Genomic DNA, 57,671 nt, shown 5'->3' on the forward strand with positions numbered 1-57,671 from the left:
TTTGTTTCTGTGAAGTCACAGCGAAGGAAGTTCACGTTTACTTTTGTGAAGAAAAAAGCTATAATAATAACAGAATATGAAACAAGGTAGGTAAGAGAATGCTTAGAGCAACCTTTCAAAATATAGTGGAGAACAGAGATGTTAGAAAAAATCTGATTTTTTTAAAGGAGATGCTTCGTGAAGATATAAAAAAAGGAAGTCATAATAAAGAAGCTTTGCTTTATGTAATAGCTGGAAGATATGAGGTTTTCCGTAACTTGTTACAGGATGAGGATGCTAAAGTTAGAAAAAATGCAGCATTAATCATGGGGGAATTGGGAGTTTCAGAATTTGCTGAGATTCTTTTCGATGCATATGACGAAGAGACACAGCGTTTTGTGAAAAGCTCTTATTTATCTGCTTTAAAGAATATGAATTATAGCGAACTTCTTCCAAAGCTTCGGACAAGCTATGAGATTGTAAAAAGTACTCCTATCACGGATGAGAATAAAAAACATCTTGGAGAGGAACTTCGATTACTAGAAGAGCTCTTGATTCTTTCAGGCGGAGAGAAAAAACACACCTTTGTTGGTTATGAAATGGTAAATGAGATGGTTTTACTTTGCAACCGAAATCATATTCATGTGACTATGGAACAACTTGAAAAGATACCTAAGAAAGAATTTACCGCTGGAGTTATGGTAAAGACAAAAGAATTAAAAGAGGTGCTTAAAATCCGTACGTATCGGGAACTGCTATTTGCAGTCGATGGAGTAAGGACAGTACCAAATGATGTTACGAAAGCAGCGGAGTTATTAACCGATGGTAAATTATATCAATTTTTAAAAGAACGCCATAAAGGAGACGAGCCCTACTATTTTCGCCTTGAGATAAAAGGAAAGATGGATGACGAGAAGCGCATTGCATTTGTTAAAAAACTTAGTGTGGAAATAGAGCATCTAAGTGAGCGCAAGCTTCTTAATTCAGTAAATCATTATGAGGTAGAGATTCGTCTAATTGAGAATAAAGAAGGTAAATTTAACGTATTATTGCGTCTTTATACGTTGCCAGAGGAGCGCTTCCTATATCGAAAAGAAGTAATTGCCTCTAGTATTCATCCTGCGAATGCAGCATTAACAGCGCAACTTGTAAAGCCATTTCTAATAGAAGATGCCCAAGTACTTGACCCATTTTGCGGTGTTGGAACGATGCTAATTGAGCGGGATTTATGTGTACGGGCGAAAACGATGTATGGTCTTGATATCTATGGAGAGGCTATAGAAAAGGCACGCATTAATACGGAAGCAGTGAATCGATGTGGGCTTAAAAAGGAAGATGGGGGTCATCTTGTAATTAATTATATTAACCGTGATTTTTTTGATTTTAAGCATAATTATTTGTTTGATGAAATCATTACCAACATGCCAACCGTTTCGCGAAGCATGGATGAAGGAGAGCTATTTAGCCTTTATCAGAAGTTTTTTAAGAGAGCTTACGAACTATTAAAGGATCAGGGCATTATTGTGTTATACTCACATAATCGTGAGTATGTCAGAAAATTTGCAAATATGAAGCCTTATCACATAGAGAAAGAGTTTGAGATTTCTATGATGGAGAAAACTTATGTTTATGTAATACGTGTTATCAAATAGTGAAAAAAGAAAGTAGAGGTTTTTATGTTAAAGATAGGTTCCCACGTTGGAATGAGTGGAAAAGAGATGTTTTTGGGTTCAGCCAAAGAAGCCCATTCCTATGATGCGAATACATTTATGGTTTATACCGGAGCACCACAGAATACTAGAAGAAAAGAAATATCGGACCTTCGCTTAGAGGAAGGGTTCGAGTATATGAAGCAGCATGGAATATCTGATATTGTGATTCATGCACCATATATTATTAATCTGGGTAATTCAGTGAACTTAGATACTTATGGCTTAGCAGTCGAATTTCTAGCAAAAGAAATGGAGAGAACAAAAGCATTTCAGAGTAAGTATTTAGTACTTCACCCAGGAGCACATGTTGGGGCTGGTGTAGATGCAGGTATTAAGCAGATTATTAAAGGATTGAATGAAGTTTTAACGAGTGATACAGACATCTATATTGCTCTTGAGACTATGGCGGGAAAAGGCAGTGAAATAGGCAGAAGTTTTGAAGAATTAGCGAGGATATATGACGGTGTTAAGTATAATGATCGTCTACGTGTCTGTTTTGATACCTGTCACACCAATGATGCAGGATATGATGTTGTACATGATTTTGATGGAGTGATAGAACAATTTGATAAACTAATTGGAAAAGAGCAAATTGCAGTGTTCCATATTAATGATAGTAAAAATGATAGAGGTGCGTCAAAAGACCGTCATGAAAATATTGGATTTGGAACCCTAGGGTTTGATGCAATTCATTATATTGTGCATCATAAAGAGTTTGAACAAGTTCCAAAGATTCTTGAAAGTCCTTATGTTAGTATGCCAGATGAAAAGCAGAAATCCTTACCACCATACCGATATGAAATTGCAATGTTAAGAAATGGTATATTTGAGCCACAACTATTAGAAAAGATACAAAACGATCGATAGAAGTTGTGATCATTTCGTTTTGTGAGATTAAATAAGAAACTGTGTCTTATCAATAGAGCAGATCCTTGCTTTATCGAATACAGATACTGGAAGAAACAAAGGATTGTATGTAGAAACCGTAGTAGGGAAAGAAAACAGTATGATTTTTACTACGGTTTCATAAGAAGTATCTTGCAGAAAACTTTACTGTGCGAAGGGAGATAAGGTATGAGAAGCCAATTATTACAGCGGGGTAATTTATTGGATGAAAAGGGTTGCCTTACACAAGCGGGTTATGCGACATCGTTGGTGAAAGACTATCGACGAAAAGATATTAAAGCAAGTTCTATGAGAATCAAAGAGTGGGACTATTATTTGATTTATAATGAGGACTTTGGAATTGCACTAACGTTAGCGGATAATGGATATATGGGACTTGTTGGGGCATCATTTTTAGATTTTAAAAATACCACGGAAAGAACAACAAATCTTTTAATTCCATTTCCTATGGGACGCTTGAAGATGCCTGAAACCTCAGAGAGTGGAGATGTTAGTTACCGAAACAAACGAGTTGAGGTTTCTTTTAAAAATGATGGGAAAGAAAGACATCTTTATCTAAAAATGAAGCATTTTCATAAGGAGAAAGATTTTTTTGCGGATATCACTATGGTAGAAAAACCTGAGATGGATTCTATGGTAATCGCAACGCCGTTTCTTAAGAAGAAAAAAGCATTTTATTACAATCAAAAAATAATTGGTATGCAGGTGAGTGGATGTGTTATCATTGGGGAAAAAACATATTCCTTTGGAAAAAGCAGCCAAGGATTATTAGATTGGGGACGTGGAGTCTGGACATATGATAATGTATGGTATTGGGGTGCTGGTCAAGGACAGATTGATGGAAAATCATTCGGTTTTAATATAGGTTATGGTTTCGGTGATACCAAAAATGCCACTGAGAATATGATTTTCTATGAGGGCAAAGCACACAAATTTGACGATATTGAGTTTGTTATACCAAAGGATGAATTAGGGAAGGAAGAGTATCTTAAACCTTGGAAGTTCATATCGTCTGATCATAGATTTGACATGGATTTTACCCCAATCTTAGACCGAAAATCGCGTACCAGTTTTGCTGTATTATTAAGTGATCAGCATCAGGTGTTCGGTAAATTTAGTGGAAAAGCTATCTTAGAGGATGGAACAGAGATTATAGTTTCTGATTTTCTTGGATTTGCTGAAAAGGTACATAACAAGTGGTAAAGAATATGAATTGCAAAAGAAAGAAAATGAAAAATAAGAAAATGAAAAATAAGTAAATTAAAAAATAAGTAAAGTACAGAATAAGTAAAGTACAAAATAAATATTATTAAAGAATGAAAAGCACAAAGAATGTAAATTACAAAAATGTAAAACACGAATGTTATCATGATAAGAAAGAACGAATTGCTTTATAACTTGTTAATGATATAAGAAAGGAGAAAGGGAGCTTTAGATATTTTTATCTAAGTTGGCTCCTTTTTTATGAGATGCAACAGCTAGAACAACAAGAACTTAATTTAATTTCTCCATTTTATGAAAAGGCAACGGATTCCACAATCTTCGCCTGTTTAGACGGGTATATGGGAAAGGTCTTTGTGGATGATAAGAACCAGATAAGTCATACAGTTATTCTTCAGGGGGATTTTGCATTTCCTTCCAATTCGGGAGAATTTCAAGAAGCTACTGCGATAAGTATGCTAAATGATATCCTATCCTACAGGGATAATAATAACCTGTTAATTATTCCGCAAACCAAGGATTGGGAAACGTTCTTAAAAAAGAGCGAGGTGTTTTCCTCTTTTCAACGATACCGTTTAAAAAGTCCTTCTTTTGAAATGTTTGACCAGGTTAGATTAGAGGAGTATTGTAGCAAATTATCAAGAGAATATTCTTTTCACAGAATAGAGGAAACGTTATACGAGAAAGTTTTATCAGAAGACTGGTCAAGGGATTTTTGTAGTAATTTTGCATCTGTGGATGATTTTTTACAACATGGAATTGGTGTCCTTGTAATGAGAGGAGATGAAATTTGTTGTGGAGCATCCTCTTATACTGCATATCGTAAAGGAATTGAGATAGAAATCGTAACGAAAAAGGAGTATAGAAATCTTGGACTAGCAACCTCTTGCGCTGCTAAATTAATACTAACTTGCATAAAAGAAGGAAAGTTACCTCATTGGGATGCAGCAAATGAAACCTCAGTGCGACTTGCAATGCGATTAGGTTATGATTATATAGGGCCTTACGATACGTACTATTTTAAGTAGGAGGAAAGGCATATGGTAATTGCTATAAGTATCATCATTCTCCTTTTATTCATAGCAACCTATATCTTATCGAATGTGATATTAAAACCGAGGGTGAAAACTCCAGAAGACATCTTTAGGCGGGAAGTGGAGTTCGGTAGAATAGTGCCAGAAATTTATGAAAGTATGGAGAAAACCAAGATACAGATTCCAAGTCGTTATGGATACACTTTATCCGCTGTAATTTTGGAAAATGATATTACAAAAAGAGTGGAGAATAAGGGCAAGGTAGCAGTATTATGCCATGGCTATACTTATGGGAAATTAGGAGCTATCGTATATGCACAGATACTTATGGAGCTTGGGTTTACTTCAATAATTTATGATCATAGAAATCACGGGGAAAGTGGTAAAAAACACACAACCATGGGATACTATGAAAAATACGATTTAGAAACTGTGATTGATTGGTGTTATGTAAATTTCGGAAGAGACATTCGAATCGTATCTCATGGAGAGTCCATGGGAGCAGCCACGGTACTTGATTATCTGAATATTAAGGACAATGTTTCATTAATAATTGCAGATTGTGGATATTCGGATTTAAAAACTTTGATACGTCATCAGATGAAAACAGTATTTCATATTCCACCTATTATATTTATGCCACTCGCTAATTTTTGCTTGAAGCTTCGTGCTGGTTTTTATATGAAAGAAGTTTCACCAATGGAAGGCGTAAGAAAAAGCAAAACTCCAATATTGTTTATTCATGGAGATCATGATACTTACGTTCCTTATCAGATGTCAATCCAAATGTATGAGGAGTGTAAGGCACCAAAGAAGTTATATTTAGCGAAAGGTGCGATTCATGCAAACTCAGTGGTAGTAGACTATGAACATTACAAACGTGTTGTTAGAGGTTTTATAAAAAAGTATTACGATAACATTATAGAATGAGAATGTATGAAAGAATAAAGTATGCATGATAGAATAAAGTAAGTTTGTGTTTGCGCTGCTACCACAAACTTTAGAGATACAAAAGGCAGTGCAGAAATGAGGACTAATATGGAAAACCAATTTGAAAGAAGTGCATTTATCATAGGAGAAGACGGTGTGGAAAAGCTTCAACACTCTCATGTTGCTGTATTTGGTGTGGGAGGTGTTGGTGGATATGTGGTTGAGGCACTTGCTCGTAGTGGAATTGGAGAGATTACGATTGTAGATAATGATACAGTTAGCATATCCAATATTAATCGTCAGATAATAGCAACCCATGATACTGTGGGGTTATATAAAGTAGATGTAATGGAAAAGCGTATTAATTCCATAAATCCGAATGCAAAGGTACATTCCTATCGGTGCTTTTTTCTCCCTGAAACAGCAGATCAATTTGATTTTACCTCCTATGATTATGTTGTAGATGCAATTGATACTGTTGCTGGAAAGCTTTCTCTTGTAGAAAAAGCACAGGCAGTGGGAACACCGATCATGTGCAGTATGGGCGCGGGAAACAAGTTAGATCCAACGAAATTTGAGGTTGCGGATATCTATAAAACCTCTATCTGTCCTCTTGCCAAAGTGATGCGTTACGAATGTAAGAAGAGAGGAATTAAGAAATTAAAGGTGGTATATTCAAAAGAATTACCTATTACTCCGATAATGCAGCCTTCAGAACCAACACAAAGACGTTCGATTCCAGGAAGCATCGCATTTGTACCTTCAGCAGCAGGTTTAATCATTGCATCCACAGTTGTCAGAGATTTGTTAGGGAAGTAATTAAATAATTTTATGATAGGTTTCTTGAAAATGTTGTTATTTAAAGCATCACCAATGTTAGATTTAATATACTTAACATTGGTGATGCTTTTAAGTATTAATAAATTTAGCTATTTTAAATGTATAAGCTATTCTTTTATTATCTTAGTAGCGTTGATATGATGCGATGTAACCATCATTGAAATATTGTGAATTCATGCATTCAATGTGGAAACATTACAAATAAAATACGGTAATTCTAGTATATTTAGATAATAGTATGAAATAACTACTAGATTTCTCCTAAAACATATGTTATAATGTACAAATCAATGGTAATATATACTATATTATAGTGCATAATCACAAAGACAAAGACAAACCTATATACAGTTTAACGTTAAACTTATATTACTTACATAATAATTTATATTTCATAAAAAGTATGCTAAGTGAATTAATATATAGAGATATATACAGTTTAACGTTAAACTATATTTTGTAATCAAACTATAGAGATCGGCTAGTTTACTTTACTAAAAATATAGATTAAATAAGAAAGGAGAATGAGAGTAATAATAAGGTGTTGTATGCAAATTTACAAGTAGTCAGAATCAAGAGTTACAAAAGAGTATAAGAAATTAGAGTTACAAAAGAGTACGAGAACAAAAAAAGAAAGAGAAGTTACAAGAAGATGACATAAGAAAAGGAGGAGTGATCAAGAAAATACAAAGAATAGTATCTCAAAGTGAACATAAAAAAATAAGAAAAAATAAGAGAACATATGAATTATAACAAGAGAACATAGAAAAATAAATTAAGAACGTAAAACATTAGATTCTTACGCATGAAAGATCAAACGAAGATGATGAATTTTTAGTACTAAGATTAGGAGAGTTTTAGTTGAAAGAGTGATTGATCAACTAAGGATTTAAAAAGAAAGGGAGATAAACAATGAAGAAAAAAATAAGTAAAATTCTTGGATTGCTTCTTGCAATTATGTTAGTAGTTCAAACAGCTACTACCTTTGTATTGGCAAAAGAAATAACATCCAATGCGACAGTTTATATTAAAAATGCTTCCACTGGTTCTTATCTTTATGCTTCTGGTTCTAGTGTGAAAGCGGGTAGTTTTCAAGAGAAAAATCCATATTACATATGGAGTATCACGAAGAAGACAGATGGTTCATTTTGGATCCAGAATATGGGGACGAACTCTTATCTATGCTTAGAGCACGCAAGTGGAAAAGCACTTTTAGAGAGTACGATCTATGAAGTATGGATGAGTAGTAAATGGTACATCGAAGGTAATAATGATTCTTCCACGATAGATAATATGTGGAAGAGCACAAGAAATAGTGGAACAGGTGGATACCTTTATACCAATAGTGGTAGCGCTGATGTGTTCTACGGAACTACAGCGCAACGCTGGGTTTTTGAGGATTATAGCTCATCTGCACATATTCCAGAGGACGGTGTTTCAGGTAAATTAACGAATAAAGTTGCAGCTGATACAATCGTAGTCCCTGGAGCAAACAGTGATATTTCAAGCATTGGTGCTACAATGCCATACGTGCGTTATGATTCTGAGTATGCAGTATTAGGCGGTGGAGCTAGACTAGCAACTTCAACGGATTGGGCATTAACTAATGTTGCGAGCCAAGCATCGAATCAATCCTATGTTGTTCTTCCATCGGGTGGTTCTTATGCAGAATGGCGCCTAAACTCCTCTGGTAATGGTGTAGTTATGAGATTTACTCTACCAGATACCGCAGATGGTATGGGGCAAAGGGGATCGCTCGATGTATATGTGAATGGATCCAAAGTGAAAACAGTTGACTTAACCTCATATTTTATGTGGCAATATTTAAATGGTGGTGCTGGTGATACCCCAGGGAATGGAACAGCATGTTTTGCCTTTGATGAAGTACATTTTCGTTTAGATAGATCCTTAGTGCCAGGGGACACGATAAGGATTCAAAGTTCAGGTGCGAGTGGACTTACTTATGGAGTTGACTTCCTTGAAATAGAGGAAACAGGAGCTGCAATTCCTCAACCAGCTGGTTCTTATTCTGTAGCTGATTTTGGTGCTGTACCTGACGATGGTATTGATGATTATGCAGCAATTTCTGCTTGTGTTGCTGCAGCGGATTCCAAAGGAAAGGATGTATATTTTCCAGCAGGAACCTATCATATTAACCAAATCTGGCGTTTATCTGCAACTGACATGATGATTACTGGTGCTGGTATGTGGTATACCAATATACAATTTACAAATTCAGCACAGCAATCCGGTGGTATTTCTGGAAATGGTGATGGTAAAACAAAAAATATCGAATTTTGTAACATGTACATCAATTCCAATCTTCGTTCCCGTTATGGAGAAAATGCGATCTACAAGGGATTTATGGATGTATTTGATGGTAAATCTTTATTCCATGATGTTTGGGTAGAGCATTTTGAATGTGGATTCTGGATTGCAGATTATAATGGTTCCTTAGATTATTCAGATGGCCTTAAGATTGTAAATTGTCGTATTAGAAACAATCTTGCAGATGGTGTAAACTTCTGTCAGGGAACAAGTAATGCAACTGTGTATAATTGTTCACTGCGTAACAATGGAGATGATGGACTTGCAATGTGGAATAATAATTTCATGTCTGCAAAGGACTTAAGCAACAATGTATTCTGTTACAATACAATTGACTTAAACTGGCGTGCTGGTGGCATTGCAGTTTATGGTGGTAATAATCATAAGATTTATAACAATTACATAAGAGATTGCTTTATGGCATCTGGTATTCATTTAAATACTACTTTCCCAGGATATAAGTTTGATAATACACAAAGCATCCAGTTTGCTAACAATATGATCATCCGTAGCGGTTGTAGCTATGATACTTGGAGAAGTGAGTATGGCGCAGTTGATTTAACTGGTGCTGTGAAAAATGTAACGTTTGATAATACCTATATTTACGATGCGCAACATGACGGAGTACGTTTAGGAGATAGTGTTAACAATGTTATATTTAATAAACTATATATTTATGGTACTGGTGTGGACGGCAATACCCCTTCCTACTCCTCATTGCCACATTTAGGAGCAGCCATCATGTCCTTTGGTGGAAATCCTTCTGCTACTATGAATGGATTATATTTAAGAAATATTGCCTATAAAGATGTTTATTATCTCAATCAGGCAAACATCGTTCGTAACAATGTGACTAATGAAGGAAATGCAGCCTATACCATACCAGGATATCGTGAAGTAGGATCATTACAAACGGATCATGGTAACCATAGTCAGGTGCCAACCATTATACCGACTGCAACACCGATTCCTACAGCAACACCAGTTCCTACAGTAAGTCCAATCGTAACACCGACACCAACGGTAACACCAATTCCTACAGTAACACCAATTCCTACAGTAACACCAACTCCTTCTGTTCCATATGGTAATCCGGATATGATTGTAACCGATATTACTTGGTTACCAGCAAATCCAACCAATGGTAGTCAAGTGACCTTTAGTGCAGTTGTTAAGAATCAAGGAACTGGAGTTGCTCCTGCAGGATCAATTAATGGTGTCCAATTCCAAGTAAACGGTACTTGTGTATCCTGGTCGGATACTGATAAAACTCAGATTATGCCAGGGCAGTCTCAAACAATAACAGCAGTAAGTGGCCCTTCTGGAACACCAACCTGGACAGCAAATACCGGAACTTACACGATTACTGCTTGGGTTAATGATGTAAATCGTTATCCAGAGTCTAATACGAATAACAATATGTTTACAAAATCACTCACTGTGACACAAGGAACGGTACAACCTACTGCTACCCCAACGCCAACACAACCATATGGCAATCCGGATATGATTGTTACGGATATTACCTGGTCTCCAGCAAGTCCTGTAAGTGGAAATCGGATTACCTTTAGTGCTGTTGTTAAGAATCAAGGAACCGGTGTAGCTCAGGCAGGATTAATCAATGGAGTACAATTTCAAGTGAATGGTTCCAGTGTAGCATGGTCTGATAATAATACGACTCAAATTCAGCCAGGTCAGTCAGTAACCGTCACCGCAACTGGTGGTCCATCTGGTAGTGAAACTTATACTGCAACAGCTGGAACTTTTAGTATAACGGCTTGGGTTAATGATATAAATCGTTATCCAGAGTCTAACACAAGTAATAACACTTTTACGAAAACTATGACAGTGCGTTAGTTTATATGTAGTAATGTTGACTGCTGCAAACGGCATTTTTAGTAAATGTCCGTTTGCAGCATTTTATATATCTTCCTAATTAAATCAGAGTGAAATAATGATTGACATTAGCGTAAATTCATACTAACTTATCAATAATGACATATAAATAATTCATTTGAATAAATCATGATAGGAAAGGTTAGATTTAACCACTTGGTGGTAGTCTTTAGGAAAAGATAGATGAAGAAAGATAGAACATTGTTAAATCGAGAAGAGATTATACGGTATCTTGGCTACCAGAATCAAGAACCAGATGAGATCATGTTGGAAGAAATCAAGATTTGTGAAGATGAGTTTTATAAAGTTATGAAACCTAACTTTCATTATGAGGTATTTGATCTTAAAAGAGAAGGTGAGCGATTAATTCTTGCTGATGATAGTTTTGAATTTCTTGGCGAGGATATTAAGAAGCATCTGGAGGGGTGTGAGAAAGTGGCATTCAGCTGTGCAACCTTATCTCTGGGCGTTGATGAATTAATTGATCAAGCACAGAAAGAAGACATGTTAATGGCATTTATTTATGATGCGATTGCAAATGCGGTAATAGAAGAGGTTCGTGCGAATGCCGAGCGATCTATTGCTAATAGATTTCCAGACTATTTTTGTAATTGGCAATATGGAATTGGGTATGGAGATTTACCACTTTCATTGCAACCTTTGTTTTTAAAACGTATCGAAGCAGAAGAAAAGATAGGTTTAACTTGTAATGATCGCTGTTTGTTAGTACCATTAAAGTCAGTAACAGGATTCATTGGTTTATCTAAAAAAGAGCAAGAAAATAAAAGTTGTAACCAAAGAGGCTGTCAAACTTGTAATCATCGAGAAAATTGTATCTATCAGAAGAAGGTTGTGGGAGAATAGATAGAAAAGGCATGGAACATAAAAGTTCCATGCCTTTTAAAATGCATAGTGAGAAGAAAGATAAATAGTAAGTGCAAGAAGCAACTGACCAGAAAAATAATAGAGTAAAGCCACTGTATCAGAAAGGCTAGTTTCTTTATACAAAGTGTTTCTTGCAAGCAAGACGTCGCTAACGACAATTAGCACAGATGCTAAGGCAATAGGAAATCCCCATATGCCAATTGTGACTGGAAGCGTTAAACCTAGGGATAGAGTAGTAAAAATTGTGAGTCCGTAGAGAAAATAAAAGTACTTTTCTTTTCCGAGTCGTACACTAAAGCGATAGAAATAACAAAGAGCTATTCCGGTAAAAATCGAAATCATAGGAATGCAAATAATCGGAAAACCACCAAGCTCAATAAAATAGACAATATAGGCAATATGACCAAGGAAGAAGAGAATTCCTCCAATGTAAACCTGGATACCCAATAGTACATCAGCAAACAAGCATATAGTAAGCCCAATCAGTACAGAACGACTAAAAAAAGAAGAAGGTAGATGATAAGTAATTTGTGAAGTCATTGCTTTCCAATAGCCCCAATAAGATAGAATTACGGCAACAAAAGTAGTAGCTCCTTTGACGAACAAACTAAGCTTTTTATTTCTTCCTCTTCTTTTTAAGGATAGATAACAAGGCATGAGTATAAAAATCATGAGAAAGATACCAAACATTGCAATAATGAAAGCTTGCATCGGTAAAACACCCTTCAAACTCTTATTGTTATATGTATATTGGATATAACATGTCAGAATACGTATTTTCCTTAAATGGTTTTCTATCAATTGTGCTAATACTAATTAAGTGAATAAGGATAAGTAATATTCTTAAGAAAAATCGTAGTATTTCTCTACTACTTTTGAAGTTTTTTGATAAACTCAGATAGTTTTGATTCCCCTATCACAGTGATTCCGTGCTCTGCTAATAAGTTTGCGGTGATACCGTTTCCAGTTATTAACGAGCCAGTAAAGCTTCCATCGTATATTTGACCAAAACCGCAGGAAGGACTTCGTTCTTTTAGGATAGCATAGGAACAGTGATAAAGTTTTGCAAGTTTTAATGATTCTATAGCCCCTGCTTTAAATTGTGCTGTAACATCGATACCAGTTTTACTAAAAACAGTTTGATTTTGTATTTCAGAGGCTGGTCGTGGGGTGGGAAGTCCACCTAACTGTTCTGGACAAATTGGAATTAGATGATGATGCTCTTGTAACGTTAATAAATCTTCTTGTAATTTTCCTTCCCCATTGTACCTACAATTTACTCCGAGTAAGCAAGCACTCACTAATATATTCATATGAAAACTCCTTTCAACTAAAAAAAATGATGTCTCATTATTTTCAAAATCGCTTGCATAACAATTGCAAGTGGTGATATATTATAGGAACAAAAAAGCATGTTCCTATAATCGAATATATGGTGCGAATAGCGCACCTTTTATGAGAAATAGCTTCGCAATTTCTCATAAGCTATATAATTGAAACTAAAAGCGTGTTTCAATTATCGGATTGACGGTGCAAAAGTCGCACCTTTTATCAGAATCTGCTTCGCATCTTCTGATAAGCTATATTATGTAATCATTATAGCAGTTTTTTAGAGAGTAAGATACTTTCTTTTGCACTTGTAAAAAATATGTGTTACCATAAAGATTAAGAGATTAGTGTTCTATGATTCTGTTACATAGAGTAGAAAGGGTAGAAAGCATGTTATCGACCAATCTGCAATATCATATTGTGTATAGTAAGCGAAGAACCGTTGGGATTGAGATAAGTCCAGATGGAACGGTTACAGTTCGCGCGCCTTTACGGATGCCCGAAAAGGATATTGAACAGATTCTGATGTCAAAACTTGACTGGATAGAGCAAAAAAGAAGGATGTTCCAAAGAAAATCCGAGAAGGCAAATCGTGTTTTGAACACAGAATATGAAGAAGGAAGCCTTATGCCATTTCGTGGAGAACGATATCCAATCCATCGGTCATTTCATCAAGGCTTGAAAAAGCCTATTGTATCCTTTGATGGTAATAGTTTTACAGTCCGCATTGGAAAAGAAGATAAGGATAGTATAAGACAGGCTTTTCTTGTCTGGTATAAAAAGGCAGCTACCGAGGAGTTTCTTCAACGTGTCGACTTTTACAAGGCTCTCATGCAGGAAACGGTTGGTACTGTTCGAATCAAAGATCAAAAAAGTTGTTACGGTAGCTGTTCCTCGAAGCGTAATCTCAACTTTAATTGGAAATGTATCCTTGCACCTTCCGAAGTATTAGATTATATTGTTGTTCATGAACTGTGTCATCTACGCCATATGAATCACTCCAAAGAGTTTTGGGCTGAGGTGGAAGGCATATTTCCTAACTATGCTAAGGCGAAGCGCTGGTTAAAAGAAAATGGTATCTTATTGGAAATATAGTTGAACATAGTTAACTCAAGATGAAAAATGATGAAACTTTTTAGGGATGAAGGTAGATTTCATACGACAAGGTTTATTATTTTAAAGATAAAAAATAAAACGAAAGAATTTGATAATCCTTATATGAATTAAGATTTGAAAGTAATAAAGGAGTAACATCGATAATTTCCTATTTATATGTTATCTGTATCTATATTTAAAAATTTTATATGAAAATATAACAGCAAGAGTTACATCAAAAGCTGTCATTATAACTAAAACATACCAGTGTATTATAAAAATCACTGCATATACTAAGAGCGTAACAAACAACAACATTTTCTGACGAAAAAACAGCTTAGTAATACCGTTTGGTAGACAGCTTAGAGAGTCAGACCATGAAATGGAGGAGTTTATTATGAGTTCTAGCAGAAACCGTGTAGAAGTTCCTGAGGCAAAGGAAGCATTAAATCGTTTTAAGATGGAATGTGCATCTGAACTTGGTGTACCTTTAACTAATGGATATAACGGTAACTTAACATCTTACCAAAATGGTAGCGTAGGTGGACAGATGGTTCGTAAGATGATTAAGGCACAGGAAGAACAGATGGCAGGCAAATAGCCTAAGTAGAGTACAGAAGTAATCTATGGATAAATATTGAGTCATTCTGCTAACCGCAGTAATCTCATAATAAACAGCAACCGGCAGATGTCGGTTGCTGTTTCCGTTGATCTTCCTTAATCGTTCTAATTTTATGAAATAATGGCTAAATACATGGTATGTTTGCACTAAACGTTGAAAAATTGATTGACATTTAGCAAGAATATACTACAATATGATTATATGCAAAATAAAGTAAGTGAATTAAGTTTTTCGATGTTGCATCGATGAAAATTCACTGATTTCTGTATAGGAATCATCGTACATTGAGTAGAATGCCAAACGAATTGTTTAGAATTAAATTCTATCATTGAAAAGGTTACACACTGAATGTAAAAAAAAGTAATTGCAAGAAACCGAAATTGGAGTATAATATATGAGAGTTATCGCTGGAAAAGCTAGGAGAACATTGTTAATAGCCCCTAAGGGATTAGATACTAGACCAACTACAGATCGCACAAAGGAAACATTATTTAATATTCTTCAAGGTGATTTGGCAGACAGTTCTTTTTTAGATTTGTTTAGCGGCAGTGGTGCTATCGGAATAGAAGCTCTTAGTAGAGGCGCAGATTTTGCAGTATTTTCTGATACAAGTAAAGAAGCTGTTGATTGCATTCGGGCAAATATCAAAGCAACCCACATGGAGGGACAGGCTTTGGTATTGCAAAAAGATGCAATTGCAACTATTAAGGAAATGGAAACAGCTGGCAAGGTATTTCAGATTATCTTTATGGATCCACCTTATGATTGTGGTCATGAAAAAATAATTTTACAAATGTTAGAGAAATCTAGCATTATTGATGAGGATACGATAATAGTGGTAGAGGCCTCTTTGGCAACGAAATTTGATTACTTAAAGACAAGTAGGTTTCGCGTATACAGAGAAAAAGAATATAAAACAAATAAACATGTTTTTATAGAAGTGATAGGCTAAGGAACCGTCGATCCCATAGTTTGGAGGAATTTGATGAAAATAGGGATATATCCGGGCAGCTTTGACCCAGTTACATTAGGACATCTGGATGTAATAAAAAGGTCTGCGAAAATTATGGATGAATTAGTGATTGGAGTATTAGCGAATAGTTCCAAAACACCGTTATTTACAGTGGAAGATAGAGTAAAGTTAATTGAATGTGTGGTAAAAGACATACCGAATGTAAAGGTAATGGCCTTTGATGGTTTAACGGTAGATTTTGCGAAAAAGTTAGGTGCTAAATTTTTAATTCGTGGCTTGCGTGCTATTACTGATTTTGAATACGAATTACAAATTGCTCAAACAAATCACAAATTAGATGAGGAAATTGATACGGTATTCTTTACAACGAGTGTAGAATATTCTTATTTAAGCTCCAGTATTGTAAAGGAGATAGCTAGTTATGGCGGTGACATATCGAAATTTGTCCCAAAAAGTATTATTCAAGTGATTTATGACAAATACAATAGAAAGAGGAGTGAATAAGATGGGTATCAGCAGAATCGAACAATTGATTGAGGATATATATGAGTTTGTAGAGAGTTGCAAGATGCAACCACTTTCACAGACGAAGGTAATCGTACCGAAAGATCAGTTATATGATTTGCTAGATGAGCTGAGACTTCGCACGCCGGATGAAATCAAGCGCTATCAAAAGATTATTGCAAACCGTGATGCTATCATAGCGGATGCAGAGCAAAAGGCACTATCGATTCAAGCTGAAGCGAAGGAAAAGGCGAAAAATCTAATTAATGAGAATGAGATTATGCAGCAAGCTTATTATCAGGCAAATGAGATGGTAAGTAATGCAAGTGCTCAAGCAGAAGCTGTCTTAAAAAGTGCAAATGATGATGCAGAGCAAATTCGTGAAGGAGCACTCGCATATACGAATGAGATTCTTTCAGACGTTGAGAAAATATTATCGAATGCGTATGAAAGCACTCGACAAAAATCTGAGACCTTAGTAAGCTCGTTAAAGACAAGTCTTGATATCGTTATTAATAACAAGCGTGAAATTGTTGAATCACTCACTCCACAGCAGGATTTCGCAGCTCCAACGCAAGAATACCGAAAGGAAGAACAACAACAATCGCAAGATGAATATGACGACGGCGACTTTGACTTCGATGAGAATACTTTTTTAGAAGATATTGATTAAATAGTAATCCTATTATTAAAAACCTATATAGTTAATCTGCTTAAGCAGTTGATACATTCAATAGTGAGTTAGCGTACAACTATCGCATAGATAACTTAGCTAGCTACGCTACTATTGAGGTTCTATTGACTATAGTAATAGTACTACATATAGGATACTAAGTGCAAAGGCACAAACCATACTTAATGTTTTAGTAATAAAATATTGGAATAACGATAATCCTGATGTGTTAATGACACTTTTGGTCTGAGCGAAACCTGATAGCCCACCAAAAGCTGTGATTGTGGTAATCAGGATTATTTTTATTGGCTCAGAAAGGTGGATGCGTGTTAATTGATCAATTCCTGTTGTAATCTCCAAAATTGCTGAGATGAAGGCTGCCGCTATGGTAGGTAGTAACTTTAGATGAAGTAGAAGGCTTGCTAAGACTGAAAATAAGATAATATAACCTCCTACTTTGGTAACAACCTCAAACCCACTTAAGATAGCATCATCGAGCATTTGGAATTCAAAGCTGTGTCTTTGTTTTATTTTCGAGGAATTTTGTTGATTAATTTTCTGATCGTTAATAGGGTTGGTCTCTTCTGCTAGCTGAAAAGCTTGTATAAGAGATTGATTTTGATATGTTTTTTTCATGAACCTTTTATTGGATAGAGATTCTTTTATGTAGTAAACGATAAGTGAACTAACAGCAGAAGAAGTAAAGAGCACGATTAATAATATGATACCGAGGTCAGGCCGTTTTAACTTTGATGCAGCAATATAGCTCATAATAAACATAGGGCTTGCATTGTTGCATAGTGCACATAAAAATTGAGCTTCTTTTTTTGAGATTAACTCTTGATCAAGCATATCGGCTGTCGTCTTAGCACCTACAGGGATACCAGAGAGAAATCCGATAAAAATCGGATAACATCCCTCTTTACTGATGGGAAATAGATACTTTAATACCGGATATAAGAATACCGACACTGCTTTTGTAACACGAAGTCGTATTAACAGGCCAGATAATATCATAAATGGCAGGAGTGCTGGTAATACAGTTTCAAACCATAGCATTAGCCCGGATTTTGCACCCTCAAGGGAAGCCATCGGAAAAGTAAGCATCAACACTAATAAAAGTAATAAACTACCCTTTAGTAGCCGGCTTTTTCCAAAAAAATTAGAAAGGATGCTTTCCTTGTTATATTTTATTTCTTGATTTTGCTTCATACAACACCATGTCACATACTATTTATAAAATCTATGTGGAAATTAACAAACTATTCCTTTAGAATTACAGGACCATGGGTATATTCATTCGAAGGTACTGTATGAAATTTTTGAACTATCATTTGATGATACAAATGAGTTGCACGAACGTCTTGTTCGAATAATTCATATTCTTCTTGATTTAAAAGTTGTTTCGCATTGGCCACCTTCACAATAAGAGGAATCTTATTTTCCTTGGTAGCAGTTCGAAGAAGTGAGGTTGCACCTGTCCGAAAACCAAGAATGCGACCATAACAATTTTCAATATTTTGTGTCTTTGGTATGGAAAGCAGGATATGAAGTAATCCGCGATTGATTCTTGTTAAGGTCAATTCTTTTGTTTTTAGCGACAGACAGAAGTCATCGTATGTCTTTGCATAGGTTAGATTTTTCGTAATCCTATTTGCTAGTTCTGGTGTTACATCTGCAAAGGAAGTAAGAGCTTCTTCCTGAGTCATGCTCAATTTATAATATAAAAGAGAAGTAAAATCATTACGAAAGATAGGATAGGTTTTTTGATATTCCTGGCTTAATATAGCTTTCGTTTCTAGCGGCAGATTATCTGGTAATGAAAATAAGTCATCGTTTGTTAAAACACTGCGAATTGCTGTTGCAGATGCATTCGGAAGTGAAATGTCACTATCATGATAATTAGCACCTTGTCGCTTGATGGTGATTGCGTTAATTCTACTCTTTCTTTTCCGAATTGCTTTCATATACTCAATGCCCAAAATATTATTCGGAGAACTCAAAAGAAGTTCGAATGAGGCAGGATTATACCCATTGATATCCTTTAATCTCATATAATTTAGGAGTGCTTTCGTTCTTGCTTTTGGGAAGGAAAGACCTGATTTTAATTCCTTTTTCAATTCTTGCTGATAAGAGGGTGGTTCTTCTAATAAAATATCTGCTAGCTGTGTAAGCATCTTGATATCTCCACATTCGCTACCAAAGCAGACATAGTCTACAAAACCTAACCGATCAAGGATTGAAATCCCTGCATAAGCAAAAGCCTCAGCACTCGCAGTAGCATAAGAAACTGGAAGTTCGATGACAAGATCGGCACCATGAGTAAGAGCCATTCTAGTTCTGGCATATTTATCTATAATCGCAGGAATACCACGTTGTACAAAATTACCACTCATAACTACAACCACTTTGGTCGCACCTGTAAGTAGCTTAGCCTGTTCCAATTGATATAGATGTCCTTGGTGAAAAGGATTATATTCCGCTATGATTCCAACTGTTTTCATTTTTAATCTCCATTCTATCGCGCCCTGCAAATTTGAAAAAGTCAATTTTGTTCATCTTCATGAAATGTGAAACTCTTTTTTAGCTCCTCTGTTTCCTATCGCTACTAGTTTTTAACTTCTCTATGTGCTTTATTCCACATAATTTCTTAGGTTTTTATGAACTTTCTCTTAAAAGTAGACAAAATGTAAGCGTTTACATAATTTGCTCTTGTATCTCTTGATAGATAGTATTATAATAAAAAATGGTTGTTTTGTGAAGAATAGTTCTTATAGAAAATAATCAAGGTCTTTTTCAGTAATTACAGAGGCAGATTATGACAGTTCTAATCGCAAAACGAAGGATAATAATATTAGGTGCTATACATATAGACTGAAAGGAGTTTATTATGGGATTTATTGATGACATCAAGGCGAGAGCGAAACAGAGTATTAAGACTATTGTTTTACCTGAAAGTATGGACAGAAGAACATTTGAAGCAGCTGCAAAGACTTTAGAAGAGGGTAATGCAAACGTAATTATTATCGGTAGTGAGGAAGAAGTTAAGAAGAATTCAGAAGGTCTTGACATCACGGGAGCTACAATAGTAGACCCTAAGACATCGGACAAGCTTCCAGCTTATATTGATAAGCTTGTAGAACTAAGACAAGCAAAAGGCATGACCCCTGAGAAAGCAAAAGAGCTTTTAACAACTGACTATATCACATATGGTGTAATGATGGTTAAGATGGGTGATGCAGATGGTTTAGTATCTGGTGCTTGTCACTCTACAGCTGATACATTAAGACCATGTCTTCAGATTTTAAAAACTGCTCCAAATACTAAGTTAGTTTCTGCTTTCTTCGTAATGGTAGTACCTAATTGTGATATGGGCGCAAATGGAACTTTCCTTTTCTCCGATGCTGGATTAAATCAGAATCCAAATGCAGAAGAGTTAGCAGCAATTGCAGGCTCCACAGCGAAGAGTTTCGAACAATTAGTTGGTTCCGAACCTGTTGTAGCTATGCTTTCTCATTCCACAAAGGGAAGTGCAAAGCATGCAGATGTTGATAAGGTTGTGGAAGCAACGAAACTTGCACAGGAATTATATCCAGAATATAAGATTGATGGTGAGTTCCAGTTAGATGCAGCAATCGTACCTAGTGTAGGTGCTTCTAAGGCTCCTAACAGTGATATTGCTGGTAAAGCTAACGTATTAATCTTCCCTGATCTTGATGCTGGTAACATCGGTTATAAGTTAACACAGCGTCTTGCTAAAGCAGAAGCTTATGGACCATTAACTCAGGGTATTGCAGCACCAGTAAACGATTTATCCAGAGGATGTTCTTCTGATGATATCGTTGGTGTTATTGCAATCACTGCAGTTCAGGCTCAAAACAAATAAGTAGTTAGGAAAACGTATTTTCAATTTCTTAATTGGAAATTTCATTAGCTAAGTTGATAGAATAGATAGTATAAGAATCATTATACTGGGGGAACGATATAGAAGAAACGTTTTCTACGTAAATCTATGTTGCCCCGTGATAAATGAATTAACCACATAATAAGGAGAAATACAATGAAAGTTTTAGTTATTAATTGCGGAAGTTCTTCCCTTAAATATCAGTTGATCGATTCTGAGACAGAACAAGCTTTAGCAGTTGGCCTTTGCGAAAGAATCGGTATTGATGGACGTCTTACTCATAAGGCAGAAGGTGGAGAGAAGGTTGTTCTTGAGGATGCCCTTCCAAACCATGAGGTTGCTATTAAAAATGTAATCGCTGCTCTTACCAATGAAAATTATGGTGTGATTAAGTCCCTAGATGAAATCAATGCAGTAGGTCACAGAGTAGTACATGGTGGTGAGAAATTTGCTCATTCTGTAGTAATCAATGATGAGGTATTAAAGGCAATTGAAGAATGTAATGATCTTGCACCATTACACAACCCAGCAAACCTTATTGGTATCAATGCATGTAAATCAATTATGCCAAATGTACCTATGGTAGCTGTTTTTGATACTGCATTCCATCAGACAATGCCAAAAGAAGCTTATCTATATGGTATTCCACATGAGTACTATGATAAATACAAGGTGAGAAGATATGGTTTCCACGGAACAAGTCATAGCTATGTTTCCAAACGTGCTATTAAGCTTGCTGGTTTAGATCCAAAGAACTCAAAAGTTATCGTTTGTCATCTTGGTAATGGAGCATCTATCTCTGCAGTTAAAAATGGTGAGTCCGTAGATACTAGTATGGGTCTTACACCGCTGGAAGGTTTAATTATGGGAACAAGAAGTGGTGATCTTGATCCTGCAATCATTGATTTCATCGCAAAGAAAGAAAACTTATCTTTAGATGAAGTTATGAATGTCTTAAATAAAAAATCTGGTGTATTAGGTATGTCTGGCGTATCTTCTGACTTTAGAGATATCGAAGCAGCAGCGAATGAAGGAAATGAGCATGCAAAAGAAGCTTTAGCTGTATTTGCTTATCGTGTTGCTAAGTATGTTGGTTCGTATATTACAGCAATGAATGGTGTAGATGCTGTTGTATTTACAGCAGGTCTTGGTGAAAATGATAAGAATGTAAGAGCAGCTGTATGCTCACACCTTGAATTCCTTGGTGTATCATTAGATACAGAGAAGAATAGCCAGAGAGGAAAAGAGTTAATTATCTCTAATCCTGATTCTAAGGTTAAGATTATGGTTATCCCAACAAACGAAGAACTAGCAATCTGTAGAGAAGTTGTTGAATTAGTGTAATATATTGTAGATCCTGGTAACCCTTGTCTGAATGAATCATCATGTTACTATGGAATAATTGTTCATAGTAACTCATAAGAGAAGTATTTATTTTGTTATAGACAAATAAGAAAGTGCATGTTTCGTTACATCTTCCTTATTTGTCTATAGCTTTCCTAATGCTAGTAGCTTCTAAGCTTTGGAAACCGGGATTGTCTATCATAGGAAAGAACGATAATGGAAGTAAATGTGGTTACACAATTCTGACATTTTATGCAGTTAGGAGTTGACAAACCTTTTTCAAGCGTTTATAATACTAACAGTGTGAATTTTTGGGCGCTTACATTATGCGTTTTTTTAGACAGGAGTTACTTATGCTGATACAAATGTCTGAAGTCATGAATGTTCCTAATGGTGTCAAAGAATACAATCTACCGATTGAATTTGATGTGTTCGAATTACATGGTGAATTCTATTCTATCACTCATAAAGAACCGGTCAAGCTTAGATTAACGAATCTAGGTGACCGAAAGATTCTGGTGGAAGCAAAAACGAAATTAGCGTTAGCCGTTCCTTGTGATCGTTGTTTAAAGGAAGTAACCATTCCTTATGACATCGATGTGGCTACAGAGATTGATTTCTCTAAGACGGAGGAACAGCGTACCGAGGATTTAGATGAAACAAATTTTGTTACCGGATATGATTTAGACGTAGATAAACTTATCTATGAAGAAGTCTTGATTGGTTTCCCAATGAAGGTTCTGTGCAAAGAAGACTGTAAAGGAATCTGCAAGGTCTGCGGTGCTAACCTTAATAAAGGGGAGTGCGGATGTGACCGTACAGAGCTAGACCCAAGAATGTCTGCTATCCGAGATATTTTTAACAAGTTTAAGGAGGTGTAATCAATGGGAGCTATTTGTCCAAAGAATAAACATTCCAAAGCTAGAAGAGATAGTCGTCGTGCAAACTGGAAGATGACTGCTCCAAACTTAGTGAAATGCAGCAAGTGTGGTGCACTTATGATGCCTCATAGAGTTTGTAAAGCTTGTGGATCTTACAACAAGAAAGAGATCATTGCTACAGCTGAGTAATGCTGATGTAGATAAATCAAGGGTTTGAGATATCAGGCTCTTGATTTTTTTATGTTTTTAACCCAATTGACTTTTCAAAAATTTAATCTCAACTGCCTTAACTTATTTTATTTAATTATCATGTTGTTATATTCATTTATTCCAATATGATTTACCCCTGTTCTAGTGTGATAATAAACGTTGTTCGCTTTAAAAGTGTTAAGTGGTTTTATAATATTATATCGTACTATTATATTCTTACATATTCCATCTTTTGTATTTATTGAATCTTTTTTCTTGCCAAGTTTATCATAGCCATAAGTGCTGTTATTAATCAATACAAATCTAGCAAATCCTTCAGAATAGCAATCCTCGATGATCACATTATTCATAGCTGTAAGATGAATTGCACACCCTGTTTCATTTGTTCTATCACCAATAAATCTGCATTCTTTTATTGTGATATTCTCATGGAATCTGTTTACAGGCTGACAGTGATTTCCTATACAATAAGGCGCACTTGGTCTTGATTTAGATTTTCCAAATTCACAATTAGTATATTTAATACTCTTGCACACTGTATTATCATAGCACTTTGACCCACTCTTATGAAAAAAAATAGCAGACTCAGATGAAAAGTCAATTTGACTAAACTCTCTATAGTTAGCATTCCTATCAGCAACATAGCCTAGTAATTGTGAACTTTCAATTGTTACATTGCATGATCCGTTAATCTCTAATCCATGAAAATATATTGTGTCTTCAATACTACAATTTGATATTAAAATGTTGTTACAGTGCCATAAAGTAAGTCCATTACATTTACACGCTCCATATTTACTATACATTTGTTCTATTTTTAAATCATAAATTTGAACGTTCCTAATCCCATTATATCCAATCGTATTTGGAGTAGTATATGACATCAATATATTGTGAATTGGGGCAGACATTTGAAGTGTTGCCCCATTAAATTTAAAAATATTATTACTATTAAAGTACAATGTTTCGGTTACTTTATATACGGCTTTTTCAAATATAACAACATTCCCTGTGTTCATAAGAGCGGATTTAATTTTATTAATAGAATCTGTTTTCTTAATATATATTGTTCCCATACGAATCACCTATCTATATTGAAATATTCCAATAGTATTTAAAATCCCCAAATCAAATCCAGTTTGTGATAGGCATACTTCTTATAACAATAATTACGTAAAGACTGATTATATAGATTTTAGTTAACTAATGTTTTATAGTTTGTTATTATTATATTTCTTTTTGGTTCAGATGCCATTCAATACCTCTATAAATAAAAAAAGAATAGAAAAATCTATCCTATAATTAGTTGCTTATTTTATTTTTGGGGAATAATTTGTTGACAGATGATTTAATCAATATGTTAACCCAATCGCCATGTCAAACTTATCCCCCCATTTATTGGACATTTGTTTTGTCTAACAAAAAGGGGGGCTAACAAATAAAGTGTCTTTTTAATATTAATTAATTTTAGTATTGCTCATTTGAGTTGTCATTGTTACTGTTTAATTTTCTATCTATATTTTTCAGAACTTCAATTATTTCTCCTAAACCATATATAAGGAACGAGGAGATAGTACCTCCAAGAAACAATACAATAGGCTGTATAAAACGAATTAGTATGTTGATATTATACTTATAATAATGAACATTAAGTTTAGCGTTAGAATCAATAATGATTACAGACCATATTACAGTAAGTACAACAGATAACCAAAATATGAATTTCGCAAAAGATTTTAATGTATTTTGAATATTATTAAACATATACTTCCCTCCCATATTTTTCTTTATTATATACTAATTGATAAAATATGGCAAATATATATGTGTTTTCTATATTTAAATAAGACTATTTAAAATGTGAGTAAAATCTTAGGAAAAAATCCAAGTGATACTTTTAAATAAGTGCTAATTTCATAGGAAAAAAACCAAACGATACTTTAGAAATACGAGCGAAGGAAATCGCTAGCAATCTTATCACTCTCTTGGCTTAGTAGTTCTTTTGTAACCTCAAAAAACTGTTGTTTTTGCTTTCTTTCTACGCGAAAACTAGGTGTAAACATTGCATAGGACTGAGGTAAAAAGTACCCAGTTTTTTTTATATAGCAAGTGTCAGGTTTTGCATTCTGTCGATATTCTTTTTCTACATATTCTCCGACACTTTTATGGACAGCTGTGTCTTCTAATGGAAGGTAATAATAGTCTTTGTAGTTATCAAAGAAGAATTTTAAGGAGCCATGATAGAAAGTAATGGAGATACATCCTTCGTTCTCACGGGTAGTTAGAGTAAGAGGATAATTACTATCCATTACCTCATAGTTTGATTCTAACGTAAGTGAGGAAGGGAGTTGGTTATTAATTTTAAAGTAAAAGTTTACTGCCTTCTCAGTAACCTCCCATTTGTCTATAACAATATTGCCCTCAAATAGCTTTACATAGGATAATATTGGTAAGATGAGTGGTAGATTCTTTATATCTTCAGAGTTATGGAGAAGTAGTAATTGTCTTAGCGTACCTGAATCACTTTTTTCTATGCTAGGAAGTCCAGAAACTGGAGATACTTGATAATGAGAAGCACCAGATGAGTGCTTTTTTTCATAAGAATAAAGTGCAAGGAATTTGGTATAAACGGAGATTAATTCACCTCCAGAATATTGATCTTTACGCTTTATCTGTAAAAAATCTTCCACAGTCTTTAGTTTTAAATTCGCCATCGGTAACTTTTTTTTATAGGGAATTAATTTCTTATAGATATCAAAACTAATGAAATGATCAAAATTATAAGGTAGCTGATAGGTGGAACATTTCTGCAACAAATACGGTATATCAAACCCCGAGCCGTTATAGTGAACTAACAACCGATAGGATTTTAAAAATTCAAAAAAATTGGTCAAAAGTTCCTTCTCTTCTCTTATATCCTCCATAAACCATTGACGAAGTATTAAGGTAGATTGGTTTAGATAGGCGCATCCGATAAGGTAAACATAAGAAATTGCTGCGGAAAAGCCTGTAGTTTCAATATCAAAGAATAAGATTTCTTGTTTTGAAACGATATTAGAGGTTAGTAACGTAATGTCAAAGTCGAAAGATGTTGCTATTGGGGTTTCAATGATTTGCATAATATGGCTCCTTTCACATAGAGTATTGTAGCAAATTCGAGGATTAGATTCAATAGAAGGAAGAATACGATAAGAGAGGTTTTTAATTTACTTATAATGTAATAACTACTAATCTGTGGTATAATAGGGTATATGTAAAAGTATGCGTCACGAACTTTTTCTTGTCATGTACCATATGCAAGTTTGATGGGTTAAACCAAACGTGATCTTAAACAATAGTAAGTAAGGATAGGGGATTATCCACTTGCTACATAGAAATGGAGAGTAGGAATGGGGAACGATTTTAAAGATAAAAAGGGGTTTGTAAAGAGCTATCTTAGCGGATTTCTTCGAGCAGCGGTTGTTGCATCATTAGTTATGATACAATTCGCTGGGATTGTGTTATTATCCATATGGCTTAGAGGATATTCTTTTTATATTTATACCGTAATTGAAATCTTAAGTATCGTTATTATCTTAAGTTTAATTAACGATAACAGGAGTCCTTCTTATAAGATTGCATGGATTTGTATTATTTTAGTACTACCTTTAACTGGTCACATTATGTATGCCTTATGGGGAAAATCTGGTTCAAAGAAGAAAATTGAGAAGAAGGTGTTAGGGAAACTTCGTCATGGTGCAACATTTTATGAGTATAGTGAAGATACAATGAGAGAGTTTCAGAGCAGATATCCTACCAAAACTCGAATGGTAAAATATCTAGAAGCACATTCTTTTCCATTGTTTCAGAATAATGAAGTAGAATATTATCCAATGGGTGAAGATACATTTAAAGCGATTATAAAAGACATAGGGGAAGCAAAGAAGTTTATCATGGTTAACTTCTTTATTGTTGGTGAGGGACTTCTTTGGAATCAAATCCATGATCTTTTGGTAAGAAAGATTTCAGAGGGCGTTGAAGTGATGTTTATGTATGATGACTTCGGTGCGATGCTTAGAACCCCAAAGAATTTTAGGCGTATTCTCGAATCTGAAGGATTTAAGGTTCAGGTTTTTAACCCAATACACAAATACACAGAGAAATTATATATGAATTATCGAAGTCACCAAAAAATCATTGTGGTTGATGGAAATATAGGCTATACTGGAGGTATGAATCTAGCTGACGAGTACGTGAACCTTGTAGACCGATTTGGGACATGGAAGGACAATGCAATTCGTATCGAAGGAGATGCAGTATGGGGGCTCACGGTAACCTTTTTACAGATGTGGGAAGTATGCGCGGATTGTACACTCCTGGATTATACACCATATCGCCCAACCAAAAAATTCCCAAAGAATCAGGTCTTTTGTCAGGTTATGTCCGATGGTCCTGCAAATAATCCGCAGAATCCAATCGAATCGATTTATAAGCAGATGATTCATTATTCAAAAAAGTATCTGTATGTAACTACTCCTTATCTGGTATTAGAGCCTGATATGCAGGAGGCTTTGGTAGCAGCAGCAAAAAGTGGAATTGATGTTCGTATTATAACTCCACACATTCCAGATAAAAAGAGTGTAAAGATAGTTACTAATTATAATTATGGAAAACTATTAGAAGCCGGAATAAGAATTTATGAGTATCTTCCAGGGTTTATTCATGCGAAGACTATTATAAATGAAGACTGCGGTATTGTTGGAACCATAAATATGGATTATCGTAGTTTTTATTTACATTATGAATGTGGTGTTTTTATGTGTAATAGTGATGTAATTGCTACCATCAAAGAGGACTTGCTTAAAACTATGGAAGAGTGTCGTGAGGTAACCTATGAAGAATGGAAGAATCGCCCTTGGCATACGAAATTAGTGCAACAGATACTTAATTTATTTGCTACCATAATGTAGAAGGAGATAAGAACTAATGCATTTATGTATGTGCCGACACTGCCATAAGGTTTTTAGGCATCGAATGATAAAAAGCGTTTGCGAGGAGTGTAAAGCGTTGGATGACGAGTTATTCGCACGAATCGAACAATATCTATTAGAGTATCCAAACAGTAATGCAATCCAAATTGCAGACGCACTGAAAATACAGCCGTTAGAGGTGATATCCTTTATTGATGAAGGTAGGTTAACCATGGTAGAAGGAACATTTGAACGGCTAGAAGATTAAGAGGAAAAACATTGTTTTACATCTACAATTGGTGCCGGAGTAGGGAGCAGATCTTACTAGGCAATAGGGTACCAGAATAGATGTTAGAATGAGAGGAATGAAATGTTAGCATTTGTACAAGGCGAATTGGCTGAGGTAAAAGAAAATTATGTTGTCGTAGATAATCATGGAATGGGGTATGAGATATTTATTCCACATACGGTCCATTCCTATTTGCCTGCGATTGGAGATAAAGTTAAATTCCATACGTATCTACAAGTAAAGGAAGATGGTATGGCACTGTTTGGCTTCTTAAATCGTGAAGATTTATTTATGTTTAAGTTGTTGATTACAGTGAATGGTATCGGTCCTAAAGGAGCAATTGGAATATTATCGGCAATTTCAACCGATGATTTACGGTTTGCTGTATTAGCGGAAGATGTGAAAGCAATATCAAAGGCACCAGGGATTGGTACAAAGACAGCAAGCAAATTGATTTTAGAATTGAAGGATAAGTTTAAATTAGACGATGCTTTCGAAGCAAGTTTCCAGTCGAAGCAGATGGCATCTGCTGGAGGGCAAGGAAATAATGAGGGAATTCGAGAGGAAGCCGTTCAGGCATTGGTAGCCCTTGGATATTCTGCAACGGATGCTCTTAAAGCTGTTAAAGCAGTAGAAATCACATCAAATATGACGTCAGAGGATGTGCTTAAGTTAAGTTTGCGTAATTTTTAAAAGACGGATAGAGGTACACTATGGCAAAGAGAATGATAACAACTGAGCTGATGGAGGAGGATGTTAAGTTAGAAAGTAATCTCCGCCCCCAGTTGCTTAAGGATTATATCGGACAAAAAAAGGCAAAGGAGAATCTAAAGGTCTATATTGAGGCTGCGAAGCAAAGGAAGGAGTCTTTAGATCATGTATTATTCTTTGGACCACCTGGACTTGGAAAAACTACTTTAGCTGGGATCATAGCCAATGAAATGGGAGTTAATTTAAAGACCACAGCTGGACCAGCAATTGAAAAGCCAGGAGATATGGCAGCAATATTAAACAATCTTCAAGAGGGAGATGTGTTATTTATAGATGAAATTCACCGGTTGAATCGAGTGGTGGAGGAATTATTATATCCTGCGATGGAAGATTATGTAATTGATATCGTGATAGGAAAAGGTGCCACTGCAAAGTCAATCCGCTTGGATTTGCCTAGATTTACATTAGTCGGTGCAACCACAAGAGCAGGTATGTTAACCGCTCCTCTTCGTGATCGTTTTGGAGTAGTAAATCGTTTGGAGTTTTATACAACGGAAGAATTAAAGCAAATTATTACACGCTCTGCCAAGGTATTACAAGTAGATATCGATGATCTTGGAGCTACTGAACTTGCAAGGCGTTCTCGTGGAACTCCAAGATTAGCAAATCGACTACTTAAAAGAGTCAGAGATTTTGCGCAGGTGAAATATGACGGTCGTATTACCGAAGAAGTAGCTCGTTTTGCACTCGATATATTAGAAGTAGACAAGCTAGGGTTAGATCATATTGATCGTCAGATTCTAGTTACAATGATTGAAAAATTCTCTGGTGGGCCAGTTGGAATTGATGCAATTGCAACGACAATAGGAGAAGATTCTGGGACAGTGGAAGAAGTATACGAACCATACTTAGTACAGAATGGGTTAATCCTTCGTACACCACGTGGAAGAGTTGTTACAGAGGCGGCCTATTTACATTGTGGTTTACCATATGAGAATAAGGAATTGTAACTTAATATAATGAGCCAAGCGATATGTTAAAATAAAAGAAAGCTATTGTCAAGCTATGGACTTATGCGTATAATTAGGTTATTAGAAATCATTCCAATGATAATTATTCCATTGCCATACATTTGTTTATGACATCAGCTACCAAAGATAATTATTCTGAGTTTGCCAGACGTATATGAATTATTTATGATTCTAGAAAAGAGGACGGTATGAACAAGAGGACGGATATTGAAGTAATTATTAATAACAAACGATACACTCTCGGGGGATATGAGAGTGAAGAATATTTACAAAAAGTAGCAACTTATATTAATAATAAATATGCGGAATTTAAGAAACAAGATTTTTACCGTTCGCTGGATGCTGAGATGAGAAATGTGCTGATGAATATAAACATTGCAGATGATTATTTTAAACTGAAAAAGCAACTGCAACAAGTAGATGCGGAATCGGATAAAAAAAGCGAAGAAATCTTTGACTTAAAGCATGAAATCATTTTGTTACAGACGAAACTTGAGAGTGCACAGAATGAATTGGCAGCAACAAAATCAGAGCACTTAGAAGAGCAAAAAAAGGTGATTCGTCTAGAAACAGAATTAAATGAGAGCAGAAAAAATAGATAACATAATAAAATTTATCAGAAACTGTAAAGCTAATTTTTTCGTTTTGATAATATGAGATACAAGAGGAGTTTCTTTTGTATGTTACTTAGGCTGTCATATCAATTGACGGCCTTTCTTGCTTTTCAATGTAATGTAACAGAAACTTATGTGCCAGAAATGATGCGCATGTGTGAATTAAGGTAGGTAGAAAGATAAAATATTATTTTTCAACTTCTTGATTGGCTTGCGTGCTGAAGCACACAGATGGGAGTTATTATGAGAAAAATTGAATTATTAGCACCTGCGGGATCCATAGAAAGCATGAAGGCGGCGATAAATGCTGGCTGTGATGCTGTTTATATAGGTGGTTTGAAATTTGGCGCGCGAGCTTATGCCAACAATCTAACAGAAGAAATGCTGCTTCATGCGATTGATTATGCACATGTTAGAGGGAAGCAACTTTATCTAACTGTTAATACACTACTAAAACAAGAGGAATTAGAAGATTCCTTATATGAATATATTCGTAAGTATTATGAACATGGGCTAGATGCAGTAATTGTTCAGGATGTCGGGGTTATGAGGTTTATTCACCGTAATTTTCCAGGGCTTCCAATCCACGCAAGTACCCAGATGACACTTACCATGGCAGAAGGAGCAGAAGTACTAAAAGATTATGGTGTAACTCGTATGGTGACGTCAAGGGAGCTTGATATTAAGGAAATAAAACGAATTAGAGAATCTACAACGCTAGAGATAGAATCCTTTGTTCACGGTGCACTTTGCTATTGTTATTCTGGACAATGTTTTATGAGTAGTATGATTGGAGGGCGTAGTGGTAATAGAGGGCGTTGCGCACAACCTTGCCGAATGGAATATCGAGTATCTGAACAAGGAAAGCGTGTCTCTAGTCCGGAAGAAAGTTATGTCTTAAGCCCAAAGGATATGTGTACTCTCTCAAATGTAGCTGATTTAATAGAATCAGGTATAGATTCCTTTAAGATTGAAGGGCGTATGAAACGATACGAATATAGCGCAGGCGTGGTGGAGGCATATCGAAGAGAAATCGATCGATACCAAGAACTTGGCTCTACTAAGTACAGAGAATTTCATAAAAACAATCCTAAGGTATTAAAAGAAGAGATGCTTCGATTACAGGATCTATATAATCGTGGTGGATTTAGTAAAGGATACTATAATTCTCATAACGGGAAAGAGATGATGTCAATGCATCGCCCAAATCACAGTGGTGTCTTCGTTGGCACTGTGAAAGCGAAGAAGGGAATTCAAGCAGAGATTTTATTGATAGAAGATGTAAATGCACAAGATATCCTGGAATTTCGCAATTTAGGAGAAAAAACCTATGACTTTACTGTAAAAAGCGGGATAGAAAAAGGGAATCGTCTTACGACGAATGTGAAACCTGGAAGTAAAATAGAGATTGGTGATGAGGTTTATCGTACCAAGAATGAAGCATTGTTATCTGAGTTATCTGGGAAATATTATGATGTAGATCAAAAGGTTCTAGCATATGGCAGTTTTTATGCAAAGGTGGGAGAACCTATGAGTCTTACTGTCTGGGCAGATATCAAAAGAGATAGTATAACAAATAAGACAGAGACGATTACCATAACTGAATATGGCGATACTGTTATGGAAGCAAAGAATCAGCCGATGTCCGAGGAAAATATTAAAGAAAAATTAAGGAAAACCAAGGACACACCGTTTGAGTTTGATAATCTTACTATTTACTTGGAGGGGAATGTTTTTTTACCTGTTAGTAAGCTTAATGAACTTCGAAGAACAGCACTTCTTCAGTTAGAAGAAGCTATGAAAGATGCTTTTAGACGTGAAGTACCGCAACTTTCAAGCAATCTTAACAAGTCAAAGAACCTTGGGATAGAAAATAAGAATGCATTTGGAATAATTGTAACCATTCGTAACAAAAATCAATTATCTCCAGTATTAGATTGCCCAGAGATCCAGACCGTGTATCTTGATGTAGCAGAGCTTTCGAGAGAAGAGTTACCTAGTTTGGTTATCAGATGTAAAGAAAAAGGGAAGAAAATTTATTTTTTACTACCACATATTATGAGGGCTACCACATATGACGAATATTTAAAGAATAAAGAGCTGTGGATGGTCGATACTATAGATGGGTATGTGATTAAAAACTTTGAGGAACTCTATCTTCTTAAAACAGAACTAAAAACGACGAAAGAAATTCGACTGGATTATAACTTGTATGTTTTAAATCACGAAGCTGAGCAGTTTTATCAAGAGCTTGGAATCTCTGATTTTACTGCATCGATTGAGTTTAATCAGACAGAGTTAATGAAATTAGGTTGCAAGAATTTTGATCTTTTAGTGTATGGATATTTACCTCTCATGGTTTCTGCTCAATGTGTTAGAAAGAATACTACTGAGTGTAAACCGGGAAATTTAAATCAGCCTGCAATATTGGAAGATCGTATGAACATGAAATTTCGTGTGAAAACCAATTGTAATTATTGTTATAATACCATTTACAATTCAAAATGTTTATCGTTGCTTTCGAACTACTCTGAAGTGTTAGCTCTAAAGCCCAAGAATCTTAGACTTGATTTTACATTTGAGGATGAGAATGAAGTTGGTGAAGTATTAAAACAATTCGTACGTGTTTATTGTTATGGAGAAGCAGGTAGTTTACCAGGGGATGAGTATTCCAAAGGACATTTTAAAAGGGGTATCCTATAAGAAAACAAAAGGGCGAGGTTAGAGTGAAAGATTATATCTTTCACTCAACAAGTTTGTGCTGCGACAAACTTGAGCCATTAGCTGCTCCTAAAAACAGTCGCAGCAAGGAGGCTAACTATGACCAATATAATAGTTGAGATAACGAAATATTCGCTTATTCTATTAATGACCTTTTACACATTTCTTAGTTTTCGTGTACTAGTCATGAAGAATACGAAGGCAAGAGAAAATCGCTATGTAATTATGAGTCTGTTAATGTACCTGATGCATGGAGTCAGCTTTATTTCACTGTATATTACCAGTAACAATATCGAAGTTATTTTTCTCTATCTGGCGCAATTAATTGTATTTATTATTACAGGTTTATTATATAAGGTAAGCTACAAACGAATGTCTCAGTTGGTTTATCGAAATATGATGACATTATTAATGTTTGGTTTTGTGATGATTGCCAGACTATCATTTCAAAAGGGTGTAAGGCAATTTTTTATTGCTAGTATTGCATTAGCAATTTGTTTGGTAGTTCCTATGTTAATTGACCGGGTTCAGTTATGGGGAAAATTATCATTTCTTTATGGATTTGTCGGTTTAGCGATACTATTATTTGTCTACTTCTTTGGCGAGGTTGTTTATGGTGCGAAGAACTGGATTGTGATCGGTAATTTTCGCTTTCAACCCTCAGAGTTTGTAAAGATATTATTTATTTTCTTTGTTGCATCCGTATTAAGTAAACGACATGATTTTAAACGAGTTGTATTTGTTACCATTCTGGCAGCGGCCCATGTTCTTGTCCTAGTATTAGAAAAGGATTTGGGTGGTGCGCTATTATTTTTCTTTACTTATGTAATCATGCTTTTTTGTGCAACTGGAAAGCTGTTTTATCTGATCTCTGGTGTATCCTTTGGAGCCTTGGCATCCATTGTTGCTTTTCAGATGTTTAGCCATGTACGGGTTCGTGTGACAGCCTTTCTAGATCCTTTCGCAGTGATAGAAAAAGAAGGGTATCAGGTGGCACAGTCATTGTTTGCAATTGGAACCGGTGGTTTCACAGGAATGGGGTTAAATCAAGGGTTACCAACCAGTATTCCAGTAGCAGAAAGTGACTTTATCTTCTCTGCATTATCAGAGGAGTTTGGTGCTATTATTGGTATTTGCTTAATTTTAATCTGCCTAAGTTGCTTTATTATGTTTGTTAATATCAGTGTGAAATTTGAAAATCCATTTTATAAGTTAACTGCGCTGGGGTTAAGTACAATGTACATCTCGCAAGTTTTCTTAAATATCGGTGGTGCAATCAAATTTATTCCATCTACTGGTGTAACGTTACCATTGCTAAGCTATGGTGGATCTTCTGTCATAAGCAGTATTATTGTGTTTAGTATTATTCAAGGTATGTATGTACTTCATATGAGAAGTGAGGAAGAACTTCAGAGAGCTCAAGCTATGATGGCGAGGCGACTTGCGAAGAGAAAACTTGCAGCAGAGAGAAAACGGGAAGAGGAGAAGCAAAATAACAAGAGTAGTAAAAAAGCCTCCTCTGGTGAAAGTTCCGTAAAAAATACAGCTAAGGTTAGAAAAAGTCCTGCTAGTAGGAAGGAAGATCGTACAGGAGTAATTCCAGAAAAGGAAGTTGTAAATCGAGATAAAAAGGCTTATAACCGATCAATATACAGTCTAACTTATATCTTTTCTTTTCTTTTGTTTTTAGTGATTGGGTATTATAGCTACTTCTTAGTAGCGCAAGGAAAAACCTTTGTTAATAATACTTATAACAAACGTCAAGATTTACTAGCTCAATACATTGAACGTGGGAAGATTTTATCATCAGATGGTGCTGTTCTTGCTCAGACGATAACCAATGAGGATGGTGAAGAAGTCCGCGTTTATCCTTATGGCAGTGTATTTTCTCATGCCGTAGGCCGTGTTTTGCATGGAAGAACAGGAATTGAGCAATCCGAGAGTTTTACGATGCTAAACTCGAGTGTCAGTGGATTTGGCAAGTTAACAAATACGTTAAATGGTGTAAAGACTGCTGGAGATAATGTAGTTTCTACATTAAATGCAAAGCTACAGCAAGTGGCATATGATGCGCTTGGAGATTATCGGGGTGCAGTCGTCGTATTAGAGCCATCTACTGGAAAAATCTTAGCGATGGTATCAAAGCCCGACTATAATCCGAATACGATTACTGAGAAGTGGGAGAGCTTAAATGAAGATCAAGCTTCTCCGCTATTAAACCGAGCAACACAAGGATTATATCCTCCTGGTTCCACTTTCAAGTTATTAACAACGCTTGAATATATAAGAGAGAATCCGAATTATGAAGACTATGAGTATCAATGCAAGAGTGAGGATCGAATTAACCATGTTACCATCCATTGCGCAAATGGTACTAGACATGGAAAAGAAAATCTGAAAGAGTCTTTTGCTAACTCATGTAATACGTCATTTGCCACCCTTGGTAGTAGTTTAAATATGGATTCGTTCCGTAATCTATGTGAATCAATGTTATTTAACAAGACACTTCCGACTTCTTTTAAGACTGCACAAAGCAGTTTTGTATTAAATAGTCAGAGTGATCCGAATGATTATCCTCAGACAGTGATTGGCCTTGGTAAAACGCAGATTTCCCCACTTCATAATGCAATGATTGCTGCAACAGTAGCAAACGGTGGGTTAATGATGAAACCATACTATGTAGATCGAATAGAAACCTTTGAAGGAAGTCTTGTAAAGAGATATTACCCTGATAGTTATGGTCAAGTTATTTCGAAAAAAGAGGCTGCTATACTATCGGATTATATGAAGGAAGTTGTGGAAAATGGTACTGGATCAAAATTATCTGGTATGAAAGTCAGCGTAGCTGGAAAAACCGGTACTGCTGATTATGAAATAGGGAAGCCATCTCATGCTTGGTTTATTGGATTTGCTCCCGTCGAGAATCCGCAGATTGCAATTAGTGTTATAGTAGAAAGTTCTGGAACAGGTAGTAGGTACGCTGTGCCAGTTGCAAAAAAGATAATTGAGGCATATTTTAAATAATAAGTTGGGTGGTTTGCTCCTCTTTCCATTAGCAGAAAATATAAAAATGGACCCAATAAAGTGACCTAAAATCACTTTATTAGGTCCATTTTCTTTTATTCATGACAAGGAAAATTTCGTGAAGCGTGCTTTTCTTGTTTTAGGGAGGAGTATATTTTTCTATCGAATGGTTAATTTAATTTTGTTATCTAATTTGTTGTTGGTAAAGGGATAAAAAAAACTTTTCATATTTGCCCTAGTTGAGAATTAGTATTGAAATCATTGCATAAATGTTGTATACTATGAATAAATCGTCCATGTTAAATTCATGCTCTTTTGGCATCCTAGAGATGTGGACAACAGTATTAGGTAGAGTTACACCAGAAAACAGGAGGCATTGCGATGATTGAAGCAACTAGCTGTGGTGGTGTAGTTATTTTCAGAGGAAAAATCTTATTATTGTATAAGAATTATAAGAACAAGTATGAAGGCTGGGTATTACCAAAGGGAACCGTAGAAGAGGGCGAGGAGTACAAAGAAACTGCGATTCGCGAGGTGAAGGAGGAGACAGGTGCAGTGGCATCTATCATTAAGTATATTGGTAAGAGCCAATACACCTTTAATACTCCGCAGAATACTGTACTGAAGGATGTTCATTGGTACCTTATGATGTCTGATAGCTATTACAGCAAACCACAAAGGGAAGAGTATTTTATGGACTCAGGGTATTATAAGTTTCACGAAGCATATCATATGTTAAAATTCTCTAATGAAAAGCAAATTTTAGAACGGGCATATAATGAATATGTGGACTTAAAGAAGAGTAATCTTTGGGGCAACAAGAAATACTTTTAATAACAACCTTAGTAAAATCAATGGTTACGGCGATTAGAAATATCAAAAAACAAGTTTAAATCACATTTATACCAATTGAGAGACTTGGTGTGAAAAGCAGTTCGTTAATTGAAAAGAAGTGGATCGAAAGAGAAGAACTAAGAACTTTGATAAGGAAGTACAGTAAAAGGGATACAGTAGTGTAGCTATTGTATCCCTTATCTTTGTTTATAGAAATAGAAAGAACGTCTCACTATTAGATTTCATGTCTTGGATTATTCCCGACCAAGATAATTCCCTGCGTTATCGCTGTGATAACATTAGTTTCAAATTGAAGATCCAAGGAATCAAGCCTAGTGATTAACTCTCCTTGTGTAGTTACTACATATTTTGCAGGCAGACGATTTAGTGCGTATGAGGCAATATCTAAGCGGCATTGCTCACATTTACAACAGTGGAAGGAATCGAGTATATGATCTAGTTGTTTGATCACAACATCCTCCATTAAATTATGTAATATCTTATTCATTTAAAAATCCCCCTAAATATATTCGTTGGCTGTAATATCATTTACACAGAATGCCTTCTCTTGTAGTATGTAATAACTGTATTTTGTGAGCACTTTGTTAATTATGTCCTACCAATAATTTACCACTAGGTTAAATATTTGTAAAGAGATGTGCGTTGTTTTTTATTTTAGAGTTTGATATAATGGAAATCGTGGTAAAATTTAATACAGATATACGATAAAACAATGGGAAACCTATCTAAAGTTAGGTATGACGAAAGGATAGAGGCGATGGAAACAAAGAAGGAGAATGAGCTAATCGAGACTAGTTTTTTTGAAAAGCTGTGGAGAAAATTTGTAAATCGGGAAACGATAACCTATGCTATTGCAGGGGTATTAACAACCGTAGTTAATTTAATAACCTTTGATTTAATTGCTAATAAAATGCAAGTTAATGACCTATTAGCGAATATAATCGCTTGGATATTAGCTGTTAGTTTTGCCTATGTAGTGAATAACTTTTGGGTATTCCATAGTGGGATAGGAAAAGAGAGCAAAGAAATTGAAAAAATAGTAAAGTTTTTTGGTGCAAGATTGGTAACTCTTGGTATTGAAGAAGCAGGTATTCTTTGCTTTGTTACCTGGTTACATTTTAATAACATGGCTGTAAAGCTTGGTTTAGCAGTGATTGTTATTATAGTAAATTATATTTTTAGTAAGTTATATATTTTTAATAAGGACAAGGATGAGAAATAAGATATCAAGTCCATGGAAAGGGTACAACAATGGAAAAAGCTATCGTAACGTTAAAAAAAGGGGAAGGTAGATTTTTAAAATCAGGTGGTCTGTGGATATTTGATAATGAAATCAGTCAAGTTAGTGGTGAATATAAGAATGGAGATTTAGTCACAGTACAAGATTTTGATGGTTACTGCATGGGAACTGGTTTTATTAATGAGGTATCTAAGATCAGAGTCCGCATGATGAGTAGGGTGAAAGGTCAAGAAATTACGGAAGAATTTCTAAAGAACCGATTACTTGCAGCATGGGAATATCGTAAGAAAACCGTAGATACCAGTAGTTGTCGTATCATATTTGGGGAAGCAGATTTTCTACCTGGTTTAGTGATTGATAAATTCTCTGACGTTTTGGTGGTTCAATCTTTAGCACTTGGTATTGATCGTATGAAAGATGTAATCGTACGATTATTAAAAGAGATTTTGCAGGAAGATGGAATAATAATTCGTGGCGTATATGAACGAAGTGACGCGAAAGTCAGGATTCAAGAAGGCATGGAGCGTATCAAAGGTTTTCTATCGGAGCCTTTTGATACTAAGGTATTGATTACAGAAAATGGTGTTAAATATTACGTTGATGTTGAGGACGGTCAAAAAACAGGATTTTTCTTGGATCAAAAATATAATCGCTTGGCAATCCAACACCTCTGTAAGGATGCCAAAGTGTTAGATTGTTTCACTCATACTGGCTCCTTTGCTTTAAATGCCGGAATTGGTGGAGCAAAAGAAGTGCTTGGTATTGATGCTTCCGAATTGGGTGTATCTCAGGCTCAAAAGAATGCTGAGTTAAATGGTTTAGAAAAGATAGTACGTTTTCAATGCGAAGATGTCTTTGAGTTGCTACCTCGCCTAGAGGAGGCTGGTGAGAAGTTTGATGTTATTATTCTTGATCCACCAGCATTCACAAAGTCAAGGAATTCAGTAAAGAATGCCATTAAGGGATATCGTGAAATCAATTTACGTGCTATGAAATTAATCAAGGATGGCGGTTACCTTGCAACATGTTCATGTTCACACTTTATGACACCTGAGTTATTTACTGAGACAATTGGACAGGCTGCAAGAAATGTCCATAAGCGTTTACGTCAAGTAGAATATAGGACTCAGTCACCAGATCATCCAATCCTATGGGCAGCAGACGAATCTTATTATTTGAAATTTTATATCTTTCAAGTATGTGATGAAAAGTAGTAGATAGGTTTTAAGTATTTTTATATAGAAAAAAGAGGCTATGCTCCCTAACATGATTCTGTTGGGAGTACAGCCTCTTTCAATTCATGACAAGGAAAGGTGTGAGAAGCGTGCTTTTTCTTGTCTAATCTTTTATCTATCATTCGATAACCGGTGGATGAAAAGTTCTAAGCTCACCGTTATGAGGTTTATAAGCATATACATTGGCTTCATTATAATCACGGAAAAAAGTGAAATTACTAGTACAACTAATTTGTTTATAGTCTCCCTCAAGAATAACCTTCTTTTCCATGGTAGTAAGATCTAATTGTCCAAGATGATTATTATCACCGCCATCCACTTGGTAGAAAATATAGTTTCCATCTATACTAATATTATAGGTAGAGCAAAATTCATCAATAAGGATAGTCTTATTCTCTCCTTGATAGTCAATACGGCAGAGAGCATAATTATCTTCTAAGGATATGTAGTAAATACCTTCTGGTCTTGCAATTGGCATATAACAATTACTATTTAGTACAATATCCACAGTATTGTCTGTAGTATCCATGGCATAGATACTATGATCCACATCTGCTCCTGCAAAATACAAAGAACCCTTATGGAAGGAGGCAGGAAGGATTGGTGAAGTAGATAATTTTTTCTCATTCTTTCCATCAATATCTACACTATAAAACTGGATTCCAGTCTCTTTAGTATAATGCTGATAATAAATCGTATTGCCATAAAGCGTAAGTAAACCGCTTGGGTTTTCATATAACTGTACGTTATTATTTCCATCGTCTTTGTTGATTCGATAGATACCGGAACAGTAGAAGAGAAAAACATTTTTCGTTGGTTTCACTTTTGTATTATTTTCTCTGGAGTAATAGATGTAATTGTCATCTACATTGATATAGCGTGCTTTATCATCGTTTATTTTCATTACATTATTACATTCCAAATCCATGCTGTACAAAGTACCATCATCATTGAAATTGCTAAAATACACCCTACCATCTTGTTCGCAAAAGGTTCCACCATTATAAAGATTACCAGGAGTATTTCCTATATAATCTTCCTTATTATAGCTCACTTTCTCTTTATTTTGGTTAATTAAAATGAAGATAATTAATATAGCGGGAAGAAATATAATAAGTAGTATTCGTCTTATTTTTTTACTCATCTTTTTGTACACCGTCCTTATTTATAACAAAAGTTTTTAAGTACTTTTTTATTAATAGAAATATTTAAGTTGTGTGTTCTAGGTATCATGTTATCATTGTGACTTACGATTTCTCATTGATAAAATGATAGATATAATATTTCCCTCTTACTTGTCGGCATTACTATTAATATAAGTACCGATTTCTCTATAGAAAGTTAGGATAAATAGAATGGTTCCACAGAACAATCCAGTCATTAATATACTAAGTGCTATGATTCCTTTTTTCATATAATACCTCCATTCCAGTGTACTAAAATTTTTGTATCTGAATTTTATTACTATAATGTCTTAATGTTTGAGGCTGTTAATCATACATTGTCTTAATATTATCGACATAAATAATTTATCACTTTATGGGTAAGGTCACCTATCTTATCTTATGATTTCTTACGCTTTAAGATATCATAGGCAATTCTTAGAAATGATTATAGTTTTATTGTAGCAAAATTTAGTAAGATGTAAAGAGAAAACGATGTTTAATTTTTAACTTGTAAAAATATTTGTTATTTTATTGATAGGAAATAAAGATTTTGTTGAAAATTAAGGAAAGTATGGATATAATAAGCGTTAAGAATGGAGGCGGTGACGTGATAGACTTACAGAAATGCAGAGAAGAAATAGATAAGATTGATTCACAGATAGTGGAACTGTTTGAACAGCGAATGAAAATATCTCAGAATGTGGCAGAATATAAGATAAATACTGGTAAGCCGGTTTTAGATAAAACAAGAGAGCAACAAAAACTTGATAGTGTAGAAGAACTTGCAAGTACTAAGTATAACGGTCAAGCGGTGAGAGAACTTTTTTCACAGATTATGTCGATGAGTCGTAAACTTCAATACACTATGATGACATATAACCAAGCGAGGGAGTTTCATAAGATAAAGGAGATACCGAAAAGTAAAGATACGAGGATTGTGTACTTTGGAACGAAAGGATCCTATTCAGAACAAGCAATGGAAGAATACTTCGGGACAAAGATAACTAGTTCTGGTGCACCAACTTTTTATGAGGTGATGTCAAAAGTTTCTAGTGGTGAGGCAGATTACGGAGTATTACCAATAGAGAATACAACGACTGGTGGAATTACGGATATTTATGATTTGCTTGTAGAATTTGATAACTATATTGTAGCAGAACATGTGCTAAAAATTGATCAAGCTTTATTATCCTTACCAGGTGCCAAACTTTCAGATATACGAACGGTATATTCTCATCCACAGGGGATTCTACAAAGTAGAAAATTCTTAGAGCAGTATTCTAATATGAAAGCCGTGGAATATGGAAGCACAGCGGGATGCGCTAAGAAAGTATTGGAAGATGGGGATAAAAATCAGGCGGCAATTGCAAGTATCCGTGCAGCAAGCACATACGGGCTAGAGGTGTTAGCAAGCAATATAAATTATGAAGAAGTAAATTCGACACGTTTCATTATAATAACGAAGCAGTGTCAATTTTGTGAAGGTTCTGATAAGATGAGTATTTGTTTTACTCTTCCTCATGAAAGCGGTACTCTTTATAGTATGTTATCACATATCATATATAATAATTTAAATATGTCAAAGATTGAATCCCGTCCAATCCCAGGCAAGAAGTTTGAATATCGTTTCTTTGTTGATTTTGATGGGTGTATCGAAGAACCCGCTGTAATTAACACACTTCGAGGAATTGAAGCGGAAGCTTTAGATATCAAAATACTTGGAAATTATATTGGAGTAGATTTGTAATTAAATCATGTTTTCATCATTTTTTCAAAATCTGAACACAAATCGTACACAATCTATTGTTAAACTAATGCCATAAGGTAAACAAAAACAATTCATTGATTTGAAGATCAGATAGAGAAGAAAGGAGCATGGCATATGAACGATATGGATAATAGAAAGAACGAGGATGGCTTATTAAGCCAGGATAACAATCAAGAACTTAACAGTTTAAATGAAACAGTGGAAACTTCTTATGAGGCCCCTAATTTTGTAATGGTGGATAGTGAGAAAAGTGAAGAAAAGGTTATCCCATCAAAAGTGATAGAGCATACAAACGAGCAAGAAAATCACTTAGATGCACAGAATGTGAATCAAGGGGAAACTGAGAATCAATTCTATACTAAATCTAACTTAAATGCTACGGTTTCTGATGAAGAGGATAATAAAAAGAAAAAGCAAAAAACAGGAAAAGGCAAGAAATTTTTAAAGAAATCAGCAGCACTTGTAGCAGCAGCAGTTGTGTTTGGTGTTGTAGCAGGAGTTGTATTCAACGGTGTTTCAATTGGTAATAAGAATGAAAGTGCGTTTGGTATAAAGCCAATCGATGAGATTAATGGAGTTACAGATACCGAGGCTAATAAAGATTCAGATGAAACAAGCAATGGTAATATTGTACAAACTGGATTAACAGAGGTTACTGCAACTGATGTGTCCGGTGTTGTTGAAAATGTAATGCCAGCTATCGTTGCAATTAACTGTTCTGCAACTCAAACACAGTATGATTTCTTTGGCAGAGAATACAACCGTGAGATATCCGGTAGTGGTTCTGGATTCATTATTGGTCAAAACAATAAAGAAATTTTAATCGCAACAAATAACCATGTGGTAACAGGTGCAACTGCAATTGAAATCGTATTTAATGATGATTCCAAGGCGACAGCAACCATTAAGGGAACAGAGCCTTCTTCTGATTTAGCTGTAGTAGCAGTTAATATTGATGATTTAACAGAAGAAACTAAGAAACATATTAAAGTAGCAACCTTAGGAAATTCTGAAAACATTAAAACTGGTGAGATGGCAATTGCTATTGGTAATGCACTTGGCTACGGACAATCCGTAACCGTTGGTTATATCAGCGCATTAAATCGTGAGGTTTCTGTTGACAATGTTACTCTAAACTTAATCCAGACTGATGCAGCAATTAACCCTGGTAATAGTGGAGGAGCATTAATTAATGCAAAAGGTGAAGTTATTGGTATTAACTCTGTCAAGTATGCGGATACCAACGTAGAAGGTATTGGTTATGCAATCCCTATCTCACATGCAATACCAATCATTAATGACTTGATGAACCGTGAAGAGCTTGAGGAAGATCAGATGGCTTACCTTGGAATTTCCGGTAAAAATGTAGAAAAGTCTTATGCAGAGGCATTCAATATGCCGGTAGGTGTTTATGTTTATACAGTTGCTGAAGGAAGCGCTGCTGAGAAGGCAGGTCTACATCAAGGAGATATTATTACAGCATTTAATGGAAGAACAGTTTCTGACATGAATGAGTTAATGAGTATTCTTAGATATACAAAGGGTGGTACGGAAGCTACTCTAACAGTAAATGTACTTGAAAACGGAGAGTATGTAGAAAAAGAGATTCCGGTAACCTTAGGTTTTAAAACAGATTCTACAAAATAATAAAATAGACTAGCACAAATCCCCCTTCGATTCGATATACTATGTAGTGTGAATGTGAATTGAAGGGGGATTTCAATGAAGAAACGCGTTGTTGCTTTGTTCATTGTATCACTTATGATAGTATCACTTGTTGGATGTAAGAAGGATACAAAATATACAGAAGTGAATTTAACGGAAGTAGCTCACTCCATATTTTATGCACCGCAGTATGTAGCAATAGAATTAGGGTATTTTGAAGAAGAAGGATTAAAGGTGAATCTAACCAATGGACTTGGTGCCGATAAGACGATGACTGCTGTCCTTTCAGGCAATGCTGATATAGGTTTTATGGGATCGGAAGCTTCTGTTTATGTATATAATGAAGGCGAGAAAGATTATGTTATTAACTTTGCACAATTAACACAGCGTGCAGGAAACTTCTTAGTATCTCGCGATGTGAATGAGACGTTTGCTTGGGAGAATTTGAAAGGGAAGACAGTAATCGGTGGACGTATTGGTGGTATGCCAGAGATGATTTTCGAATACATCCTTAAGAAAAATAATATTGATCCAAAGAAAGATTTAACAATAATCCAAAATATTGACTTTGGTATTACAGCTCAAAGTTTTCAAGCTGGTACTGGAGATTATACCATCGAATTCGAACCAGCTGCAACAGGCCTTGAGACTCAAAACGCAGGTAAAGTTGTTGCATCTCTTGGTGTAGAGAGTGGTATGGTTCCTTACACTGCTTATTCTGCAAAGCTTAGCTATATCAAAGAAAATCCTGAGACGATTCAAAAATTCGTAAATGCTCTTCAAAAGGGTATGGATTATGTTAATACTCATACAGTAGAAGAAATTGCTAAGGTTATTAAGCCACAGTTTAAAGAAACAGATATTGATACCGTAACCAAAATTGTGACTAGATATAAAGATCAACAGACTTGGAAAGAAGATTTGGTTTTTAAGGAAGAAAGCTTTAATCTTCTACAGGATATATTAGCTAGCTCTGATATGTTATCAAAACGTGTGCCATATACTGATTTGGTTGATAATAAGTATGCTGCAAAAGCTGCAAAGTAATGAATTAATATAGAAAAGAAGCGCGGGGAAATGCCATTGTCATTAATATTAAGACATTAGGATAATACCCGTGCTTTTTAGTTCATACCAAGAACTATTTTGTGAAGCGTACTTTTTCTTGTTTGCAGCGAAATTTGAGGTTTGAAATCTGCCATATAATAAAAAAGTGAAGATGATAATAAAATTTGAGAACTATTATCATAAACATTGCAAGATTGCCGAAAAAATGGTAAAATAATAAATATCATACAGAAATATTTAGAAAATTTGGAGGTGGATCGTATGAAGATGATCTTAGCGATTTTAAAAAATGATGATGAACAAGCAACAATTGCAGAGCTAAATAAAAAACATTATTTTGTTACAAAGTTATCCACTACCGGTGGTTTTCTTAAACAAGGGAACACATCTTTGCTTATTGGTGTAGATGATAATAAAGTAGATGAAGTGTGTGAAATATTAAAGAAAATGGCAGGCGTACGTAATGAAGTACAATGTTTGTCTTCGTATGCAGGTACAGATTCTATGTATCCAGGGGTAAGCACACCTTATCCAATTGATGTGCAAGAAGGTGGCGTTACAATATTCGTATTACCTGTTGAGCAATGTTATAAGATATAGTTTCATGATGTTATAACCTATATTGGAAAGACTTAAAGAATAAAGGCATATAAAATTAGGTAAATGAAGAGCCATATTAATTAGAGTTAAGCAAATGAAGACGCAAGCAAATAAAGACAGAATGAGCGTTATTATGTAATAGTATTGATAATATAATGTAGTATAAGGGAACTTATTACAAGTTCCCTTATACTACATTATATGAAGATTATTCCTTAACGTAATTACATATTATACTTATGCGCTGACTGTAATGTAATAGATATAGTAAAATATTTTCTTCATCATCTTTACAATAATGAAATAAAGAATGCATCACCATCATCTTTGGCTGTATTACTACATACTACTTATGATTTTCTTGCCGATGGAACACCAATTGTCCCAGTACGTTTTATAGAGAAACCAAGTAAAAACGGATGCTTCATTATGTATTGAGTAATACGATGAAAATACGGGTTTGCCAATACGACTGAGAGTAAAATACAAAATGGTATTATCATTAAGATAATGAGTTTTGGCATACCAAGTAACCATGCAAAGAAGCCATGTGCAGCTAATCGATTACGTATAAAGATGTGTAATATATAAACTGGTAGAGTACGTTCTCCAAGTACTGTAAAGGATAATTTAATTCTAGGTATTAACAATAGAAAGCTTATGCTAAATACAAATGCAAGAACATACCAAATTAATCGGATGAAAGCCCCATAATGCCAATATCTTTTAAATATGGCGTCATAAGAGGAACCACCAAAGACTATTTTCACAAATGGCCTTACATAAGGATAAATCGCTGCAAGTACGAAAAAGCTACTAATAAAAATGAGAATCGCAGGTATTCTTAATCTAAGATTGAGTAACTTATCCAAGTGTTCTTTCGTAGTATAAAAACCTAAGATAAAAAATGGTAGAAAAACTATTGTTCTTGATAAAACCAAAAATGAGCCAATGGAAGAATCATATCCACATAATAGTGCGAGTAGAATGCTAGTGACAAGAACGAGTTTTTTATTGCATTTTTCAAAGAAAGGAATCACCATCGTCCAAAATACAAGCGCCAATAGGTACCAAGGAGCATCTTTCACAAGGAATAGGTTTAGTTTACCATGCATTCCAGTACAAACATAGTTGCCAATCTTGAATAATAAAAACATCCAAAAGAGAGATATAATTTTACGGGTATTATATATTCCATTTTTATGTACATTCTTTGAAACATAGCCAGATACAAACACAAAACATGGCATATGAAAAATATGAATAATATAATATAGATATTTAAGCTCTTTTATCCTCGTTAGTTGGCTTAAAAAATGCCCCAGAACGACTAAAATAATTAATAAAAATCGGAAATTGTCGATGTAGGGGTCACGGCTTGAATCATTTTTATTGGATGGTTGTGGATGGTACCATTTTTTTAGTAAAGATAACATGGAGCTTGTCCTTTCAAAATAGTAATATTATTTTAAAATGATTTGATTTTAGGGATATAGTGTTTGTATAAAATTATGTATAGTTAGGTTCCAGGTATATTGATAACGCTAACTCAAAGGACGGAATAGTATCCTATTTCCAAGACAAAAAAAGACCCCATAAAATTGAACAGCTATTATTTGCCTACCTAATTTCATGGGGTAACAATATAACAAAATAGTTTTGTCATAGAAGGCAAGTAAATACTTTTACTTGCGATGTTAACTATTCTTCTGTTGTTTCTGCATCGCCTGCAGTATCACAGCAGTCACATTCAAAATCATCGTCAAATTCATCATCAAAATCATCTTCGAAATCTTCCAGATAATCAGGAGTCATAAATTTGTATACAGCATAAGCAATGCCTGCAATAGCTGCGATTGCTCCGACAATAGCAAGAATGAAGATTAAAGTATGCTTCTTCTTCTCAATCGGATCTTCTTTTTTGTGAATTAACTCGCTTAGCTTAGTAGCGGCAAGCATCTCACTTATCTTGTCGAGTTTATTATTCATAACAGCACTTCCTTTCCTATTCTCTGATGATTCATTACAAACGAATGGATTATCATCATTTGTATTGATTTCGGTTATTAGCTCTTCGCAAAGCTTGCATGTACACTCGCGAAACAAAATCATGTAATCAACATAATCTTATTGAAACAATTCCGTTCGAGTATATTATACCACCCACTTGCATTTTTTACTATATAAAAATAAGAAAATTAAGCCAAACTATGAAAAATAGAGTAACTAAGACAATACTTATTAAACTAGTTTGTTATTATTCTTCAATTTTTTCTAACTTAGCGAAGGAGGATAACATTTTTTTAATACCTTGCTCGCCAAAATCTACGGTAACTTCGTAATCTCTACCACCTTTTGTTAGGTTGGTTACGACGCCTTGTCCAAACTTAATATGATTTACAGTATCTCCAACACCATAGGGAAGAGTTGCAAGATTGCTGTTACCAAAATTTTTGGTTGGTAAGGTAGTGCCTACAGAGGGTTGAAAACCTCGCATTGTTTTTGATTGTCCAGAAAAGGATGGCATAGAGTTAATTCCGGAATCCATAGATGCACCACGCATGGAAGGTGTTTGCTTATCAAACATTGTGTCATTGAAGCTATTTGGCGCTTTTGCATATGGATTATCAGAACCAAACAGACTACGAGTTTGCGTTGAAAAGTTTGGTGATGCATTACGGATCGGACTTGTACCATAAGAATCCTTTGCAAGGTATCCTTTGTTCTGCGCCGATTGTATTGTTATAAGATAGCGTGGAATCTCATTAATAAAGCGAGATGGTCGATTAAACTGAGTTTCACCACGAATCATTCGCTGTCTGGCGGCACTTAGATGGAGCTGTTTCATAGCTCTTGTAATTCCAACATAGCAAAGACGGCGTTCTTCTTCTATTTCAAGTTCGGGATTTTCTGCATTGATCGACATATAGCTTGGGAAAATACCTTCTTCCATACCACATAGATAAACATAAGGAAACTCTAGACCTTTTGCACTGTGTAAAGTCATTAATACGACGTGATTGCTATCTTCCTCTAGAGAGTCGATATCAGCAACCAAAGCTACTTCCTCTAAGAATCCACTTAGGGTTGGAGGTTCATTTGATTCCACTTCATAGGTCACGATTTTATTAATTAATTCATTAATATTTCCAATACGATCTTCCGCGGATTCGTCATCGCCTTCTTCTAATTCTTTTAAGTAACCAGTACCCTCTAGGATTTCTTCTATCAAATCCTTTAAAGTAAAGGTATCAGAGTTAAGTTTACTTTTCACTGTTTCTATAAAGCTAACGAAAGAGGTGATTTTTGAAGTAGAGCGACCAAGTCCTGGGATACTTTCTGCATGGCGTAGGGCATCATAAAAACTCATATTATTTTTAATAGAGTAATCTTCCACACGGTCAAGGGTGGTTAAACCAATTCCACGTTTGGGAACATTGATAATACGCTTTACAGCAATACCGTCAAGCCCGTTATCAATAGTCTTTAAGTAAGCTAGAAGATCTTTGATTTCTTTTCTTTGATAGAAGTTGATACTACCAATAATCTTATATGGAACACTTCGTTGAATCATTTTCTCTTCCAATACACGGGACTGTGCATTGGTACGGTAAAGGACAGCAAAGTTATTATAAGAAATACCTTCCTCACTATTTAATGTTTTAATACTATCGACTACCTGACTTGCTTCTTCAAAATCAGTATCATACTGGCAAAAGGTAACTTGTTCACCATCCTCATTATCGGTCCACAGGGACTTGTCTTTACGGCCAAGATTGTTATGAATAACCTCGTTCGCTGCATTTAGAATGCTTTTTGTGGAACGATAATTTTGTTCCAGTTTAATAACAACTGCATTAAGATATTCTTTTTCAAAATCAAGAATATTTCGAATATTAGCACCACGGAATTTATAGATGGATTGATCGTCATCACCTACAACGCAAAGATTATGTTCCACTTCATTATGCTCATTGATGCTATGTGCGAGTAAACGTATTAATTTGAACTGAATGGTATTGGTATCCTGATACTCATCCACCATAATGTAGCGGAAACGATTGCGATAGTAATTTAATGCCTCTGTATTAGACTGAAACAGTTCCACAGTTTTCATAATTAAGTCATCAAAATCAAGGGCATTGTTTGTCTTAAGTCGCCTTTGATATTCTTTATATACATTGGAAATTTTCATTTTATTGTAATCACCCAATGCAGATAACTCAAATTCTTCTGGTGTAATTCCTTCATCCTTAGCACTTGATATGGCAGAAAGAAAGACCCTTTCTTTCGTCTGTTTGGTATCGATTTGTAAGAATTTTAAGACTTCACGCATTAAGGTCTTTTGATCATCAGAATCATAGATTGTAAAATTACGATCATATCCAAGTGTTTCAATAAAACGTCGAAGGATACGGACACAGGTAGAGTGGAAAGTACTAACCCAAATATTTTCGGCACCATAACCAACAATCTTGTCAACACGTTCTCTCATTTCTTTGGCGGCTTTATTTGTAAAGGTCAGTGCCATAATCTGATATGGATTAACATTTCTCTCATCAATCAGATAAGCAATTCTATGGGTTAACACTCTTGTCTTACCAGAACCAGCACCAGCTAAAATTAACATCGGTCCACGATCATGCTCCACGGCTCTTCGTTGTTCTGGATTTAGGGAATCGTATATACTCATGAGGTATCAAACCTTTCTTTTAATTTCTATTTTGGATATTTGTTCCTTACTTAGCAAAACGAGCTCAAAAAAATGATGTTTGTTAATAGTAAAGAGCAAACATATGTTTATTATAGCATGCAGGGGTATGAGTTACAATAGGAAATCCCATGGAGGAACCAGTGGAGAAGATGGTGAAAAAGACGGTGAAGAAGATGGTGAAGATCATGGGATAGAATAATAGTATAATCGTTACAAGAACAAATAGAAAAATATGTAAAATATTTCTTGATTGGAGTAAGATTTTGTGATATGCTCTTTTTAAATTTATTTAATTGTCTTTTTTTATATTTTATTAGAATCATTTAACCACATTTCTAAATAACACTCAAAAAAAGTCTACAAAAATCTATATTCATTTTAAATCCTAATTTACAATAGAATTATTTTTATTTAATTTATTCATTTTTACAATTCAATTATTTTGATATTAAAGCTTTCGTTGGGGTAAAAAGGGTCACGAGAAAATAAAAGTATTAAAAGGTTCTCTAATATCAATAGTGTTGACGAAATAATCAAATTATGTAATAATTTTACAAATGATACAGAATGAGAAAAGTATAAATGATAAAGGTTGTACTTATATTATCGGGCGACGAATGAGGGGTATAACTTAATATTAAAATCTTCATTAGGGGAGTATAAAAGAAAGGGATAAGTAGAAATGAATTTAAGAACGAAGAAAAATATAGCCATCATATTATGTGTGATAATAATGTTATCACTGTCTGTAGTTAATCCGAATGCAGCGCAAGCAAGTTATAGTTATATAACAAGAGGGTATTTTGTAAAATTAGTTTGCCAAGAAATTGGTATCACCGCGAAGGGTACAACAAATCAAGCATATATTAATGCCGCGTTCGAGCATGGTATTATTACCAAAAACACATTTTCGGATTATCAAAGAAATGTATCAAAGGCTGATGCAGCTGTTATTTTAGTGAATGCTCACGAGTACTTATATGGAAATACGATAAGTGAGAAATTAATTCATACGATACTTGAAAAGCGTATTACCGATGTTGATAAATTACCAGAATATCGACGAATTTATATTGCAAAGGCGTATGCGTATGGATATATAAAGGGTACCTCTGATGGTAGTTATACTACAAGTCGGACATTTAAGCCAACGCAGAAGATATCCAAAGCTACTGCTTTAAGCTTTATTGAAATGCTGAAGGATGAGAGTAAAAGAAGTAAAATTACAGAAGATGGGCAGTTAATTAGAACAACAAACCTACCGAAGTTCGCTAAGTTCTATTCTTATGTATTGGCAAGTTTTCCGAATGAGTTTTATGATTGGGAGTTTCAGTTTATGAAGAGTTGCCGAACAAGATACAAAGATGACAAACCATATTATGAATACTTTTACGAAACAGGAGAGTATAAAGATGGAATTGATTATGCTTATCCTGCAACCGTAAAAGACTATAAAAATAAGATTTTTAATTTTATTTTACCAGATGGAACAAAATCCAGTTATGGTGATGCAGTCGATTACAACTGGGATACTTGGGAAAGTAATGTTAAAGATTATCTTTGGAACGTATTTAACGTAGATTATCGTACGTTGGAAAAAAATAAGGACTGGTATAATGCTGTAACAAAAACGAGCTCAAATTATGCAACAAATAATGTATATTTAGAAAATTATGTTCAAGAGTATATAAAGCTTGCGAAGAAAAATAAAACTATCATTGAGTGTGACAATATTGCAGTAGATAAGTCAGGAATTTATAAAGATACAACAGGAACTTTTATAAGAGTTTATGTTCATTATCGTATTAATTCTTCTCTAGACAATAATAAACAATATCTATCTCCGTTGGCATTTACATTTAAAAGTTCACCAAATTACTCTAATATAAAGATTGGAGAGTGGAGAAATGGATATTTTGATGTAGAAATTTTAATGAATGGTACAATAAGCAATGCTGTATTTAGTGATTACTTTAGAAATGTAAATGTATTGGAGTGGTAAGCTTTGAATAAAATTAGAAAAATTTTGGTGTTTTTAGTTGTTTTTATTCTTTCCATAGAATCACTTTTACCATTGATAATAAGAGCTGATATCCTGAATAAGTCATATGCGGAATACAGAAATGATTACTTGGTGCAAGTTATAAAGAATGATGCTATAGAAAAGGAACTATATGAAATAAATTTAGAAAATGCCTATTCTGAAGGAATTATGAAAATGGTAGGTAAACATAAGAAAAGTGAATCCTCTATTCGCTATCAAACAGAAGGCTATAACTTTACCTTAAAAGTAACAGATGGGAACGTCACACAGTATAGTACTGCCAATGGTGTAGAAGAAAGAATATTTGTTTATCCAGATAGTGTAGTAGATAAGCACGAGGATGATGAAGTTATAACCACTTATATACTCCCTTTTTGGAAGGTAACCAAAGCAGCTTTACGAATGCATGTTGCAGAAGAGATGAGAAAGGGAAAAACACAGGATCAAGCGGAAAAGATAATAACTGATAAGTTAAATTCCGACGGTCTCATTATTTACATTAATCATGTTTTTGCAGTATATAATGGTGAAACAATGATGAAAGGACCTTATGCAAACCTTGAAGATATTATCAATGCAGCTGACTGGTCATATGAAACAAGAAAAACATATCTCCCCGCCTACTACGACATCCCTTTAAAAATAACAAGAAAAATGATCCCCTCTGGTTCCTATTCCATACAGCTAGTTGATATGACCGAAAACCAAACCAAAAAATTCACCCTAAGTGATGTTCTATCTGGAGAATATTCCATCGACTATCCGTTACCAGAAAGCACGCAAAATCAGCCAATTCGTGATGAAGAAACACTTATTTATGATACTCCTTCCCTGATAGCAGATCGTTCTGGGCAGCAGTATAAGTTTTTTGGGAAGGCATTTTATAGCTATGAGGATACTCCTGATAAGTCAGACGTAGCAAAAATTACGGAGAATCAAATCTCGCACAAAAACAGTGGGACTGGTAAGGGCGTATTAATGCTTGGGTATATCAAAGCAGGGGAAGAGTGTAGCGTAAAGGTAAACTATTATCATGAAAGTGATAGTGGAGTAAAGACTCTGATGGGGACGGATAGAGCTGGAACGATCAAACCAAACACTTCATTTTCCTTCCTAAAGTATGCGAAATCTAGTTACCCATATGAAGGAAATACTTACACCTATAAAGATAAATGGACTTACACCTATTACGGGGAAGATGGAGCGATGGCGACTAAAAATGGCAAGAGCGGTGAAACAAAGCTTACGATACCAAGCCTTATGAAAGGGAGTGAGGTTGTAATCTCTCTCTATTATAAAGGAAAAGACATTATCCTACCATCCACGATACCAGAGGAGACCATAGGTACCACCATAGATTATTTTGATACTTCAACTATCAATGGTAAAATTAGAGCGGATTACTATGGAGCTGAGAAATTTTCTGTAGATCAAGGGATACCAACTACAGAAAATCTATATACCTCAGTAATAGCACCAGAATACTTAATCAAAGCGTCCTTTCAAAGAAACGCTACCTACAAAGAGTTTCCAGTGGAGGCACGAAAGAAATACATATTAAAATGGTATACCGAAGAAGAGGTACCAATCAAAGGAGACATGGCAGGGAAAACAGAGATTATAAAAAAGAATCATACAGAAACAAAAGAGGTAAAGCAAGTGGTGACTATCACGAGACAGGTAAAGTATACAGAGCTAGTAAGCTTTGATTATTTTAGGATAACTCGGGCGAATCTAGAGAATGGAGCCTTACCACGAGGAGATATTACACTTCTTCCCTCTAGTTATTCGGTTCCCTCCTTATCCTATCAATCCTTTGGAGATCTCGATCAACATATCCTTGTTCCAGCAAAAGTAAAGTCAGGAGTAGATTTACCAACAGAAACAATCGATTTAGGCGGAGTGAAACCCTCTATTCCAATGTCAGACTTTACCTCCGAAGTGAATACCTTGATTCCTGAAGTGCAGGTTCGAAATGATGTGTTTCAATTCGATAACCGAACCGTTATAAATGATCAGTACAAATTAAAGGAAACGGAAGAAGCTGTCTATTCTGCTATTCTAAGACCAGAATTAACTCCGTATAACACTCTATATCAAACGAATCTAACAATTCCAGCCACCTTGGCAAATGCTAACTATCCCTCCAGTGGAAGCATTCTATATGAAAAGGTTGCATCTTTTCAATCGATAAAACCGTCTATGGAAACTTATCCGATATCAAATATCAATAGTGTCACCGTTCACACTCCTGTGTATTGTCAAGGGACGTTGGAACAAGACAATGCTAGTTATGTTCAACTTGCATCTCCAAATAGAAACTGTATTCCTCTTGTCTTAGATGAGGAGGGAGATAGCTCGGATTTTACAGTCGCAATCCGTAATCTTGGGTCACATAACTCTTATCCAGGGTATTATATAAGAGATTATGTTAGCAACACGTTAGGGAATGCTTACTACATAGCACGTGATTCTAAGGAAATTCTTCGAAATGAAGTCTGTTTTCCTTTCGATGTTCTAATAGATGTTAAGAACGACCGTGATAAATCAAATGATATCTTATTACAGAACAATACTTGGTATTCAGTTGGATTATACTCCACTCAACGATTTTATTTGCCAATGTATATCGAGTGTGGAATTTATACTGTTGAATTTCGAACCATTGCAGTAAATGGAGAGGGGATGCTCTCTAGTGTACAGTCCAGTGCGAATTATATAAGAAGTAATTATGTTGCCACGGATACGAAACAAGTCGAGGTATCCGGAAAAATCTATGGGTTAACCTTATATGATATCCAAGAGAATAACCTATGGAAAGAGGTGTTTCGCCCGGAGAATTCATTGCGATTAAAGATACTAGATACCATTATGGTAAAGATCATCGAGGGAGTAAAGAAAACCTTCCAAAGAATCGATGGAACAAAGCTAGGAGAGGAATATCAGAAAGAGAAACTATACTATTATACGGTCGGTACCAAGAATCAGTTTGGTATACCAACAGGGAGAAATGAACGATTTACTCTACCACTTGTGGATGGTTCTCACCCAAAGTATCTTAACAAAGGTGCGTTAAAGGCAGGATATACTTGGAGATTTACCCTTGATACGGTAGGAAATGTCACAGCGATGGATGAATCAAAAATTATAATAACCCCAACCTTTTTTTACGTTGATAAGGAGGGATTATATCGTCAAGAAGTGGATTTGTACTATTCAGATATCATAAACGGAAAGAGAAATCATTTTATCAAGGTAGGCAGTAAGATAGACTTAGAAAGTAAGAAACTAGCACAAACTGGAGATGTATATCTTGGTATTCCAGATGTGGAGTTAAAAGATACCGCAGCTATTCGAAACGTCTCATATAAAGCATGGGCTGCACAGAAAAAAGAAATGTATAGCTATGGAAAGATAGCAACGAACCTTGCATTTAAAACATTTTCAAATCAAAGTTATGCGTCCATACTACATCAGGGAACACTATCACAAGAATTGTTAACGCTTGGATATTCAAAGCTTAGGTTAACAAAGTACAAACAATCGTATTATTTTAATTACTCCTTACCATCGGATGTAAAAGCAGTTAAAAAAGGCACGGATGTACAAGCCTATGCAAAGAAATATGGGGTATCAAAGACGGATAGCTTGTGGTTATCAAACGGGTTTATCATCATTCATTTTGATATTAAGGTGTACGATGATAAGAATAATCTTTATCTTACCTATGATAATGTAAAAAATGTAGAGAATTATGGACATTGTAATATGTTTCAGATGGAGGGAATGAATACTAAGAAAAAGGACTACTTTGGAAGGGGGTTTTCGTTTGATTTTGGGGATGTAATTATGATTGATACGGATAAAACAAGTCTTGATGATTCGGTAGTTGGTGGACTTTATTAGACTTTTTTGGTGTGCTACAATTCCGTTGTTTGGTAAGATGAAGGAGAAATAGAGAAAGAAATCATCTACTAAATTAAGAAAATGCTAAATCCTGGCAGATAGTATACTGGATAAATTCATCTACTTTATTCATGTTGACATGTGGTATTCATTACTATATAATGTGACATAGAGGTGATATTTTGGACAAACAACGGGAAAAAGAGATAATGGAACTCATTGAAGGCTTAAAAAAAATCAACTATGTTAAGCCTGGAGACGTTCCAAACATTGATTTATATATGGACCAGGTGACCACGTTTATGGACAAGCATTTAGAGTCCTCAAAGCGTTATTCAGAAGATAAATTGTTGACCAAAACGATGATTAATAATTATACGAAGAACAATTTACTTCCGTCACCGGAAAAAAAGAAATATTCCAAGGATCATATGTATCTTCTTATTTTTATTTATTATATGAAGAATATATTATCTATTAGTGATATACAAAGTATTTTAACTCCACTAACGGAGAAATTCTTTGAAGGGGATAGTAAGCTTAGCTTAGAAGAGATATACGAAGAGATCTTTCGACAGGGAAATGAAATCTCCATGACTGTGAGTAAGGATGTGGTTCGTAAGTATCAAAAGTCAAAAGATGCTTTTCCTGAGATGGATGGCCAGAAGGATCACGATTTCTTACAGATGTTTTCCTTTGTTTGTATGCTATGTTTTGATGTATATATGAAAAAGCAAATGATTGAGAAGATAATCGATGATCATTTTACAGAAAAACCAGAGAAAGAAAAAGAAGCGAAAGAGAA

Annotated in this window: 46 protein-coding genes (1 of these 46 cut by a window edge); 34 read left to right on the forward strand and 12 right to left on the reverse strand. The window is 35.0% G+C overall.

From position 1 onward, the window contains the following. The first annotated feature begins 98 nt into the window (after window positions 1–98). The 8 genes from CC92_RS0117980 to CC92_RS0118015 all read left to right on the forward strand — a co-directional run bounded on the left by CC92_RS0117980 (window position 99) and on the right by CC92_RS0118015 (window position 11,710). A complete protein-coding gene (locus CC92_RS0117980; protein ID WP_029501264.1) occupies window positions 99–1,631 on the forward strand; it encodes a methyltransferase domain-containing protein in 1,533 nt (510 codons plus the stop codon). A gap of 24 nt (window positions 1,632–1,655) precedes the next feature. Then, a complete protein-coding gene (locus CC92_RS0117985) occupies window positions 1,656–2,558 on the forward strand; it encodes a deoxyribonuclease IV (RefSeq protein WP_029501263.1) in 903 nt (300 codons plus the stop codon). Window positions 2,559–2,765: 207 nt separating this feature from the next. Continuing rightward, entirely contained in the window at window positions 2,766–3,800 is a 1,035-nt protein-coding gene (locus tag CC92_RS0117990; RefSeq protein ID WP_029501262.1) for a DUF2804 domain-containing protein, read from the forward strand. A gap of 266 nt (window positions 3,801–4,066) precedes the next feature. After that, window positions 4,067–4,846 carry a GNAT family N-acetyltransferase gene (locus tag CC92_RS0117995; RefSeq protein WP_051650555.1) on the forward strand — a complete coding sequence of 260 codons (780 nt, stop codon included), beginning with the start codon at window positions 4,067–4,069 and terminating at the stop codon, window positions 4,844–4,846. Window positions 4,847–4,858: 12 nt separating this feature from the next. Next, window positions 4,859–5,782 (forward strand): alpha/beta hydrolase, encoded by a 924-nt coding sequence (locus CC92_RS0118000; protein WP_029501260.1) that lies wholly within the window; start codon window positions 4,859–4,861, stop codon window positions 5,780–5,782. 108 nt (window positions 5,783–5,890) lie between these two features. Beyond that, window positions 5,891–6,601, forward strand: coding sequence for a tRNA threonylcarbamoyladenosine dehydratase (locus CC92_RS0118005; protein ID WP_029501259.1), 711 nt, complete (start codon window positions 5,891–5,893; stop codon window positions 6,599–6,601). 933 nt (window positions 6,602–7,534) lie between these two features. Further along, window positions 7,535–10,807 carry a CARDB domain-containing protein gene (locus CC92_RS21180; RefSeq protein WP_051669049.1) on the forward strand — a complete coding sequence of 1,091 codons (3,273 nt, stop codon included), beginning with the start codon at window positions 7,535–7,537 and terminating at the stop codon, window positions 10,805–10,807. A 222-nt stretch (window positions 10,808–11,029) separates the two neighbouring features. Continuing rightward, window positions 11,030–11,710: a hypothetical protein gene (locus CC92_RS0118015; protein ID WP_029505212.1), complete on the forward strand. Its 681-nt coding sequence runs from the start codon at window positions 11,030–11,032 to the stop codon at window positions 11,708–11,710. A 36-nt stretch (window positions 11,711–11,746) separates the two neighbouring features. On the opposite strand, the gene CC92_RS0118020 is transcribed toward CC92_RS0118015, so the two are convergent. Together CC92_RS0118020 and CC92_RS0118025 are read right to left on the reverse strand one after the other, a co-directional pair. Next, on the reverse strand, window positions 11,747–12,442 hold the full coding sequence (locus CC92_RS0118020) for a lysoplasmalogenase (RefSeq protein WP_029505213.1): 696 nt from the start codon (window positions 12,440–12,442) through the stop codon (window positions 11,747–11,749). A gap of 158 nt (window positions 12,443–12,600) precedes the next feature. Then, window positions 12,601–13,044, reverse strand: a complete 444-nt coding sequence (locus CC92_RS0118025) for a DUF523 domain-containing protein (protein ID WP_029505214.1) — start codon at window positions 13,042–13,044, stop codon at window positions 12,601–12,603. A gap of 370 nt (window positions 13,045–13,414) precedes the next feature. Here CC92_RS0118025 and CC92_RS0118030 point away from each other — a divergent pair, with 370 nt between their 5' ends. From CC92_RS0118030 to CC92_RS0118050, 5 genes are all read left to right on the forward strand, one after another. Beyond that, the gene (locus CC92_RS0118030) at window positions 13,415–14,155 is read left to right on the forward strand and encodes a M48 family metallopeptidase (RefSeq protein ID WP_029505215.1); all 741 of its coding nucleotides are present in this window, start codon (window positions 13,415–13,417) and stop codon (window positions 14,153–14,155) included. A 397-nt stretch (window positions 14,156–14,552) separates the two neighbouring features. Then, window positions 14,553–14,756, forward strand: a complete 204-nt coding sequence (locus CC92_RS0118035; protein WP_029505216.1) for an alpha/beta-type small acid-soluble spore protein — start codon at window positions 14,553–14,555, stop codon at window positions 14,754–14,756. A gap of 415 nt (window positions 14,757–15,171) precedes the next feature. Further along, window positions 15,172–15,729 (forward strand): 16S rRNA (guanine(966)-N(2))-methyltransferase RsmD, encoded by a 558-nt coding sequence (gene rsmD, locus CC92_RS0118040; RefSeq protein ID WP_029505217.1) that lies wholly within the window; start codon window positions 15,172–15,174, stop codon window positions 15,727–15,729. A gap of 33 nt (window positions 15,730–15,762) precedes the next feature. After that, complete coding sequence (gene coaD, locus CC92_RS0118045; RefSeq protein WP_029505218.1) at window positions 15,763–16,254, forward strand: pantetheine-phosphate adenylyltransferase; 492 nt, start codon at window positions 15,763–15,765, stop codon at window positions 16,252–16,254. 1 nt (window position 16,255) lies between these two features. Beyond that, a complete protein-coding gene (locus CC92_RS0118050) occupies window positions 16,256–16,927 on the forward strand; it encodes an ATPase (RefSeq protein WP_029505219.1) in 672 nt (223 codons plus the stop codon). Window positions 16,928–17,056: 129 nt separating this feature from the next. Here the strand turns inward: CC92_RS0118050 and CC92_RS0118055 are convergent, their stop codons facing one another. Continuing rightward, window positions 17,057–18,139 (reverse strand): nucleoside recognition domain-containing protein, encoded by a 1,083-nt coding sequence (locus CC92_RS0118055; RefSeq protein WP_029505220.1) that lies wholly within the window; start codon window positions 18,137–18,139, stop codon window positions 17,057–17,059. Window positions 18,140–18,189: 50 nt separating this feature from the next. Then, window positions 18,190–19,431, reverse strand: a complete 1,242-nt coding sequence (locus tag CC92_RS0118060; protein WP_029505221.1) for a nucleotidyltransferase — start codon at window positions 19,429–19,431, stop codon at window positions 18,190–18,192. A 386-nt stretch (window positions 19,432–19,817) separates the two neighbouring features. Between CC92_RS0118060 and pta the strand changes: the two genes are divergently transcribed. The 4 genes from pta to rpmF all read left to right on the forward strand — a co-directional run bounded on the left by pta (window position 19,818) and on the right by rpmF (window position 23,245). Then, a complete protein-coding gene (pta, locus tag CC92_RS0118065; protein WP_029505222.1) occupies window positions 19,818–20,813 on the forward strand; it encodes a phosphate acetyltransferase in 996 nt (331 codons plus the stop codon). Between the two features lie 174 nt (window positions 20,814–20,987). Next, window positions 20,988–22,175: an acetate/propionate family kinase gene (locus tag CC92_RS0118070; RefSeq protein ID WP_029505223.1), complete on the forward strand. Its 1,188-nt coding sequence runs from the start codon at window positions 20,988–20,990 to the stop codon at window positions 22,173–22,175. Window positions 22,176–22,528: 353 nt separating this feature from the next. Further along, window positions 22,529–23,056, forward strand: coding sequence for a YceD family protein (locus tag CC92_RS0118075; protein WP_029505224.1), 528 nt, complete (start codon window positions 22,529–22,531; stop codon window positions 23,054–23,056). Window positions 23,057–23,059: 3 nt separating this feature from the next. After that, window positions 23,060–23,245 (forward strand): 50S ribosomal protein L32, encoded by a 186-nt coding sequence (rpmF, locus tag CC92_RS0118080; protein WP_012199359.1) that lies wholly within the window; start codon window positions 23,060–23,062, stop codon window positions 23,243–23,245. Between the two features lie 107 nt (window positions 23,246–23,352). On the opposite strand, the gene CC92_RS0118085 is transcribed toward rpmF, so the two are convergent. Continuing rightward, window positions 23,353–24,342, reverse strand: a complete 990-nt coding sequence (locus tag CC92_RS0118085; protein ID WP_029505225.1) for a hypothetical protein — start codon at window positions 24,340–24,342, stop codon at window positions 23,353–23,355. Between the two features lie 864 nt (window positions 24,343–25,206). Beyond that, window positions 25,207–26,385, reverse strand: coding sequence for a ribonuclease H-like domain-containing protein (locus CC92_RS0118095; protein ID WP_029505227.1), 1,179 nt, complete (start codon window positions 26,383–26,385; stop codon window positions 25,207–25,209). A gap of 270 nt (window positions 26,386–26,655) precedes the next feature. Between CC92_RS0118095 and cls the strand changes: the two genes are divergently transcribed. The 8 genes from cls to CC92_RS0118140 all read left to right on the forward strand — a co-directional run bounded on the left by cls (window position 26,656) and on the right by CC92_RS0118140 (window position 37,439). Next, window positions 26,656–28,215: a cardiolipin synthase gene (cls, locus tag CC92_RS0118100; RefSeq protein WP_029505228.1), complete on the forward strand. Its 1,560-nt coding sequence runs from the start codon at window positions 26,656–26,658 to the stop codon at window positions 28,213–28,215. 97 nt (window positions 28,216–28,312) lie between these two features. Then, window positions 28,313–28,483 carry a hypothetical protein gene (locus CC92_RS22685; RefSeq protein ID WP_155998538.1) on the forward strand — a complete coding sequence of 57 codons (171 nt, stop codon included), beginning with the start codon at window positions 28,313–28,315 and terminating at the stop codon, window positions 28,481–28,483. A gap of 102 nt (window positions 28,484–28,585) precedes the next feature. Continuing rightward, window positions 28,586–29,197, forward strand: coding sequence for a Holliday junction branch migration protein RuvA (gene ruvA / locus CC92_RS0118110; protein ID WP_029505229.1), 612 nt, complete (start codon window positions 28,586–28,588; stop codon window positions 29,195–29,197). A 20-nt stretch (window positions 29,198–29,217) separates the two neighbouring features. Continuing rightward, entirely contained in the window at window positions 29,218–30,225 is a 1,008-nt protein-coding gene (ruvB, locus tag CC92_RS0118115; RefSeq protein ID WP_029505230.1) for a Holliday junction branch migration DNA helicase RuvB, read from the forward strand. Between the two features lie 209 nt (window positions 30,226–30,434). Next, window positions 30,435–30,848, forward strand: a complete 414-nt coding sequence (locus CC92_RS0118120) for a cell division protein ZapA (protein WP_029505231.1) — start codon at window positions 30,435–30,437, stop codon at window positions 30,846–30,848. Window positions 30,849–31,103: 255 nt separating this feature from the next. Next, window positions 31,104–33,563, forward strand: coding sequence for a U32 family peptidase (locus CC92_RS0118125; RefSeq protein ID WP_029505232.1), 2,460 nt, complete (start codon window positions 31,104–31,106; stop codon window positions 33,561–33,563). Between the two features lie 117 nt (window positions 33,564–33,680). Then, complete coding sequence (locus CC92_RS22690; RefSeq protein ID WP_051650986.1) at window positions 33,681–36,605, forward strand: FtsW/RodA/SpoVE family cell cycle protein; 2,925 nt, start codon at window positions 33,681–33,683, stop codon at window positions 36,603–36,605. Window positions 36,606–36,986: 381 nt separating this feature from the next. Then, window positions 36,987–37,439 carry an NUDIX hydrolase gene (locus CC92_RS0118140; protein WP_029505233.1) on the forward strand — a complete coding sequence of 151 codons (453 nt, stop codon included), beginning with the start codon at window positions 36,987–36,989 and terminating at the stop codon, window positions 37,437–37,439. A gap of 235 nt (window positions 37,440–37,674) precedes the next feature. Here CC92_RS0118140 and CC92_RS0118145 read toward each other — a convergent pair whose 3' ends face one another. Further along, window positions 37,675–37,947: a late competence development ComFB family protein gene (locus tag CC92_RS0118145; RefSeq protein ID WP_029505234.1), complete on the reverse strand. Its 273-nt coding sequence runs from the start codon at window positions 37,945–37,947 to the stop codon at window positions 37,675–37,677. A gap of 270 nt (window positions 37,948–38,217) precedes the next feature. Here CC92_RS0118145 and CC92_RS0118150 point away from each other — a divergent pair, with 270 nt between their 5' ends. Next, entirely contained in the window at window positions 38,218–38,682 is a 465-nt protein-coding gene (locus CC92_RS0118150) for a GtrA family protein (protein WP_051650987.1), read from the forward strand. 29 nt (window positions 38,683–38,711) lie between these two features. Then, complete coding sequence (locus CC92_RS0118155) at window positions 38,712–39,914, forward strand: class I SAM-dependent rRNA methyltransferase (RefSeq protein WP_029505236.1); 1,203 nt, start codon at window positions 38,712–38,714, stop codon at window positions 39,912–39,914. Window positions 39,915–40,053: 139 nt separating this feature from the next. On the opposite strand, the gene CC92_RS0118160 is transcribed toward CC92_RS0118155, so the two are convergent. Next, window positions 40,054–41,079 (reverse strand): DUF5050 domain-containing protein, encoded by a 1,026-nt coding sequence (locus CC92_RS0118160; protein WP_029505237.1) that lies wholly within the window; start codon window positions 41,077–41,079, stop codon window positions 40,054–40,056. A gap of 147 nt (window positions 41,080–41,226) precedes the next feature. After that, window positions 41,227–41,349, reverse strand: coding sequence for a hypothetical protein (locus CC92_RS23260; protein WP_278245261.1), 123 nt, complete (start codon window positions 41,347–41,349; stop codon window positions 41,227–41,229). A 302-nt stretch (window positions 41,350–41,651) separates the two neighbouring features. Here CC92_RS23260 and pheA point away from each other — a divergent pair, with 302 nt between their 5' ends. The 4 genes from pheA to CC92_RS0118185 all read left to right on the forward strand — a co-directional run bounded on the left by pheA (window position 41,652) and on the right by CC92_RS0118185 (window position 46,202). After that, window positions 41,652–42,848: a prephenate dehydratase gene (pheA, locus tag CC92_RS0118170; RefSeq protein WP_330373307.1), complete on the forward strand. Its 1,197-nt coding sequence runs from the start codon at window positions 41,652–41,654 to the stop codon at window positions 42,846–42,848. Between the two features lie 135 nt (window positions 42,849–42,983). Beyond that, window positions 42,984–44,516 carry a S1C family serine protease gene (locus CC92_RS21185; protein WP_051650988.1) on the forward strand — a complete coding sequence of 511 codons (1,533 nt, stop codon included), beginning with the start codon at window positions 42,984–42,986 and terminating at the stop codon, window positions 44,514–44,516. 75 nt (window positions 44,517–44,591) lie between these two features. Further along, window positions 44,592–45,581, forward strand: a complete 990-nt coding sequence (locus CC92_RS0118180) for an ABC transporter substrate-binding protein (RefSeq protein WP_029505240.1) — start codon at window positions 44,592–44,594, stop codon at window positions 45,579–45,581. 282 nt (window positions 45,582–45,863) lie between these two features. After that, window positions 45,864–46,202, forward strand: a complete 339-nt coding sequence (locus CC92_RS0118185) for a cyclic-di-AMP receptor (protein ID WP_029505241.1) — start codon at window positions 45,864–45,866, stop codon at window positions 46,200–46,202. A gap of 350 nt (window positions 46,203–46,552) precedes the next feature. Here the strand turns inward: CC92_RS0118185 and CC92_RS0118190 are convergent, their stop codons facing one another. The 3 genes from CC92_RS0118190 to CC92_RS0118200 all read right to left on the reverse strand — a co-directional run bounded on the left by CC92_RS0118190 (window position 46,553) and on the right by CC92_RS0118200 (window position 50,895). Then, window positions 46,553–47,638 carry an acyltransferase family protein gene (locus tag CC92_RS0118190; protein WP_029505242.1) on the reverse strand — a complete coding sequence of 362 codons (1,086 nt, stop codon included), beginning with the start codon at window positions 47,636–47,638 and terminating at the stop codon, window positions 46,553–46,555. Between the two features lie 265 nt (window positions 47,639–47,903). After that, window positions 47,904–48,191: a hypothetical protein gene (locus CC92_RS0118195; protein ID WP_029505243.1), complete on the reverse strand. Its 288-nt coding sequence runs from the start codon at window positions 48,189–48,191 to the stop codon at window positions 47,904–47,906. Window positions 48,192–48,459: 268 nt separating this feature from the next. Beyond that, window positions 48,460–50,895: an ATP-dependent helicase gene (locus tag CC92_RS0118200; RefSeq protein WP_029505244.1), complete on the reverse strand. Its 2,436-nt coding sequence runs from the start codon at window positions 50,893–50,895 to the stop codon at window positions 48,460–48,462. A gap of 703 nt (window positions 50,896–51,598) precedes the next feature. On the opposite strand from CC92_RS0118200, the gene CC92_RS0118210 reads away from it, so the two are divergent. The 3 genes from CC92_RS0118210 to CC92_RS0118220 all read left to right on the forward strand — a co-directional run. After that, window positions 51,599–52,918 carry an S-layer homology domain-containing protein gene (locus CC92_RS0118210; protein WP_029505245.1) on the forward strand — a complete coding sequence of 440 codons (1,320 nt, stop codon included), beginning with the start codon at window positions 51,599–51,601 and terminating at the stop codon, window positions 52,916–52,918. Between the two features lie 3 nt (window positions 52,919–52,921). Beyond that, window positions 52,922–56,866: a DUF5704 domain-containing protein gene (locus CC92_RS0118215; RefSeq protein WP_029505246.1), complete on the forward strand. Its 3,945-nt coding sequence runs from the start codon at window positions 52,922–52,924 to the stop codon at window positions 56,864–56,866. Window positions 56,867–57,075: 209 nt separating this feature from the next. After that, a protein-coding gene (locus tag CC92_RS0118220; RefSeq protein ID WP_029505453.1) for a DUF1836 domain-containing protein crosses the window boundary here: on the forward strand, window positions 57,076–57,671 show its 5' portion. 43 nt of this gene lie beyond the right edge of the window; the window shows 596 of its 639 coding nt (coding positions 1–596); it begins with the start codon at window positions 57,076–57,078; the stop codon falls past the right edge of the window.

The organism is Lachnoclostridium phytofermentans, from assembly GCF_000733755.1.
GTDB classification, from domain to species: Bacteria; Bacillota; Clostridia; order Lachnospirales; family Lachnospiraceae; genus Lachnoclostridium; species Lachnoclostridium phytofermentans_A.

Excerpts from the sequence above, each read along its gene's own strand:
- CC92_RS0117980 (WP_029501264.1), top strand. The coding sequence starts at position 99 with ATGCTTAGAGCAACCTTTCAAAATATAGTGGAGAACAGAGATGTTAGA.
- CC92_RS0117985 (WP_029501263.1), top strand. The coding sequence starts at position 1,656 with ATGTTAAAGATAGGTTCCCACGTTGGAATGAGTGGAAAAGAGATGTTT.
- CC92_RS0117990 (WP_029501262.1), top strand. The coding sequence starts at position 2,766 with ATGAGAAGCCAATTATTACAGCGGGGTAATTTATTGGATGAAAAGGGT.
- CC92_RS0117995 (WP_051650555.1), top strand. The coding sequence starts at position 4,067 with ATGCAACAGCTAGAACAACAAGAACTTAATTTAATTTCTCCATTTTAT.
- CC92_RS0118000 (WP_029501260.1), top strand. The coding sequence starts at position 4,859 with ATGGTAATTGCTATAAGTATCATCATTCTCCTTTTATTCATAGCAACC.
- CC92_RS0118005 (WP_029501259.1), top strand. The coding sequence starts at position 5,891 with ATGGAAAACCAATTTGAAAGAAGTGCATTTATCATAGGAGAAGACGGT.
- CC92_RS21180 (WP_051669049.1), top strand. The coding sequence starts at position 7,535 with ATGAAGAAAAAAATAAGTAAAATTCTTGGATTGCTTCTTGCAATTATG.
- CC92_RS0118015 (WP_029505212.1), top strand. The coding sequence starts at position 11,030 with ATGAAGAAAGATAGAACATTGTTAAATCGAGAAGAGATTATACGGTAT.
- CC92_RS0118020 (WP_029505213.1), bottom strand. The coding sequence starts at position 12,442 with ATGCAAGCTTTCATTATTGCAATGTTTGGTATCTTTCTCATGATTTTT.
- CC92_RS0118025 (WP_029505214.1), bottom strand. The coding sequence starts at position 13,044 with ATGAATATATTAGTGAGTGCTTGCTTACTCGGAGTAAATTGTAGGTAC.
- CC92_RS0118030 (WP_029505215.1), top strand. The coding sequence starts at position 13,415 with ATGATTCTGTTACATAGAGTAGAAAGGGTAGAAAGCATGTTATCGACC.
- CC92_RS0118035 (WP_029505216.1), top strand. The coding sequence starts at position 14,553 with ATGAGTTCTAGCAGAAACCGTGTAGAAGTTCCTGAGGCAAAGGAAGCA.
- rsmD (WP_029505217.1), top strand. The coding sequence starts at position 15,172 with ATGAGAGTTATCGCTGGAAAAGCTAGGAGAACATTGTTAATAGCCCCT.
- coaD (WP_029505218.1), top strand. The coding sequence starts at position 15,763 with ATGAAAATAGGGATATATCCGGGCAGCTTTGACCCAGTTACATTAGGA.
- CC92_RS0118050 (WP_029505219.1), top strand. The coding sequence starts at position 16,256 with ATGGGTATCAGCAGAATCGAACAATTGATTGAGGATATATATGAGTTT.
- CC92_RS0118055 (WP_029505220.1), bottom strand. The coding sequence starts at position 18,139 with ATGAAGCAAAATCAAGAAATAAAATATAACAAGGAAAGCATCCTTTCT.
- CC92_RS0118060 (WP_029505221.1), bottom strand. The coding sequence starts at position 19,431 with ATGAAAACAGTTGGAATCATAGCGGAATATAATCCTTTTCACCAAGGA.
- pta (WP_029505222.1), top strand. The coding sequence starts at position 19,818 with ATGGGATTTATTGATGACATCAAGGCGAGAGCGAAACAGAGTATTAAG.
- CC92_RS0118070 (WP_029505223.1), top strand. The coding sequence starts at position 20,988 with ATGAAAGTTTTAGTTATTAATTGCGGAAGTTCTTCCCTTAAATATCAG.
- CC92_RS0118075 (WP_029505224.1), top strand. The coding sequence starts at position 22,529 with ATGCTGATACAAATGTCTGAAGTCATGAATGTTCCTAATGGTGTCAAA.
- rpmF (WP_012199359.1), top strand. The coding sequence starts at position 23,060 with ATGGGAGCTATTTGTCCAAAGAATAAACATTCCAAAGCTAGAAGAGAT.
- CC92_RS0118085 (WP_029505225.1), bottom strand. The coding sequence starts at position 24,342 with ATGGGAACAATATATATTAAGAAAACAGATTCTATTAATAAAATTAAA.
- CC92_RS0118095 (WP_029505227.1), bottom strand. The coding sequence starts at position 26,385 with ATGCAAATCATTGAAACCCCAATAGCAACATCTTTCGACTTTGACATT.
- cls (WP_029505228.1), top strand. The coding sequence starts at position 26,656 with ATGGGGAACGATTTTAAAGATAAAAAGGGGTTTGTAAAGAGCTATCTT.
- ruvA (WP_029505229.1), top strand. The coding sequence starts at position 28,586 with ATGTTAGCATTTGTACAAGGCGAATTGGCTGAGGTAAAAGAAAATTAT.
- ruvB (WP_029505230.1), top strand. The coding sequence starts at position 29,218 with ATGGCAAAGAGAATGATAACAACTGAGCTGATGGAGGAGGATGTTAAG.
- CC92_RS0118120 (WP_029505231.1), top strand. The coding sequence starts at position 30,435 with ATGAACAAGAGGACGGATATTGAAGTAATTATTAATAACAAACGATAC.
- CC92_RS0118125 (WP_029505232.1), top strand. The coding sequence starts at position 31,104 with ATGAGAAAAATTGAATTATTAGCACCTGCGGGATCCATAGAAAGCATG.
- CC92_RS22690 (WP_051650986.1), top strand. The coding sequence starts at position 33,681 with ATGACCAATATAATAGTTGAGATAACGAAATATTCGCTTATTCTATTA.
- CC92_RS0118140 (WP_029505233.1), top strand. The coding sequence starts at position 36,987 with ATGATTGAAGCAACTAGCTGTGGTGGTGTAGTTATTTTCAGAGGAAAA.
- CC92_RS0118145 (WP_029505234.1), bottom strand. The coding sequence starts at position 37,947 with ATGAATAAGATATTACATAATTTAATGGAGGATGTTGTGATCAAACAA.
- CC92_RS0118150 (WP_051650987.1), top strand. The coding sequence starts at position 38,218 with ATGGAAACAAAGAAGGAGAATGAGCTAATCGAGACTAGTTTTTTTGAA.
- CC92_RS0118155 (WP_029505236.1), top strand. The coding sequence starts at position 38,712 with ATGGAAAAAGCTATCGTAACGTTAAAAAAAGGGGAAGGTAGATTTTTA.
- CC92_RS0118160 (WP_029505237.1), bottom strand. The coding sequence starts at position 41,079 with ATGAGTAAAAAAATAAGACGAATACTACTTATTATATTTCTTCCCGCT.
- CC92_RS23260 (WP_278245261.1), bottom strand. The coding sequence starts at position 41,349 with ATGAAAAAAGGAATCATAGCACTTAGTATATTAATGACTGGATTGTTC.
- CC92_RS21185 (WP_051650988.1), top strand. The coding sequence starts at position 42,984 with ATGAACGATATGGATAATAGAAAGAACGAGGATGGCTTATTAAGCCAG.
- CC92_RS0118180 (WP_029505240.1), top strand. The coding sequence starts at position 44,592 with ATGAAGAAACGCGTTGTTGCTTTGTTCATTGTATCACTTATGATAGTA.
- CC92_RS0118185 (WP_029505241.1), top strand. The coding sequence starts at position 45,864 with ATGAAGATGATCTTAGCGATTTTAAAAAATGATGATGAACAAGCAACA.
- CC92_RS0118190 (WP_029505242.1), bottom strand. The coding sequence starts at position 47,638 with ATGTTATCTTTACTAAAAAAATGGTACCATCCACAACCATCCAATAAA.
- CC92_RS0118195 (WP_029505243.1), bottom strand. The coding sequence starts at position 48,191 with ATGAATAATAAACTCGACAAGATAAGTGAGATGCTTGCCGCTACTAAG.
- CC92_RS0118200 (WP_029505244.1), bottom strand. The coding sequence starts at position 50,895 with ATGAGTATATACGATTCCCTAAATCCAGAACAACGAAGAGCCGTGGAG.
- CC92_RS0118210 (WP_029505245.1), top strand. The coding sequence starts at position 51,599 with ATGAATTTAAGAACGAAGAAAAATATAGCCATCATATTATGTGTGATA.